Annotated in this window: 40 protein-coding genes; 34 read left to right on the forward strand and 6 right to left on the reverse strand. The window is 54.5% G+C overall.

Annotation, left to right across the window (positions count from 1 at the left end):
- The first annotated feature begins 192 nt into the window (after positions 1-192).
- The 9 genes from RSX24_RS22040 to RSX24_RS22080 all read left to right on the forward strand — a co-directional run bounded on the left by RSX24_RS22040 (position 193) and on the right by RSX24_RS22080 (position 9,985).
- Positions 193-837 (forward strand): SDR family oxidoreductase, encoded by a 645-nt coding sequence (locus tag RSX24_RS22040; RefSeq protein ID WP_343261894.1) that lies wholly within the window; start codon positions 193-195, stop codon positions 835-837.
- Positions 838-887: 50 nt separating this feature from the next.
- Entirely contained in the window at positions 888-1,652 is a 765-nt protein-coding gene (locus RSX24_RS22045) for a response regulator transcription factor (RefSeq protein WP_343261794.1), read from the forward strand.
- Positions 1,649-3,025 carry a sensor histidine kinase gene (locus tag RSX24_RS22050; protein ID WP_236413359.1) on the forward strand — a complete coding sequence of 459 codons (1,377 nt, stop codon included), beginning with the start codon at positions 1,649-1,651 and terminating at the stop codon, positions 3,023-3,025. Before RSX24_RS22045 ends, RSX24_RS22050 begins: the two co-directional genes overlap by 4 nt.
- Positions 3,026-3,079: 54 nt before the next feature.
- Entirely contained in the window at positions 3,080-3,943 is an 864-nt protein-coding gene (locus tag RSX24_RS22055) for a PepSY domain-containing protein (RefSeq protein WP_343261795.1), read from the forward strand.
- Between the two features lie 124 nt (positions 3,944-4,067).
- Positions 4,068-4,679 carry a PepSY domain-containing protein gene (locus RSX24_RS22060; RefSeq protein ID WP_236413357.1) on the forward strand — a complete coding sequence of 204 codons (612 nt, stop codon included), beginning with the start codon at positions 4,068-4,070 and terminating at the stop codon, positions 4,677-4,679.
- Positions 4,680-4,915: 236 nt separating this feature from the next.
- Positions 4,916-5,701, forward strand: coding sequence for an ABC transporter ATP-binding protein (locus RSX24_RS22065; RefSeq protein WP_236413356.1), 786 nt, complete (start codon positions 4,916-4,918; stop codon positions 5,699-5,701).
- Positions 5,702-7,384 carry a hypothetical protein gene (locus RSX24_RS22070; RefSeq protein WP_236413355.1) on the forward strand — a complete coding sequence of 561 codons (1,683 nt, stop codon included), beginning with the start codon at positions 5,702-5,704 and terminating at the stop codon, positions 7,382-7,384. It abuts the gene before it with no gap.
- A 208-nt stretch (positions 7,385-7,592) separates the two neighbouring features.
- Entirely contained in the window at positions 7,593-8,108 is a 516-nt protein-coding gene (locus RSX24_RS22075; RefSeq protein WP_236413354.1) for a DUF2179 domain-containing protein, read from the forward strand.
- A gap of 446 nt (positions 8,109-8,554) precedes the next feature.
- Positions 8,555-9,985, forward strand: a complete 1,431-nt coding sequence (locus RSX24_RS22080; protein ID WP_343261796.1) for a pectate lyase family protein — start codon at positions 8,555-8,557, stop codon at positions 9,983-9,985.
- Between the two features lie 265 nt (positions 9,986-10,250).
- Here the strand turns inward: RSX24_RS22080 and RSX24_RS22085 are convergent, their stop codons facing one another.
- The 3 genes from RSX24_RS22085 to RSX24_RS22095 form a co-directional block, all read right to left on the reverse strand.
- The gene (locus RSX24_RS22085) at positions 10,251-11,279 is read right to left on the reverse strand and encodes a substrate-binding domain-containing protein (RefSeq protein WP_438286870.1); all 1,029 of its coding nucleotides are present in this window, start codon (positions 11,277-11,279) and stop codon (positions 10,251-10,253) included.
- A gap of 187 nt (positions 11,280-11,466) precedes the next feature.
- Complete coding sequence (locus RSX24_RS22090) at positions 11,467-12,651, reverse strand: glycoside hydrolase family 130 protein (protein WP_236413350.1); 1,185 nt, start codon at positions 12,649-12,651, stop codon at positions 11,467-11,469.
- Positions 12,652-12,653: 2 nt separating this feature from the next.
- Positions 12,654-13,835, reverse strand: a complete 1,182-nt coding sequence (locus RSX24_RS22095; protein WP_343261797.1) for an AGE family epimerase/isomerase — start codon at positions 13,833-13,835, stop codon at positions 12,654-12,656.
- Between the two features lie 239 nt (positions 13,836-14,074).
- On the opposite strand from RSX24_RS22095, the gene RSX24_RS22100 reads away from it, so the two are divergent.
- The 6 genes from RSX24_RS22100 to RSX24_RS22125 all read left to right on the forward strand — a co-directional run bounded on the left by RSX24_RS22100 (position 14,075) and on the right by RSX24_RS22125 (position 19,439).
- Positions 14,075-15,385: an ABC transporter substrate-binding protein gene (locus RSX24_RS22100; protein ID WP_236413348.1), complete on the forward strand. Its 1,311-nt coding sequence runs from the start codon at positions 14,075-14,077 to the stop codon at positions 15,383-15,385.
- 41 nt (positions 15,386-15,426) lie between these two features.
- Positions 15,427-15,600, forward strand: coding sequence for a hypothetical protein (locus RSX24_RS22105; RefSeq protein ID WP_236413347.1), 174 nt, complete (start codon positions 15,427-15,429; stop codon positions 15,598-15,600).
- Positions 15,597-16,484, forward strand: a complete 888-nt coding sequence (locus RSX24_RS22110) for a carbohydrate ABC transporter permease (protein WP_339275177.1) — start codon at positions 15,597-15,599, stop codon at positions 16,482-16,484. Before RSX24_RS22105 ends, RSX24_RS22110 begins: the two co-directional genes overlap by 4 nt.
- Positions 16,485-16,486: 2 nt before the next feature.
- The gene (locus tag RSX24_RS22115) at positions 16,487-17,320 is read left to right on the forward strand and encodes a carbohydrate ABC transporter permease (RefSeq protein WP_339275176.1); all 834 of its coding nucleotides are present in this window, start codon (positions 16,487-16,489) and stop codon (positions 17,318-17,320) included.
- Between the two features lie 41 nt (positions 17,321-17,361).
- Entirely contained in the window at positions 17,362-18,399 is a 1,038-nt protein-coding gene (locus tag RSX24_RS22120) for a glycoside hydrolase family 130 protein (RefSeq protein WP_343261798.1), read from the forward strand.
- 80 nt (positions 18,400-18,479) lie between these two features.
- Entirely contained in the window at positions 18,480-19,439 is a 960-nt protein-coding gene (locus RSX24_RS22125) for an acetylxylan esterase (protein ID WP_343261895.1), read from the forward strand.
- A gap of 118 nt (positions 19,440-19,557) precedes the next feature.
- On the opposite strand, the gene RSX24_RS22130 is transcribed toward RSX24_RS22125, so the two are convergent.
- Complete coding sequence (locus tag RSX24_RS22130) at positions 19,558-20,136, reverse strand: NAD(P)H-dependent oxidoreductase (protein WP_343261799.1); 579 nt, start codon at positions 20,134-20,136, stop codon at positions 19,558-19,560.
- A 91-nt stretch (positions 20,137-20,227) separates the two neighbouring features.
- Positions 20,228-20,821, reverse strand: coding sequence for a TetR/AcrR family transcriptional regulator (locus tag RSX24_RS22135; RefSeq protein WP_343261800.1), 594 nt, complete (start codon positions 20,819-20,821; stop codon positions 20,228-20,230).
- 138 nt (positions 20,822-20,959) lie between these two features.
- On the opposite strand from RSX24_RS22135, the gene RSX24_RS22140 reads away from it, so the two are divergent.
- The 19 genes from RSX24_RS22140 to RSX24_RS22230 all read left to right on the forward strand — a co-directional run bounded on the left by RSX24_RS22140 (position 20,960) and on the right by RSX24_RS22230 (position 39,949).
- Positions 20,960-21,973, forward strand: coding sequence for a phosphotransferase family protein (locus RSX24_RS22140; RefSeq protein WP_343261801.1), 1,014 nt, complete (start codon positions 20,960-20,962; stop codon positions 21,971-21,973).
- 17 nt (positions 21,974-21,990) lie between these two features.
- The gene (locus RSX24_RS22145) at positions 21,991-22,989 is read left to right on the forward strand and encodes a glycosyltransferase (protein WP_343261802.1); all 999 of its coding nucleotides are present in this window, start codon (positions 21,991-21,993) and stop codon (positions 22,987-22,989) included.
- A 57-nt stretch (positions 22,990-23,046) separates the two neighbouring features.
- Positions 23,047-23,334 (forward strand): hypothetical protein, encoded by a 288-nt coding sequence (locus RSX24_RS22150; RefSeq protein ID WP_236413333.1) that lies wholly within the window; start codon positions 23,047-23,049, stop codon positions 23,332-23,334.
- A 72-nt stretch (positions 23,335-23,406) separates the two neighbouring features.
- Complete coding sequence (locus RSX24_RS22155; RefSeq protein ID WP_236413332.1) at positions 23,407-23,568, forward strand: hypothetical protein; 162 nt, start codon at positions 23,407-23,409, stop codon at positions 23,566-23,568.
- 102 nt (positions 23,569-23,670) lie between these two features.
- Positions 23,671-25,632, forward strand: coding sequence for an ABC-F family ATP-binding cassette domain-containing protein (locus RSX24_RS22160; protein WP_343261803.1), 1,962 nt, complete (start codon positions 23,671-23,673; stop codon positions 25,630-25,632).
- A gap of 354 nt (positions 25,633-25,986) precedes the next feature.
- The gene (locus RSX24_RS22165) at positions 25,987-26,421 is read left to right on the forward strand and encodes a hypothetical protein (RefSeq protein ID WP_236413330.1); all 435 of its coding nucleotides are present in this window, start codon (positions 25,987-25,989) and stop codon (positions 26,419-26,421) included.
- The gene (locus tag RSX24_RS22170; RefSeq protein ID WP_236413329.1) at positions 26,421-26,708 is read left to right on the forward strand and encodes a hypothetical protein; all 288 of its coding nucleotides are present in this window, start codon (positions 26,421-26,423) and stop codon (positions 26,706-26,708) included. The genes RSX24_RS22165 and RSX24_RS22170 overlap by 1 nt, the downstream gene beginning before the upstream one ends.
- Positions 26,709-26,713: 5 nt before the next feature.
- The gene (locus RSX24_RS22175) at positions 26,714-28,096 is read left to right on the forward strand and encodes a glutathionylspermidine synthase family protein (protein ID WP_343261804.1); all 1,383 of its coding nucleotides are present in this window, start codon (positions 26,714-26,716) and stop codon (positions 28,094-28,096) included.
- Between the two features lie 30 nt (positions 28,097-28,126).
- Positions 28,127-28,531: a DUF350 domain-containing protein gene (locus RSX24_RS22180; protein ID WP_236413327.1), complete on the forward strand. Its 405-nt coding sequence runs from the start codon at positions 28,127-28,129 to the stop codon at positions 28,529-28,531.
- 49 nt (positions 28,532-28,580) lie between these two features.
- Complete coding sequence (locus tag RSX24_RS22185) at positions 28,581-29,528, forward strand: nucleoside hydrolase (RefSeq protein ID WP_236413326.1); 948 nt, start codon at positions 28,581-28,583, stop codon at positions 29,526-29,528.
- Between the two features lie 187 nt (positions 29,529-29,715).
- On the forward strand, positions 29,716-30,198 hold the full coding sequence (lspA, locus tag RSX24_RS22190; protein ID WP_236413324.1) for a signal peptidase II: 483 nt from the start codon (positions 29,716-29,718) through the stop codon (positions 30,196-30,198).
- 341 nt (positions 30,199-30,539) lie between these two features.
- Complete coding sequence (locus RSX24_RS22195) at positions 30,540-31,781, forward strand: ABC transporter substrate-binding protein (RefSeq protein WP_343261805.1); 1,242 nt, start codon at positions 30,540-30,542, stop codon at positions 31,779-31,781.
- A gap of 31 nt (positions 31,782-31,812) precedes the next feature.
- Entirely contained in the window at positions 31,813-32,679 is an 867-nt protein-coding gene (locus tag RSX24_RS22200; RefSeq protein WP_236413319.1) for a carbohydrate ABC transporter permease, read from the forward strand.
- On the forward strand, positions 32,679-33,506 hold the full coding sequence (locus tag RSX24_RS22205) for a carbohydrate ABC transporter permease (RefSeq protein WP_343261806.1): 828 nt from the start codon (positions 32,679-32,681) through the stop codon (positions 33,504-33,506). The genes RSX24_RS22200 and RSX24_RS22205 overlap by 1 nt, the downstream gene beginning before the upstream one ends.
- A 246-nt stretch (positions 33,507-33,752) precedes the next feature.
- Positions 33,753-35,159: an MATE family efflux transporter gene (locus RSX24_RS22210; protein ID WP_236413315.1), complete on the forward strand. Its 1,407-nt coding sequence runs from the start codon at positions 33,753-33,755 to the stop codon at positions 35,157-35,159.
- A 197-nt stretch (positions 35,160-35,356) separates the two neighbouring features.
- A complete protein-coding gene (locus RSX24_RS22215; RefSeq protein ID WP_339278499.1) occupies positions 35,357-36,235 on the forward strand; it encodes a helix-turn-helix transcriptional regulator in 879 nt (292 codons plus the stop codon).
- 338 nt (positions 36,236-36,573) lie between these two features.
- A complete protein-coding gene (locus RSX24_RS22220; protein ID WP_236413314.1) occupies positions 36,574-37,287 on the forward strand; it encodes a response regulator transcription factor in 714 nt (237 codons plus the stop codon).
- Positions 37,284-38,789, forward strand: a complete 1,506-nt coding sequence (locus RSX24_RS22225) for a sensor histidine kinase (protein WP_343261807.1) — start codon at positions 37,284-37,286, stop codon at positions 38,787-38,789. Before RSX24_RS22220 ends, RSX24_RS22225 begins: the two co-directional genes overlap by 4 nt.
- A gap of 59 nt (positions 38,790-38,848) precedes the next feature.
- Positions 38,849-39,949, forward strand: a complete 1,101-nt coding sequence (locus RSX24_RS22230; RefSeq protein WP_236413312.1) for an LpqB family beta-propeller domain-containing protein — start codon at positions 38,849-38,851, stop codon at positions 39,947-39,949.
- 88 nt (positions 39,950-40,037) lie between these two features.
- Here the strand turns inward: RSX24_RS22230 and RSX24_RS22235 are convergent.
- Positions 40,038-41,274 (reverse strand): S-layer homology domain-containing protein (locus RSX24_RS22235; RefSeq protein WP_343261808.1); only part of this gene is annotated, 1,237 nt, incomplete at its 5' end.

Below are 41,274 nucleotides of genomic sequence, written 5' to 3' on the forward strand. Positions count from 1 at the left end.
CGTCTTTAGGCGCAGTTTGGCAACAAGGGGTTATACCCCAAGAGCAAACCACCCGTTGGACGGGTGGTCCTGATTTTATTATTTCGTCGTTGGTTCAAGTAGAAAGTGGGCGCTGTTCAGCGGTTATAAAAGCCACGGTTGGTTATGGTATATTAAGGCGTATATCGCCATAACCGGAAGGAGCGTATTATGATGAACATATTGGTTATCGGAGCAAACGGACAGATCGGAAAACTGCTGGTAGAACTGCTGGCCAAAGAAGCAGCACACCGGGTTACCGCCATGGTTCGAAAAGCTGAACAAGCGGAATCGTTGAAACAGCTTGGCGCCCATGTCGTCATTGGCGATTTGGAGGGGAGCGTGGAAGAGCTTGCTGAAGCGATGAAGGATCACGATGCAGTCGTATTTACGGCAGGTTCTGGCGGTTCCACGGGAGCGGACAAAACGCTGCTGATCGACCTGGACGGAGCGGTGAAAACAATGGAAGCGGCGAAAGAACGCGGAATCAAACGATATATTATGGTCAGCGCATTTGGCGCGGATCAGCGGGAAAAATGGTCCCAGGCCATCAAGCCCTATTATGTGGCAAAGCACTATGCGGATCGGGCGTTGTTGGACAGTGAACTAAACTACACGATCATTCGCCCGGGCGGATTAAAGAATGAGCCGGGCACCGGCAAAGTGGCCGTTGGCACGGACTTGAAGCCGGGAAGCATCCCGCGCGAGGATGTTGCCCGCGTTATCGCGGCATCTTTGCAGGAAGAGAAGACGTATCGCAAGGCATTCGATCTTGTGGCCGGAAACGATGCCATTGAGGATGCATTGGGCAAGCTGTAGCACGCATATCGGATATGGGAGCTGGAAAGTGGATTAAGGGGGAAAGCTGCATGGATGAAGCCGTGCTGGTCATTGAAGACGAGCCGAAAATTGCGCGCCTGCTGGAAATTGAGCTGCAATATGAGGGATACCGCGTAGGAAAGGCTGGCAGCGGAACGGAAGGGTTGGAGAAATATGCAGGCGGTCAGTGGGATTTGATTCTGCTGGACATTATGCTGCCTGGTTTGAGCGGCATCGAGGTTTTGCGGCGCATCCGGGCAAAGGATGCATCGATTCCAATCTTGCTGCTGACCGCCAAGGATTCGGTGGAAGACAAGGTTTCGGGCCTTGACCTGGGGGCCAACGATTATATTACGAAGCCGTTCCGCATTGAGGAATTGCTTGCGAGAGTACGTGCAGCATTGAGGTTAAGCGCCGCGGCGGCATCGGCGGCGGTTTCTTCGATGGGCGGACCAAATGAGGCTGGAAACGGCGGTCAGGTGTCAGATGCCGGAATGGCGGAGCCGGAGAGCGGATGGTTATCTGCGGCAGACCTGAAGCTGAACGAAGGAACCCGTGAAGTGCTGCGTAACGGCAAGCCGATCGAATTGACGCCGCGGGAGTTCGACCTGCTCGTATATTTGCTGCGCAACCAGCGCCAGGTGCTGACGCGCGACCAGATCGTACAGTCCGTTTGGGGGTTTGACTATTACGGCGATACCAACGTGGTGGACGTCTATATCCGCTATGTGCGCAAAAAGGTGGATAACGGCTTCGCGCAGCCTTTGATCCATACCGTGCGTGGCGTGGGTTACGTGCTCAAGGAAACGATATGAGCCTGCGCAGCAAAATATACGGGTACTCTTCCGTCCTGTTCGCCGTGCTGCTAATCGCCGCGAATTTGTCGATCTATTATGTGTTTGAATGGATGTCCATGGATAATGAAATCAAACGAATCGAGGCCGAGGCCGAATCGATTGTGTCCGGGGTTCGCCAGTCGGCGGATGCGATTCCGCCGGACGATCTGCTTCGGGCTTATGCGCCGCTGAACGGCATGCTGCGAATCGTGAACGAGGACGGCACCAGTTCTCCACCGGTTACGACGTTTAACGAGGAGGAGCTGAGCAAGCAGCCCTACAAATACGAAAGCGCCAAAAAATCCGAATATATCCGTGTCGACCAGACCGGTTACGTGTGGGTGTCCGTGCCCTTGATTTGGCCGGACGGCAAAGTGGTCAACGTGCAGGTTACCGAGAGCATTGCGGATACGGAGAGTCGCCTTGCAGTGCTGCGCACGGTACTGATCGTCGTCACGGTTGTGGCGTTGATCCCGGCCATCGCAGCCAGCCGGATTCTGGCCAACCGAATGACCCGGCCGATTCAACAGATGACGAACACCATGAGCGACATTCAGTCGAGCGGCCAGTTTAAACGCCTGGTGCTGGGCGCGGGTTCAAAGGATGAACTGAACACGATGGGCCAGACGTTCAACCGGATGATGGATTTGCTGGAATCGAACTTTGAACGGCAGGAACGGTTCGTTTCCGATGCATCGCATGAGTTGAAGACCCCGCTTACCATTATCGAAAGCTACGCCAGCCTGCTGCAGCGGAGAGGCAAAGAGCAGCCGGAGGTGTTCGAGGAAGCGGTAGATGCGATCCTGTCGGAAGCGGTCCGCATGCGGGAAATGACCGAACAACTGCTGCAGCTGGCCAAGCAGCCCGAACAGTGGAATGTGCGGCTGGACAAGGTGAATGTTTCCCGACTGGTGCAGGAATCGGCCATGGCTTTTCGGGAGGCATACCATCGTAAAGTGACATGCGAAGCTCCAGACAACGTCTGGGCAGTTACGGATGAAAGCAAGCTGAAACAGCTTTTGTTCATCCTGTTGGATAATGCCCGCAAATATAGCGAGGATGACATTGCTGTCCGGCTCGAAGCAAGCAAAAGGGATTGCGTGATCCGAATCGTGGACCGGGGGATCGGCATCCGCGAAGAAGAATTGGACAAGGTATTTGACCGCTTCTATCGCGTCGAACAGTCCAGAACCCGCAGCGAAGGCATTAGCGGATCAGGGCTGGGCCTTTCGCTGGCGAAAGATATCGCCGAGGCGGTAGGTGCACGAATCGAGCTTGCAAGCCGTGTCGGCCGAGGCACTGAGGCGTCCATCGTTTTGCCGGCTGCAGCTCGGGAGGTCCCGTTCTCATGAATTTCTCATTCTTCCCTTTTATAATACCCATAGAGCACGGAAGGAGGACATGGAATGGAGGACGGGCATAACGGCTATAACAGCCACAACAGCCATAACGATCATAATAGCCATAACGGTTATCTATCACCCCGGATGAAGAAGCAAGATCAGATCCCGCAGGTTGGCGGACGTAAGGGCACTGTCGGGCTGCGTGCTCTAGGCTGGATCGTGGGGAGCCTCGTTGTGGCGGCAGTTGTTGTATGGACGGCTGTGTGGTGGCGACCTTGGGAATCCGGACGGGCAACGTTGACCGCCGAGGCAGCTGCGCAATCGGTACTGAAGCAGTACCCCGGGGAAATCGTCAGCTCCACGCTGAAAGACCGTACCTATATGATACAGCTTCGCTCCGAAACGGGACTGTATGACATTCAGCTGGATGCGGTAACGGGAACCGTGCAAGCCATCAAACGATTGGAAGCCGGCGAGCGATCGGAGGAGAAACCTCTGTTAAGCCGGGAGCAGGTCAAAACGGAGCTATCGAATCAGACCGTGGGACAATTGGAATCGCTGGAACTGATCGAGAAGGATGGCAGCCCCGTATACACGGCCGTGGTCCAAGCGGCAGACAACAGTCGTGCGGAATTGACGATCGACCCTTATGAAGGGAAGGTGCTGTCCTCGAAAAAACTGCAGCCGTCCGATCGGAAGTCGGATGGGGAGAGTGCGGCTCACATTTTGACCGAAAAGGAAGCCGAACGCAAAGCTTTGGCAAGGGTGCCTGGGGAGGTCGATGACATCGAACTGCGCAGCACCGACGACGGCATTGCTTATTACTTGGTAGACATCGATCTGGAAGACGGCCGTGAAGCTACGGTGCAGGTCAACGCCATCTCCGGCGACATCCGCTCGGTTACGTGGGATAAGGAAGACGATTGAGCGGGGCGCGAACCGGTTTGTCGTTTTCTCATCAAATTCTAATCTTGTTCTCCATGCTCTCTCATCCTTAAGGGTTAAGCTGTATTTGTAGACGAGATCAGAACATGACATGAGGAGATGATGGATGATGATGAACAAACGTAAACTTTGGATTGGCACGATATCGGCGGCAGTATTGTTGAGCGGAACGGCCGTAGCGGCGGCAAGCAGCGGCATCGGTGGACAATCCGCGCAGCAGGCGTCGAAGCCGACTTCGCAAGTGACGACTCAAACGGGCACGGAAACGCTGTTGACGGCAGCGCAGGCCAAAGCAGCAGCCTTGAAGGCGGTTGAAGGGAAAGTGGACGATGTGGACTTGGAGCGCAGAAACGGCCAAACGTTCTATGAGGTCGAAATCGACCGGAAAGGCAACGATGCGGTTGTGCGTTTGGATGCATACACCGGGAAAATTGTTGCCGTGCTTAATGACGACGATGACGACAATGACGACGATTACACAACAGGCACGGTTGCTGCGGGTTCCAAAGAAGTAAAGCTGACGGCAGCCCAAGCATCGAGCATCGCGTTGAAACAAGTGGGCGGCGGCAAAGTGACCAAAGTGGAGCTGGACCATGACGACGGCCGCTATGTGTACGAAGTCGAGCTGAGAACGGATCAGGGCGAGGCAGACGTCGATGTCGACGCCGACACGGGCAAAGTGTTGAAGTTCGATCAGGACTTTGATGATGAGGATTAAATCCAACGATATAATTTTATCTATAAAAAGGCATTGCTGTGCCTGAACAGAGGAGGCGCTTCCGGGGAAGCGTCTTTTTGCTGTTCTACCGGCGCTGCAAAGCATGGATGGGGCACATTGTCGATCGTAGAAACTGCGGAGGAAAACGAATTGCGAACAATGTATCATTTTTTGAACACTTAAATGTGGTAAAATAGTGGGATTGCAGATAACAAATGGAAGGGAAGGAATACCGAATGAATAAACAACAAGTGCTTTCCATGGAAGGATTGCGCATGAGATATGGCGGGCGTTACGTGTTGAATGGCATTGATCTTGAGGTAAATCGGGGAGAAATGATCGGGTATATCGGTCCCAACGGCGCGGGAAAAAGCACCACCGTCAAAATCATGCTTGGTTTGGTTCAGGGGTTTTCGGGCAAGGTCCGCATCTTTGGCCAAGATATAGAGGATGGCAGCGTGGAATACAAACGCAGAATCGGTTACGTGCCGGAAGTGGCCGATCTGTATGAGCAATTGACACCAGCGGAATATTTGACGTTTACCGGCGAGCTGTACGGCATTCCGTACGAGGAGGCCGACTATAAGGCGAAGCGGCTGATGGACTGTTTTGGACTGGAGAAATCCTATCATTCGCGCATCTCATCCTTCTCCAAAGGCATGCGGCAAAAGGTGCTGTTAATCTCGGCGCTGCTGCATGATCCGGATCTGCTGTTTCTGGATGAACCGCTCAGCGGGCTGGATGCCAACAGCGTCATGGTATTCAAGGAGATTATGGCTCAGCTCTCGGCCAAGGGTACGACGATCTTCTACTCCTCGCACATTATGGATGTGGTAGAGAAGATCAGCAGCCGTATCGTGCTCATTCAGGAAGGCCGCGTCATGGCGGACGGCACGTTCAGAGAGCTGCAGCAGCAGTCCAAGGAGGGCAGTCTGGAGGAAGTATTCAACCAGCTGACGGGTTTCAATGAACATAAGACGATTGCGGAGCGTTTCGTGTCCATTGTACAGGAGGTGGGCTGAATGGTGGAGAGACCGGACTTTCGCTCGCTGCAGATCTTGGACCGATTTCGCGGCCTGGTCGAACGCACGGGAGCCGATTACGACATGCTGCGTCTGATTTTGCAGGTGAAGTTCCAGATGGATGGACGCAGGGTGCCGACCATTTTGTCGGGGTCCAGGGCAGCCAAGGAAAACAAGGACGGCAATATGTACATTCGTTCCCTGTGGTTCTATGCGTTGATGGGCATCATTATGGTGCCTTTCATGATCTGGGATATGGGCCCCTACATCCTGTCCATGAGCATCGTGACGGCGATGCTGATGTTCATCATCATGACGTCGATGGTTTCCGATTTTTCCGCGGTGCTGCTGGATATCCGGGATCGCAACATCATTTTGACCAAACCGGTAAACGCCCGAACCGTGGGCTTGGCAAGAGCCATCCATGCAGGCGTGTATTTGCTGCTGCTGACCGGTTCCTTGACGGCCGCTCCGCTCGTTGCTGCGTTTGTCAAACATGGCATCATCTTTTTTGTCATCTTTCTGGTTGAGCTCATTCTGATGGTATCGCTTGTGCTCGTAAGCACATCCCTGGTCTATTTGTTCATGATGCGATTCCTGGACGGGGAAAGGCTCAGGGACATGATTAACACGGTTCAAATCGCATTGTCCATCAGCATCGCGGTAGGATATCAGCTCGTCATTCGCTCGTTCTCCATCATCGACACAGACATGGTGTATACCCCAGACTGGTGGCAGATGTTTCTCCCTCCGGTGTGGTATGCGTCTGCGTTTGAATGGTTGTTAGGCGGTGGCGGGAATGCTTGGATTTACGTCTTCACCGCGCTGGGCGTTCTTGTCCCGATGATCGGCATGTTTGCATACGTGAAGCTTATGCCGTCCTTTGAGCTTTATCTGGAGAAAATGGCCCATTCCGGGCAAACGTCGAAGCGCAAGCGTGGCCGTTGGGATCGGCGCATCGCGCAATTGTTGTGCCGCTCTAGGGAAGAACAGGCTTGCTTCCGCTTGTCAGCGAACATGATGCGGAACGAACGGGAATTCAAGCTCAAAGTATATCCTTCCATCGGCTTATCCTTTGTGCTGCCTTACGTGTTCTGGCTCACCTATTTGCAGTCGGAGTCGTGGGGCGAGCTAAGGCAAAGTTCGATGTTCTATACGATGTATATCATGTTGTTTCTAATTATGTCCGTCGTGCTCATGCTCAAATTTTCGGGGAACTACAAGGCATTCTGGAGCTTCCGTGCCGCCCCGCTGGCGCATGACGGGGTATTGTACAGCGCGGCGCTGAAGGCGTTCGCCACTAACATGTTCCTGCCCATGTATCTGCTTAACGCCGTCGTGTTCGGCTGGACGTTCGGGTGGAGAATCGTCCCTGATCTCATAGTCATCCTGCTCACCGCGTTGGCGCTGATTCCGCCGTCCGGCAAGCTGCTGCTGAAGCAGCCTCCATTCTCCCAGTCCTTCAGCATGGCGCAGCAAAGTGATGGATGGATCATTCTCGCGTATTTGCCTGTCATTGGCCTGCTGTGGGGACTGCACGCATGGGTGCGTACTTTGCCTGCAGGCATTTGGATCTATCTCGCCATATTGCTTGTAGCCAATGTTGTGCTGTGGACGGTGCTTTATCGGCCAAGCTCCGGGATGGCTTCCGGACGGCAGCTTGAACCTCCCTCCTGGCGCTGAACGTCTATAATCCGCCGCGCGCATCGCGGCACTTTCATGCCTTCCGGGCAGATTTCGTCCATCCCGTTTAAAATTCGTGCTTTACGTCCAATGATGAAGATAAGGTGCGTCGAACGAAGATGCAGGCGAGAGAACGAATCGGAGTTGGAGCGAGGTTGTATTTTCTCGCATGCTGCCCGCCAGGTTCGGAAAAGAGAGGGATGTGCGATTGTTTAAAATATTGTTGTTCATTTTCGCGATACAGATCGTGTACGTGTCGGCATATACGCTGCGGATGATCCTGACGCTGAAAGGTCAAAAGTACATCGCAGCTCTGATCAGCATGGGCGAAATCGTCATTTACGTGTTGGGGCTCAATCTCGTGCTCAGTTATTTGAAGCAGCCTGCGGCGTTGATCGTCTATGCGGTGGGGTATGGACTTGGCGTGCTCTTGGGGGCATGGATCGAGGAGAAGATTGCATTAGGCTACGTCACGGTGAAGGTGATCTGCAACCAGATGGACGGAAGCCTGGCGAATGCGTTAAGAGATAAGGGATACGGAGTAACCTCATGGGTTGGCAGCGGCAGGGACGGGGACCGGCTGGTGATGGAGATTTTGGCTAAACGCAAAAACCAGAAGCTGCTCTACCAGACCATTTTGGCACTCGATCCGAAGGCGTTTGTCATCACGGTGGAACCGAAACAGTTCCATGGCGGATTCTGGACGCGTTCCATTAAGCGGTAAAGCTCAACAATCAACGAACCACGAATCCGAGGTGTCTTATTTGGCGGAAATCTGACGATTCCAGGGGGAGATGCGAAGCGTACTCGCGCTATGTTCATAAGAATGGCGCATGTATGCTTTGCTTCGCCCTCATTCGCGTGACTAAGCGCGTGAATTCTGGAAAGGTTGGAATTGGAAGATGGCGGTTGAATGAGGTGGAAATTAGGATGGAGGTTTACCTTGTTGATGCTGAAGGCATTTCAGACTGGATCAAGGCAGGGTTAAACATGAAGGATGGGAGGTTGCTTTAGGTGGATCACAGCCGCTTTTCCGCCTCAAAAACATGAATGTGATCCAGGGATTATTGTCGTAACCGGTTTCCCGAATTACATTGGGAGCATGTCCGTGCGGTCCGGAAAGGGCTGGCGAACGAACACATTCCATTATGAATCGGGAGGCATCGTTCTATGAGAAACAAGATTCGTACGTTGTGCAGCGGGGCCCTGGCGCTTGCATTGGGTTTCACGCTTCTGGGTGCAGGCGGGTCGGATGTGAAGGCGGCGGGAAACGCCGACTATAATCTGACGGGCTTCTCCCAAGGCAATGCAGGCGGAGGCATCGTGAGCGAATCGGATACCGCCAAATACCGGAAGGTGTATACGGCGACCGATCTGCAGGCAGCGCTCAAGAAAGGGTCTGGCGTCAAGGTGGTCGAGATCATGAACGATCTCCATCTGGGTTGGAACGAAATTCCGAGCGCAGCGCAGACATCCCCGTTTGCCAAACATAACGATGCGCTGACCCATCCCGTGTTGAAGCAGACCGGCGTCAGCAAGGTGACGATCGACGGCTTTAACGGTCTGACTATTTTTTCGGCCAACGGGTCCAAGATCAAACATGCAGCATTCTCGATCAAACGCAGCTCCAATGTGGTCATTCGCAATCTGGAATTCGATGAATTATGGGAGTGGGACGAGTCGACCAAGGGCGATTACGACAAAAACGACTGGGATTACATTACGCTGGAAGAAAGCAGCGGCGTCTGGATCGATCACTGTACATTCAACAAAGCGTATGACGGTCTCGTGGATTCCAAAAAAGGAACGAGCGGCGTGACCATTTCCTGGTCTCTGTTCAAAGGCGACGACGGCAGCTCGAATAGCTGGGTTACGCAGCAGATCAACGAGCTCGAGGCAAACAAATCCGCCTACCCGATGTACAACTATCTTCGCAGCAGTGCCGTGGGCCTGAGCAAAGCGGACATTATCGCCGTCGCTTCCTCGCAGAAAAAAGGGCATCTTGTGGGTTCGACCAGCCTTGAGGCGGCCAACGCAAATCTGTCCATGACGCTGCACCATAACCTGTACAAAGACATCCAGGACCGCATGCCGCGCCTGCGCGGCGGCAATGTGCACGCGTACAACATCATTATGGATGCAAGCGGAGCGCGTGCGGCCAAGGGCAAAATTACGTCAGCTATGGCCTCGGCCATTTCGTCCAAAGGGTATAAGTTCGACGTCACCAGCAATGGAGCGATTTCGACGGAAAGCGGTGCCGTGCTGGTGGAAAAATCAGTCATCAAGGACGTGGTATACCCGGTCCGCAACAATCAGACCGATCCGTCCGATGCAGCGTATACGGGCAAAATTCGGGTTGCCGACACGATCTATTCGCTGGACGGAAGTTCGTTCCGGGGCGACAGCGATGCCACGGGCAGCCCGCTTGGCCCTGTCCCCGCAGCTATTAAGGCGTTTTCGTGGAACGGCTTCTCGTCTCTGCCTTACAGCTATTCGGTGGACGATCCATCCACGCTGAACGCGCGGCTTTCCGGTTCGAACGGAGCCGGTGCCGGCAAGCTTTCGTGGTCTAAGGAGAATTGGTTGAAGGTCGCCTACTAAACGGCAAAAGAGCCTGGCGAGAACGGTTTGCCAGACATGGCTGAGAAACGGTGAAGTTGAACGGCACTTTGCTTTGCCAAGTCAACGCCAAACACCCCGGGAACGTTCGCGTTCGCGGGGTGTTTGTATTCGGTTGAACCGACGTGCAAGGCTGTGCCTGCGCTCAAACCCATTCGGGGCTTGAACGATCGAGCAAACTGCGTAGGCTGACGCTTTGGGCAGCCGCGATTGAGGCATCCCGAGGAACGGGTGGGCGGTACAGTTCTTATAGCGGATGCTCCGCATTAGCGGGCGGCGTGCTGACGGAATCGCGGTAGATAATGTTCCCCTTGACCTGCACGCGTCCGAAGCTGCGGTTAGGCTGCTCGATTTTTTTCAAAATGGATTGTACGGCGGTTCGCGCCATATGTTCGACATCCACTTCCACTGTGGTGAGCTTTGGATCGGACAGCATAGCGTAAATGTCGTTATCGAAGCCGACCACGGAACATTGATCCGGTACCCGAACCCCCATGGAGGTCAGCTTCTGCACCAGCAGGTGCGCTACCTGATCGCAGTTGCAGACAAAAGCGGTAGGCAATTCCTCGGGTAGTTCGATCTCGACAAAGGTTCCCCTTTCGTCCCGATCGTTGAGCACCAGTTCCTGGTTTAGCGGAAGCCGGTGCTCCAGCAAGGATTTGTAATAGCCGAGGAAGCGGTCCTGAATGCTGCTGGTCGAATACAGATTGCCGACATAGGCGATTTGGCGATGGCCCTGCTGAACGAGGTAGTTGGTCAGCTCGTATGCGGCATAGAAATTGTCCGTGACCACCGAGTCGATATCCGCATGTTCGTCGTAAAAATCCAAAAATATTTTCGGCGCTTCCATCGACTGCACCAGCTCGATGTATTCCTTGCTGATCTGACCCAGCACGATGAACCCATCGACCTTGCTCTCGCTGTACAGCCGCGGCAGCGTCAATGCTTTTTCGTCGTGTTCGTTCAAAATATGGAGGATGCCGTAGTAGCCCTGATCCTCCAGATGCTTCGTAATCCGTTGGAAGACACGAACATAGAACGATTGGTCGGGCCCGGTGAAGCGCTCGGGAATAATGACGCCAATGTTGTGTGTCAGGCCTTCCTTCATCGACCTTGCGGCAGCGTTGAAGCGGTAGCCCATTTCCACGGCCAGCGCCTTGATCTTCTCCTTCAACTCGTCGCTGACGCCTTCCTTATCGTTAAGTGCTTTCGAGACGGTCACACTGCTGACCCCGAGCCTGTCGGCGATATCCCGCATGGTGATGTTGTTCTTCAGCTTTGGTCGCCCCCTTCAAGCCGGTATAGGTCCAGTGTGCAGTCCTCCAATTACCGGTTTTCTTCATTTCGTTATGCATAGTAACAATCCATATCAGTATACATCGTTACTCGCGCGGAATAAAGAAATTCGAGGGTAAAGAAGGCCGTTCCTGGCCAGCGGAAGGATCGGTCTCTTCGGATGCGCTTCAGGTTGTTTGGAGCTGCAGCAGTTTTTCGTTCTGCGCGATAAGCTCGCCGCGCTGAATGGCGCAATCCAGGGAGCGATATGGATCGGCTGGCGTATTGAAGGTGTAATCGACCAGCTTATCCAACGTCGTCGTGGCCACATGGCAGCGGGTATCGCTGGATGCGTAATAAATGAATACCTCGTCCTTCTCGTTGACTACGGCGCCGTTGCAGAAGATGACGTTGGATACGTCGCCTACGCGCTCATCGTCATAAGGTGCGATGAAATGCCCGCCGGGTTTGGCGATCACTCGCGCCGGGTCCTCCAGGGCCGTCGCGAACGTGTACAGCACGTAACGCAGGCCTGCGGCCGTATTGCGCACCCCGTGAGCGATATGGATCCAACCGCGGTCGGTTTTGAGCGGAGCGGGCCCTTGACCGTTTTTCACCTCATAAACCGTGTGGTAGCGGCGTTCGTCCATGACGCGTTCTTCGTCGATCTTCGGATTAAGGATGTCATCGCACAATCCGAATGCGATACCGCCGCCGGTGCCTGTAGAGATGAATCCGTCCTGCGGTCGGGTATAGAACGCGTATTTGCCGTCCACGAATTCCGGGTGCAGCACCACGTTGCGCTGCTGCGGCGATTTCGTTTGAATGTTCGGCAGGCGCTCCCATGTGGCGAGATCCCGCGTCCGTACAAGCCCTGCCTGGGCTACGGCGCTGGACGTGTCCGATGCGGGCACGTCAGGGTCCTTGCGCTCCGAACAGTAAATGCCGTAGATCCAGCCGTCTTCATGCTTGACGAGCCGCATGTCGTACTGATTGGTTTCGTCCGCATCAATGTCGTTCCAGACCAGCGGGGCTCCCGTGAAACGGAATCCGTCGATGCCGTTATCGCTCTCGGCAAGCGCAAAGATGGATTTCCGGTCCAATCCTTCGGTTCGTACCACCAAGATATATTTTCCCTCGTGATAGATCGCGCCCGGATTCAAAGTGGCATTGATGCCGAGCCGTTCCATGAAATGCGGATTGGTCTGCTCATTCAGATCGAATCTCCAGTGCAGCGGTACGTGATGGCGCGTAACGACAGGATAGCGGTATCGATCGTATATGCCGTTGTAGAAAGAATCGCATTTCTCATTCGGACGGTTCAGCAGCAGTTCTTGTTGTTCGAGCATGTCATAATATTTCGGGTGTATCATCGTTATCCCATCCTCTCGATTAGTTCGATGCAAAATCGGCTGTTATGGTAAGGGCATTTCCATGGCCCGGCCATTTCGTGAAGGCTTGGCGTGCCGTCCGCGGCGACCGACCAGAACCATTCCCCGCCCGGACGCGAATCGACGATATGCTCCTTCGTGTATTTCCACAATCCGCTTACCTTCTCCAGAAACGAAGTATCCCCAGTGCGCTGATATGCATTGTAGAAACCGACCATCGCTTCGGCCTGAACCCACCAGATTCTCGTGTCGTCCACGCGGCCGTCTTCCCGCTCGTTGGCGAGCGAACCGTCCGGCTGGATCGCTTCGGCGGCAATGTTGTAGGCAATATCCTTCACCATCGAAGAATATTGGGGATGCTGATCCAGTCCAAGCACACGAAGGGTATCGTCGATCAGCCAGCTCGCCTCGATGTCATGTCCGTAGGATTGCAGGTCAATGATGGAATTCCACTGTTTATCAAAAAACACCCCCAGAAATGCGGTGTCCGGGTTGTACACATGTTCATGCAAAATGGCGAGCAAACGCTCCAGTGCAGCCTTCACCCTGGCATCCGGCCAGATGCGGTACAGGGTGGTGTACGCCTCCAGCACATGTATGTGCGTGTTCATCGTATAGTCCGCGATGACCCCGTTTTCGCTTAACATTTCATTGGGCTGTTCGTTCCAGTGACGGTCGAACTGCTCCTTGTAGGCAGGCAGCTCCTTGTTCAGGCCTTTGTCCTCGATCAGGTCGAACAGGGCCCGAGCCAACCCCAGCGCCGAGGTGTCTGCTGTCGCTCGGTAATACTCGCTGAGCGAGTAAACCCCGAATGCTTGCGCATATACATGTTTGCTGGTGTCGAGGGCTTTTCCGTCGGCCTCTACCATCCAGTACAGCCCGCCGTGCTCGGCATCGAGCAGATGATTGACGAGAAATCGGTAGGCGTGCTCCGCATGCTCGCGCCATTTCGCTTCACCCGTCACGCGATATGCGGCCGCAAAGGACCATAGCTGGCGCGCGGTTGCAATCCCGCCTTTGGGGGCATCCTGATTCACGCGCAGGCCGTTGTCGACCCAGCCGTAGTATCCGCCGTGCTTGTCATCCTTAAGGGCGGACCAGAAAGGCAAAATTTTCTCTTCCCAGTGCGCTTTGATTTCGTGTTTGAGTGGTGCTGCCTCGATCATGAATGAGCGCTCCTTCAGATTTGGTATGAACGTATTTTAATTAAAACATAAAATAAAGTAATCGGTAACCTTAGTTTATTATATTATGGGGGAGAAGGTTGGATGTCAATGAGCCGTTATGCATTCCATCGAAAAGAAGCAATGTTTCTCTGTATTGACACGTAAGCGTTACCAATATAGAATTCATTTTGTAACCTAAACGATAACTTAATTTATAACTCGAAAGGGGTCGAAGCTTCATGAAGAAACCAAAAGGTTGGATGCTGCTGCTCACCATGCTGCTCATTACTTCATTGCTTGCAGCATGTTCGTCGGGAGGCGGGACTTCGGCAGGCGAAGAAATCAGCACGGACCCGGCCGACATCAAAGGCGAAATTACGGTATTGACGCAGCGGACGGATATCGTGGACACCGTATTCAAGGAGTACGCCGCAGAATTCAACAAGGAGTATCCGGATGTAAAGGTCAACTTTCAGGCATTGGCCGATTATGAGGGTCAGGTGAAGATTCGCATGAGCACGAAGGATTACGGTGATGTGCTCATGATTCCGACCAGTGTGCCGATTGCGGATATTCCTGATTTCTTCGAGCCGCTTGGCACGTACGACGAGCTGAAGGACAAATACACCGCCATCGAAGAACGCATGGTGGACGGCAAGGTGTACGGCATTCCGACGGTGATTACGTTCTCCGGCATCATTTATAACAAACAGGTCTTCAAGGATGCGGGCATTGCCGAATTGCCGAAGACGCCGGAGCAATTTCAGGCCGCTCTGCAAGTCATCAAAAACAACACCGATGCGATCCCGCTCTATACGAACTATGCATCAGGCTGGGCATTGACCCAATGGGAATCGGATTTGCCTACCGTGGCCGGCAGCATCGATTACGTGAATGTAGAACAGCCGAACACCGATGATAACTTCGTGCCAGGTCAGCCGCATTACGAGCTGTACAAGGTGCTGTATGATGCCGCCAAGAACGGTCTGATCGAGAAAGATCCGACAACAACCGATTGGGAGAGCTCCAAGGCGGATCTGGCGAATGGGAAAATCGCGACGATGGCGCTTGGCTCTTGGGCCATCACGCAGATTCAGGATCTTACCGACAAACCGGACGACATCGGATTTCTGCCGTTCCCGACCAATGCAAGCGAGGTCATCGTGCCGCTCTCCGCGGACTACAACATCGGCATGAACGTGAACAGCGAGAACAAACCGGCCGCCAAGGCATGGATCGACTGGTTCCTGGCCAAATCCAATTATGCCGTCGAGCAGGGCGGCGGCATGAGCGCCGACAAGAGCGCGGAACTGCCTCCGATCCTGAAGCAATACAGCGACGTGAAATTTTCGACGTTGACGCCGGCGAAGGAAGGGCAGGAAGGATTGATCGACAAAATCGACAACGAAGGCGAAATCGGCCTTTGGCAGCCGGACTTCAAGAAACGCATCATCGAAGCCGCCATCGGCAATCGCAGCGAAACCTATGACGACATCATGAAAGACCTGAACGACAAGTGGGTCAAAGCGCGTGCCGAAGTCGCAAAGTAAATCATCCGTCGGCGTTGCGATCCGGTGAGAGAGAAAAGGAGTTGTCTGGGAAACGGGGCCTGCCGGGTTCCGTTTGCCGGGTAGCGTACACCCGGATCGCAAGCCGTTTCAGTCTGGATCAGGAGTCGTGCGGCGGGCGGCATGTTCCCGAACGCCGTTCAATCGACGTTTTTGCAAATAGCGGAGATATCCGCTGGGAGGTGTGGAGAGCATGAAATACTTGAAGGTTTCCGATTGGGGCTATTCGGCTCAACGCAAACTGATTATTATCCTTTTTTCCATCGTGCCGTTGGCACTTTTGTTTACCTTCGCCTACTTGCCCGTGTTCAACATGTTCAAGTACAGCTTCACCGATTGGAACGGATACAGCAAGCGCATGGACTATGTCGGCTTCGAAAATTACGCACGCATCTTCAGTGATCCGGAGTATTTCAAAGTATTCATCGTCAGTGCCTATTATTTCGTGGCTACGTTTGTGCAGATGGGGCTGGCTCTATATTTTGCCACCATTCTGAGCTTCAATTTGCGAGGCAAAAATTTGTTCAAGGGCGTGCTCTTTTTCCCGTACCTGCTGAACGGGGTGGCGATCGGATTCATCTTCCTGTTTTTCTTCAAGCCGGACGGCACGCTGGATACATTGCTGAACGCACTTGGCCTCGGTCAATATACGCAGCTGTGGCTCGGAAATCCGAACATCATCAACGTTTCGCTGGCGAGTGCGTCGGTGTGGAGATATATGGGCTTCAACTTCATTATTTTCCTTGGAGCGATCTCCTCCATTCAAAAAGATGTGTACGAAGCGGCTGATATTGACGGAGCCAATCGCTGGCAGCAGTTCCGGCATATCATCCTGCCGAGCATCGTCAAGATTTTGCAGCTTAATCTGATTTTGGCCATCAGCGGCGCCATTAGCGCGTTCGATATTCCATATATCATGACCGACGGCTCCAACGGAAGCATGACGTTTGTGATCCAGACGGTACATTTGGCCTTCAAATACGGCAAGCTGGGGCTGGCTTCGGCTATGGCGGTCGTGCTGCTGCTGATCGTCATCGTAGTAACGATGATCCAGCGCATCGCCATTAAAGGGGAGGACTGAACATGCAACAAGCCAAATATACGCTCGCGGGCATTTTCAAGTATGCCTCGCTCATCATCGCCGCATTGGTCGCTTTGATCCCGATTGTGGTCGTGCTGTTCGCTTCCTTCAAAACCAACGGAGAATACGCAACGAGCAGCCCGCTGGCCCCGCCGGAGAACTGGCTTAACTTCGCCAATTACACGAAGGCGTTCGTGGACGGCAACATGCTTACAGGTTTCAAAAACACGCTGATCATTCTGGTCATCTCCATCATTGGAGCAACGCTCACCGGTTCCATGATCGCCTACATTCTGGACCGTTTTAACTTTCGGGGCAAAAAGGTGATGCTGACCGCCTTTCTGCTGGCGACGCTCATTCCGAGCGTAACGACGCAAGTCGCCACCTTCCAGATTATCAATGCGCTGGAGCTGTTCAATACGCGCTGGGCGGCCATCGTCATGTATCTGGGCACCGACATTATTGCCGTATATATTTTCCTGCAATTTCTGGGTTCGATCTCCACGGCGCTGGACGAGTCGGCCATGCTGGACGGGGCGTCCTACTTCACCATTTACTGGAGAATCATTTTGCCGCTGCTCAAGCCGGCCATCGTGACCGTCATTATCGTCAAAGGGGTCAACATCTATAACGATTTCTACACGCCGTTCCTGTACATGCCCAAAACCGATTTGCAGGTCATCTCGACCGCTCTCTTCAAGTTCAAGGGCCCTTTCGGCTCCCAATGGGAGGTCATCAGCGCAGGCATCATGATCGCTATCATTCCTACCGTGATTATTTTCCTGCTGCTGCAGAAATACATCTATAACGGCTTCACGCAAGGTTCGGTCAAATAGTCGGATCGATAAATCATTTCACATGAAGGGAGATCAATACGATGACTGTCATCGAAAAGAAAGAAGTTCGCATCGTCGGCGAGGCCTTGTCCAACATGCCGTGGGAGGATAAACCGGAGGGCTTCGAGGGTCCGGTGTGGCGTCATTCCGCCAACCCGGTTATTCCGCGCAATCCGGCCAAGGGAGTAGCCCGCGTCTTCAACAGCGCGGTGGTGCCATACGAGGGCAAATTCATCGGCGTGTTCCGCGCCGAAACGATCAACGGCCGTCCGCACCTGCATCTGGGAAGAAGCGAAGACGGGTTGAGCTGGACGATCGAGGAGGAACGGATCGCCTTCGTGGACGAAAAAGGCGAGCCCTTCATGCCAAACTATGCGTACGACCCGCGGCTGGTGAAGGTTGAGGACGCCTACTACATCATTTGGTGCACCGACTTTTATGGCGCTGCTCTCGGACTGGCCCGGACGGACGATTTCAAGACGTTTGTGCGGCTCGAAAATCCGATGCTGCCGTTCAATCGCAACGGCGTGCTGTTCCCGCGCAAAATCAACGATAACTATGTCATGCTGTCCAGGCCCAGCGATAGCGGGCACACGCCGTTTGGTGACATTTTCCTCAGTGAAAGTCCGGATTTGGTGTATTGGGGCAAACATCGCCATGTGATGAGCAAGGGGGGCCAAGGCTGGTGGCAATCGGTCAAAATCGGGGGCGGTCCTGCTCCGATCGAAACGTCGGAGGGCTGGCTGATGTTCTACCACGGCGTTACCGGCACATGCAACGGCTTCGTGTACAGCATGGGTGCCGTCCTCCTGGATCTGGATGAGCCGTCGAAGGTGAAGTACCGTTCCGCCAACTTTGTGCTGACCCCGGAGCAATGGTATGAGGAGCAGGGTTTTGTGGACAATGTGGTATTCCCGTGCGCCACGCTGCATGATGCGGAGTCCGGCAGGATCGCGATCTATTATGGCGCTGCAGATACGTATGTCGGCGTTGCGTATACAACGGTCGGCGAGATCGTGAACTACGTGATCGAAACCAACGAAGTGATTCCCGGGGATACAGAGGAAGGACGCCTGTAATTTCCCGAACGGATGCGGGGGAGAGATTCTTGCTCCCGTCCAGACGGGCAGGGATGATTGACCATGAAGGGGTGAGCAGCATGGGCGATATGCCTTTGGAACAACTAAAAGCCTACAGCGGAAGCAGTCCGAAGCCGGACGATTTCGAAGTATATTGGGAACGGGCGCTTGCGGAGCTGGAGCGCCAGCCGCTGGACTATGAACTGGTGCCGGCATCATTCCAATCGCCGGTGGCCGAATGTTTCCACCTCTACTTTACGGGGGTGGGAGGTGCAAGGGTACATGCCAAGCTGGCACGTCCGATCCGATCGTCCGCTGACCAAGGGCAAGCGATGGCCATGTTTCACGGATACTCGTGCGACAGCGGCGACTGGTTCGACAAGGTCGCGTATGCGGCCCACGGCATGACGGTGCTGGCGCTGGATTGCCGGGGGCAGGGCGGCCTGTCGGAGGATAACCAGCCCGTGAAGGGGACGACCATTCGCGGGCAGATTATTCGGGGCCTGGACGATCCGGACCCGGATAAGCTGTACTACCGCCAGGTTTTCCTCGATACCGTACAGACGGTGCGCATTCTGATGGCGATGCCTGGCGTGGATGAAGGCCGCGTGGGCGTATACGGATGCTCGCAGGGAGGCGCGCTGGCCGCGGCCTGTGCCGCACTGGAACCGCGCGTGAAGCTGGCGGTGTCCGTCTATCCCTTTCTCTCCGACTACAAGCGCGCCTGGGAGCTGGGGGCATCCACATCAGCCTATGAGGAGCTCGTCTACTATTTCCGCTGGTTCGACCCGAACCATCTGCGGGAGGGAGAGGTGTTTCGCAGGCTGGGGTACATCGACATATCCAATCTGGCCGACCGTATTCGCGCAAAGGTGCTGTTCGTCACGGGGCTGGCCGATCCGGTCTGTCCGCCATCCACCCAGTTTGCGGCATACAACCGCATAGCCGCGGAGAAGGAGCTGCTGGTGTATCCCGAATACGGGCACGAATACTTGCCTGGACTATCCGACCGGACGCTAAAAGCTTTCCTTCAGTTATAGAAGATAACGCATGCCAAACTAAAATGAGAAATGCGGCCTTTGTGGGGCCGCATTTTTTGCGTGGGGCGAATGCCGTCCGTCTGGATGAAAATAAAACACGGCGGCGGAGCCGGAGAGGCTACCTCACCCGCTGCCCGAGCCGTTCTATTTTCCCGGCCCAAGAATGCCGGCGTTCCGCCGAGAGCTTGCCCACTTGGCCCACCGCGGTGATGCCGATCGGTTTGATGCCGCAGAAGCGGAGAATGGAGTTTTTCATCATGTTGTGGCCCGGCTGGCCTTGGATGAACTTGAAGTACCAGTGCGGTCCGTCCATCGTTGTAATCAGGCGGGCCGTGCGGCCTTTAAGCAGCTGTTCGGGCAAGGGGCTCCCCTTTTTATATTTGAAGCCGAATCCCGGCTGCAATATCCGGTCCAGAAACCCTTTCAGCAGCGCGGGTGGACCTCCCCACCAGATCGGATAGACAAACACGATGTGTTCTGCCCACTTGATGAGCTCCTGCGCTTCCAGGAGATCGGGTTCAAGCGGCATTTTGTCACGGTAACCTCCCGAAAGGTTGGGGTCAAACCGCATTTCGTTGAGATGAATGACGCGCACGTCGGCCCCGGCTGCCAAGGCGCCTTTGCGATAGGCTTCCGCCAGCGTGCCGTTAAAACTGTTCGTGACCGGGTTGGACTCGATGATCAATACGTTTTTCATGGGCAAACACTTCCCGTTCCATTATTTTAGTTAATGTTTACTAACCTTATAGGCATAAGAAAAGGCCATGAATGACCTGTTCCTTTGGTTATCATCCGAAATTCGGTTGGGCCGTCAGCATGGCTCCCAATCGCTGCGCCGCTTCAGCTGCGTATGGGGCAAGCTGCTGGGGCAGCTCGCCTTGCATGCTGGCCGTAGCCATGCTGGTTACGGCACCGATCAAGAGCACGGCGGTGAACCTTGCATTCTGCTCCGGCAACTCGCCGGTCTGCATGCCTGCTTCGATCAAATCGGCGAGCGCGTCGAGCGGCTGGCGGTAATCGTCGCTGCTGCCCATGTCGGCAAAGATTTCGTGGTTCTGGGATATCAGCAGCAACCCGTAAGGGTCTTCATCGTGAAGCCGCAGCACGTCGGTGATGAGTTGGGTGAAACGCATCATAACCGGCCCTTCCTGCCGGACATATCCGTCAATCAAGGCGGTATATTCAGCGCAATATTGGGTGAACGCTTCGAGCGCGACGGCATCCTTGTTTTTGAAATGTTTATAGATCGCCGCGTCGGTCACCCCGGCAGCGTCTCCGATCTCTTTGACGGAAATGCCGTCAACGCCTTTGGTCGCAAAGAGCCGCATGGCCGCTCTCAGAATATCTTTCTTTTTGCTGTCAGCATGAGGTTTGTTTGTCATGGTTGTATAGTAAGTGATCGCTAACCAAAATGCAAGGGTTAAGATGGTTGGCTTATTCTTGCAGACAGGTAGGCGCTCAAAGTATGATGATTACAACTATGGCAGGACAGATCGGAATATGAACGGAAGGTGTGTCGGATGAACGAACATTTGCGAGTGAAGCAATGGGTTACAACCGAAGGGGAGCTGGACGAGCGGCGTGTCAAGGGCCGGGAAACGCTGTACCAGGGATGGAACGGACGATGCGTCGAACGGTTCATCGGTGCGGATGGATGCAGTTATATTTTCAAACCGTTGACCCATCCTGACCAATATGGGAAAGAGCAGTGGGTGGCCGAGCATGTGCTGCCCGCGTTGCCGCCGATCTACCCGCGCTTGATCGCGGCATCTTCGCCCGGTACCGCACCTGAACGAAGCTGGATCGTCTATGAAGACTTGGGCAGGCTGGTGCATGACTCCAGCGAGGAGACAATGATTGCGGCTGCGGCGCAGATAGCCCGATGGCATTCGCTGCCTGCAGCGCAGTGGGCCGGGCTTCCGCGCCATGGACATAAGCCTCCAATGGATCGCATGCTGGACGAGTTGTTGGAGCAAGGGCAAACGGTTAACGAGATGCTGGCGAATCTGGGTATTCACCTGACTGTGGATCAATGGAAACGCATCCCGGTCTGGATTCGTTTGTCATCGGCAGCATTATCGCCCGTCCTTTGCCATGGAGACCTTCATCCAGGCAACATTGCCGCTTCAGAGGGGCGGACCGTCATCATCGACTGGGAGCATGCCCATTTGAACAACCCGTTATGGGACGTCTACCATCTGATCGACTTGTCGCATCCGCTTTTTCCGCGCAGGGTGTCGCCCGAACTGCGGGAGCGTGTGCTGGAAGCGTATCTGGATGGACGTGAGCGGCATGGCGAGCGGGCAGAGCGGGTGAAGCGGTCTTCTTTCGTACAGTGGTATCATGCGTATGCCTTCGTATTTTCCATTTGGATGTTAAGGCTGATCGAAGGCGATTTGCGGCGGGAGCACTGCGTTTGGCCGGAGAACCAGCTGCGGAATCAATGGCGGGAGACGGCGGCAGCGTTGAACCAATGTGCGGCAGCGTTATTTGGCCAAACTACGGGCCCGCATGAACGTCCGGAACGCGAATAGAATGAGGGGGATGAGGTATGCATAAAGTAGGACTGATCATGCGTAAAATCCAATTCGCGGAGGCACAGGGCCCGCGCGTGTTTGCAGAGCGGCTGAAACAGATCGGACAGGAGCTGGGCGTGGAGATCGTCTTCATTTCGCCGGAGCGGCATGTGAGCGGATACGACTGGCTTCCGGGCTATGAGCATGAGAAGGGCGACTTGGTGAACTATGACGTCGTGCTCGACCAAATTTACAGTCAACATATCGAGCATGTCATTTATACCGTGTCCGGTTTTACCTTCCTGAACATGTTTTTGCCCAAAAGCGTGCTGTTCCCGCACAGCTTCCCCGACCCGGCGCTGACCGGATACGAAATGATGAAACCATTTTACACGATGGTGGACAAGGCGATTGTGCAGACCGATTTTCTAAAAAGAGAGCTGGATCGCCAGTTCGGCGTACATGACGTCAACGTCATTCCGATCGGCTTCGACGAAGAGCTTGCACGCCGGCATTACGACCCGGATCAGGTCGTCCATAACCGGGTGCTCTGGATCGGCCGCGACGAGGCCAACCGGCGTCCCGACCTCGTATTGGACTATGCCCGGCAGAACCCGGACAAGGACGTATACATGGTATTCGGCGGCCGCCGTTATGAGGAGAGCATGAAAAAGTATGACATTCCGCTCAACGTGAAGCTGAAGTTTGCGTTGACGCAGGCCGAGGTGTTCAGCTTGATGAACACGGCCAAGGTATATTGGAGCTGCTCGACCTTCGATACGTTCGCGATGCCGCTGACCGAAGCGATGGCCATGGGCAAGCTGGTTGTGAAACCGGAGCACGCCTGCTACGGCCACATTCGCGGCCCGCATGCCTTTGCAGGCAACGAAGCCAATTGGTTCGAGCTGGTCAATATGGCGGCAGCCTCGCCGCGTAAGGTATCGGAGGATAACCGGGAGTATGCGTTCGGCGCGTTCTCGCGCACGATCATGAAAGAGGGGTATCAGGCGTTTTTCTCGCAATGGCTGAACTAGCCAAGCGGGCCCCGCGGTACCGGTTTAAGGCAGGATCGCGAACAAGGAGGAGTACGTATGGGAGTGCTGATCTTATGGACGCTGCTGATGGTCGCGGTGCAACTGCTGATCGGATGGAGCATCTATCGTTTACAGGGTCGGAAGCTGACGTGGGTTCAGTTTGTTTTGCCCGGATTCGTGATCGTGGGCGGGGGTACCATCATTCTGATCAGTGCGCGCATCGGCGGCTGGAGCGGGCTTGGATACGGTTTGATGGGCATGTCCATTCTGGCTTCGGGACTGCTTTCCTTCGTGTCCGTGGTGATTGCGCTGGTTGTAACGCATCGGCGCAGAACAGGTCGCTGAAAAAATCGGGCTTGCAGTTCGCCATGATGCTATGATATATTGGCAATAATTATGACAAGGAGGTGAAGACAGGTGAATCACGAGATGGTCAACAACCGTATTAGCCAGCTGCCGATCGCTATGGCTGGCATTGTTCATACTTTTCCGTACAACGGGAGAAGTCTGTCCATTTTTGAATATACGGAAGTTAACCATAGCGAGAAGATGCCTGCCTTGACCTCATTCGGACGATAAGCGATAATTTGCGCTTGAATTCTGAAGGGCCGCGGAGCTAACCTCCTGCGGCTCTTTTTGTGTTGCGGTCGGGCTCTTCCATACCATAGGAGGAACCTAACAATGATGATGATTAGCGCGCAACAATTGACCCAATATTACGGAGCACATCTGGTGCTGGACGGCATTACGTTTGAAATTATGGAAGGAGACAAGGTTGCCCTGATCGGCCGCAACGGCAGCGGCAAGACGACCTTGATGCGGCTGCTTGCCCGGCTGGCACAGCCCGATGAGGGACAACTGACCATAAAAAGGGATACGAAGATCGGCTACGTGGCCCAAATCCCTGAGGGACTGGACGATTACACGGTGCTCGATGTGCTGAGCCTCGGATTCCGCGAGCTGACGGACTGCCGTGCCCGCATGAAGGAACTGGAGCAGCAAATGTCCGACCCCGATTGCGCGGGGGATGCCGACCAGCTGGAGAAGCTGTTGAAACGGTACGCCTCGCTGCAGGAGCAGTTCGAGCGGCAAGGCGGATACGAGATGGATGCGCGAATCGACCAGGTTGCAGACGGGCTGGACATTGCGAAGGAGCATTACGGCTGGACATTCGGCGACTTGTCCGGCGGGGAGCAGACCCGGGTCGTGCTGGCTTCCCAGCTGATCGTCAGGCCGGACCTGCTGCTGCTGGATGAGCCGACCAACCATCTGGATCTGGAGCGGGTCGAGTGGCTTGAGGAATTCCTCAAGGAGTACGACGGAACCATCGTTCTGATCTCCCATGACCGTTATTTCCTCGACCGGGTGGTGACGCGCACCATTGAGTTGGAAGACGGGGAAGCGCATGCGTCGGCAGGCGGTTATACGGATTACATGCAGGACAAGGAGCGTCGATTGCTGCAGCAGTTCGAGGAATTCAAGGAACAGCAGAAGGTGATCAAAAAGATGAAGGAGACGATCCGCCAGCTCGAAGAATGGGGCCGGATCGGCGGCAATGAGAAATTTTTCCGCCGCGCGGCTTCCATGCGCAAAGCGCTGGAGCGGATGGAGAAGGTGAAACGTCCCGTGCTGGAGCGCCGCAACGCCGACTTCGACATGCGCACGGAAGATCGGACAGGGCGGCGGGTAGCCGTGCTGGATGACGTGCAGAAATGTTATGGCAGCCGCACCATCTTGAACGGCGTGTCCGGATTGCTTGAATACGGCGACAAAATCGCCTTAATCGGCCGCAACGGTTCCGGCAAAACGACGCTGTTCAAGCTGCTGCTCGGCGAGGAGCAGCCTAGTGCCGGCAAGCTGGAGTGGGGGGCGCGGGTGGACGTCGGATACCTGGCCCAGCAGGAAGAGCCGGCCGATCCGAAGCTCACCGTGCTGGAGCATTTCCGGTTGGAGGCAGGCGTCGAGGAAGGGGAGGCAAGAGGCATTCTGGCGCGATACCTGTTCTACGGAGCGGATGTCTTCCGTTCGGTAGGGCAGCTCTCCGGCGGCGAATGGACGCGGCTGCGGCTCGCTCTGCTTGTGCAGCGGAAGCCGAACGTGCTGCTGCTGGACGAACCGACCAACCATCTGGACATCGCGTCCCGGGAAGCGTTGGAAGATTCGCTCGCCGATTACGATGGGACCGTGCTGGCGATCTCGCATGACCGTTATTTCGTCAATCGTCTGGCATCGCGCGTATGGGAGCTGGAGAACGGGCGGATGACGGCCTACCTCGGCGACTTTGAAGCTTACCGCACGAAAAAGGCGGAGCAGCTGCACCGCCGGGCAGAAGCGGAGCATTCAGCCAAAGACGCTGCTGAGCGACCGGGAAAAACCGCCCGTAATGCGGAGCGGACCGCTGTCTCTCCCTCTGCATCCCGCTTGGATGCCGGTTCTGGCGCAGCTTCATCGCGCAGCGGAAAGCCCGAAATGACGGCCGAGCAGCTGGAACGGCAGATCGCCGCGCTGGAGGCGGAGATGCAGGAATTCGACCGGCAGATGGAATCCCTTGCGGATACCGAGGAGCTCGCCCGACTTTGGAGCGAGCGGGAGCGCTGTTCCTCCGAGCACAATGAGCTGCTGGCGCGTTGGGCCGAGTTGTAGACAGGTCCAATGCTGCCATCGGCAGCGAAATGACTGGAAAGCGATGGCGTCGCCATCGCTTTTTGTATGCAGTGGACGGATTCTAATGTACAGGACATTCCGAGCGATAATATAATCAAAAAATTTCGCTAAATGATATTGTGATTTCTTTAAACAGGCTTGGATCGGCATTTTCCTTGTCTATCGCAAGGGTGGGATTTTTTGAGTTCCATGGAGAAGTGTGTAACTTTTTTCTTGCTCATGCGTTAAATACGTTTGTAATTATTTTGAAACGGCTCCATCAGGGCTTACAGAAGGGAAGGACTCATTATTTATTACGCATTGACTTATCGGAACTGGTCGGATGAGAAGCGGATGGAAACGGGCGTATTGGAACAGTTGTCGCTATCCCGCGACGAGCTGTTCGTGCACAAGCTGGTCGACGCTACGCTGATGAAGAACAGGCTGTGGGCGCATCTCTCCAATGAATGCGAGGATGGTCGGGAGCATGCCGTCTACGTCGCGGATTACGAGAGCCAGAAACCTGCGGAGTATGGTGCGGCGATTGCGGACGCTGCCCTTGCCATGTGCAGGGTGTCCTCCACGTACGGTGCGGAATACATGCGCTGGGACGGAAGGGCTTTTCAGGAGTTCGATCCCGGTACCAACGTGTCGTACACGATGGAACTGGCGGAAGCGCTGCTGGACCATTACTTGGTTCGCCAAGGCGTTACCTATGAGATCGTGTATTCGGTATTGGATACGGATCGCAGGAAAGTCGTTATTTTCGTAAAGGAGGTTGATCTGTAATGGCAGACGAAGGTCGAAGCGATGCACCCAAAGCCGGATCGCGCGCGAAGCTGATCGCCTTCTCGCTGATGCTGGCCGTCCCGGCCGCATTGTCCGGCTGCAGCAGCGACGACGAATGCGATCCCGAATATGACACGGGTTGCGAATACGACTCCAGCAGCGGGCATTATTATTATGGAGGATCTTCCTCCAGCACCAGCAAATCGAGCGGCTACAGCAAATCCAGCTCAAGCTCCAAGTCCAAATCGAGCGGCTTCGGCAGCTTCTTTGGCGGTTCGGGGGGATAAGCGGCATGAGGCAGATTCATGAGCTGCCCTTCAGCCATGAGGAGGTATTTGCAGGCGAAGCGGGGCGCCACATTCCGTACCATCGCATGTACGGCAAGCAATATTGCGTGCCTGCGCTGACGGTGTACAACGAAGACGAGCTGCGGGAGCTGCGCGTTGCTGCCGAGGCTGTACAAGGCATTTACGGCAAAGTGCTGCGCTTCATCCAGCGCTACATGCCGGACGGCTTTCTGGTGCAGCAGTTGGGTATCCATCCCGGACTTGTGCCGGCCGCCCGCATGGAGATGGTGCTTGGGGGAATTACCCGTCAGGACTGGATCATCGGCGAGGCTGGCTTCAAATGCATCGAAAACAATACGGATACGCCTACCGGCATTCCGGAAGCCGCCGTGCTTGAGGGCATTCTGGTCGGCATGGCGGACGGCAGCGCCGCTCTGGCCTCGCCTTCCGCAGATATGGACGAATGCATCCGCCTTTGCTTCCGCAGCTGGCTGGAGGAGTACGCGCGACGCGGGCTAACGGGAACGGTAACGTTTACGTCGTTCGGCGACCACCTGGAGGATCGCACCAACACGCAATATCTGATGGACAGGTGCCGGGAGGCCGGGTACGACGTGCATTACGCGCCGCTGGAAGAGCTGGAGATCGTTCCTGGCGAGGCGCTCTATCATCAGGGCCGCCGGATCGACCTGTTGTACCGGCTTTATCCGCTGGAATATCTGATCGATGATCGCGACGAAGAAACGGGTGTGGACATCGGCGCAGCTTTGCTGGAGCTGGTGCAGGAGGGCCGCCTCGGCCTGATGAACCCTGCCCAGCATGTGCTGATGCAGAGCAAGGGATTCATGGCGGCGATCTGGTCGCTCTACGAACGCAATGAGCAGACGCCGGAGTATTGCGGCTTCAGGCTGTTCGACGATGCGGAGCTGGCCGTGATCTCAAAATACCTGCTGCCGACGTATTTCGAATCCGGGCCTTTTGAGCTGCAATCGATCCCGTACGTGGCCAAAAGTTATTGGGGCCGCGAGGGGCGGGGCACCTCGTTGATCGGAGAGGAGCCTGCATCGGGAAGTGCCAATCACGGAACAGAACACATCCCTTTCTTGCAGGAACGTCAGCAGGAGTGCATTGCAAGCAAAGGGGATGCCGCGGATGAAGACGATGCGGAAATCGCGGCGTATTATGATAACCAGCCCAAGATCTATCAGCAATTAGCCCCGATGGAACGGGCGCAAATGGCGACCGAAGACGGGCGGTACAGCGGTTATCTGCTGACAGGCGTATTTGTGATCGGCGGACGGTTTGCCGGCGTGCTGCCGCGGATCGGCGAGAAGGTGACCGGGGATATGGCCTATTATTGCGCCGCTTCGGTAAGCTTGGTGAAATGAACGGATGAATGATGAGGAGGATGAACGGCAATGGAAAATTTGGGAGTGAACCTGCTGAACGTGGCGATAGGCATCGGCATTTTGCTGGTGGTGCTGGTGTGCGGGTATTTTGCGTTCAGCAGACTGACCCGTTATAACGACAGCGAGGAGATCGCTAAAGGCAATGAGGCGGCGGGAATGTACATGGGAAGCAAGCTGCTCGGGCTGTGCATTATCGTGGGCATGGTGTCCTTCTCCACGCATTCCTGGCTGGATATGTTGATCTGGTCGGTATTGGGAATTATTATTCTGTGCTTGGTTTATATTATATTCGATTTCCTGACTCCGAAAATGCGCGTATGCGACGAAATTGCCAAGGGCAATATGGCCGTGGCTCAGCTGCTGCGTTCGATCATCATCGGCGTTTCCATCGTCATTGGCACTTTTTTGATGTAAAATGAACCAGAAAAGGTATGGTTGAACATCAAGGAAAGGAAGATTCAGCATGAGAAAAGTCATCATTGATACGGATACGGCAGGAGACGACACGATTGCGATCCTGACGGCATTGCATCATTTTCAGGTGGAGGGCATTACGATTACCGGCGGCAACGTGCAGTTCGACCAGGAAGTCGAAAATGCGCTTTACACCGTGCAGGTTGCAGGAAAAGGGGGCAAAGTTCCGGTCTACAAAGGCCATGAACGGCCGATGCTGGCATACGGCAAAGCCCAACATCGCACGGTAGAGGACGTCCATGGGGACGACGGCATGGGCGGCGCTCATTTCCCGAAAGCGGTGCAGCGTCCCGAGACCGGCCATGCGGTCGATTTCATCATCGAGAAGGTGCACGCGAACCCGGGCGAAATTTCGCTGCTGGCCATTGCGCCGCTGACGAACATCGCGATGGCGATCCAGAAGGACCCGACCATCGTACCGGAGATCGCCCACCTGTACATCATGGGCGGCACGAACAATGCGCTCGGCAACATTACGCCGGCGGCGGAATACAACTTCTACGTGGATCCCGAAGCGGCCAAAATCGTGCTGCATTCCGGCATTCCCATGACGATGGTCGGCTGGGAAATGTGCACCGAATATTCCGTCATGGATGACGATGATCATGCCGAAATCGCGGCGCTGGATACGGCAGGCAGCCAATTTTTCACGGCCATCAACAAGGTGGTCATGCAATTCAACAAGGCGGTACATAAGCTGAATGGAACGACGCATCCCGATACGCTGCTCATGGCTGTCGCTGCCGACGAATCGGTGATGACGAAGTCCGGCAAGTACTACGTCGACGTGGAAGCGGCAGGCGAGTTGACGCGCGGATACAGCGTCGTGGACATCAACGGGCGTTTCGGCAAAGAGCCGAACGTGCGCGTCTGCGAGGCGATCGATCGGCCCAAATTCAAGTCCATGCTGCTGGACGTGCTTTCCGCAATAAAATAACAAAAGCAGAAGAACCTATCCAATGCTGCGGCATTCGGGTAGGTTTTCCTTTTTTGAGGGAGAATCCGTTTGGTTTCAGGCTTGGTGCTGTGGTACAGTAGAGGCACACGTACGGCTGTTAACGATACATTGAGACGGTTGGATATATGGCTGAGTATAGCGATAGTATGGCAGGAGGAACATGACGATGCTTTTTTATTTTATAACGCTGCTGGTCACTCTGGTGGATCAGGGCACCAAATTGGCGGTTCGGATGTACATGGAGGTTGGCGAGAACATGCGGCTGGGGAACTCTGGCATGCAGCTGCACCATTACGAGAATAGCGGCATGGCAGGCAGCATGTTTCAGGGGAATGCCAGATTGTTCGGCATCATTGCCATTCTGTTCGTGGCAGGTGTGCTGTATTACCGGAAAAAGGGGGAAATTCGCGGCCTGCTGATGAATGCGGGGGCCGGGTTCATGGTTGGCGGCGCGCTGGGCAATGCCATCGACCGCTTCGTATATGGGAAGGTGACGGACTTTCTCGTCTTTCCTTCCGGACGCGGCATTCTCAATCTGGCGGACGTTGCGATCAACGTTGGCGTGGTGCTGCTGGTGTTGGGCATGCTCGTTCGCGCTTTCCGCAATTACCGCGAGAAGCGTTTGCGCAACTCGCTGCCGAAATTTTAATGGATCAAAACGCTGCGAGGGGCTGCTCCCGCAGCGTGTGAGGTTTGCTTTTGCATAGAAGCTGTTCAAACAAATACCGTGTTTCGTGGATGAGGGATTAAACCTCCTTTCACGGGACGCGGTTTTTTGTTATGCGTGAAAGGTCGCCCTCGTAAGGCATAATACGCTGCCGAATCATGGACAGGGCTCCATGCCATTTGGTTCAAACGGATCGAAACCGTTTTAGATAAAAAGTAAAGGACCACCATGCTTGGAGTGCCTGCTTGGATTAAGGGTATGGTTATTTCACGAACGGAGTGGGTATATCTGTACATATATCAACAAGGCGAGGGAGGTACAACATGAGAAAGACGCTAACCAAATCGCTTGGAATCATGCTGCTATGCGGCGTCTTGGCTGCGTTATTGTCTGCCTGCACATCAAGCGGGGAGTCCGCCGGCGGCAAGGTGCAGCTTGAGTTTTTCCAGAACAAACCGGAAGCGAAGGGCACCTTTGACGAATTGATCAATGCGTTTAACGAGGCGCATCCCGATATTCAGGTTACCCAGATCAATCCGCCGGATGCAGAAACGGTGCTGAAGACGCGGGTCGTCAAAAACGACGTGCCCGACATTATGGCGATGGGTGCGACGGACACGTACTCGATTTTGGCCCAAAGCGGCATATTCGCCGACCTGACGAACAGCCCGCTGCTGGAAACGATCGATCCGAATTACATACAAATGCTTAAGGACGTCACGGGTATGGACAAGGTGACAGGCATCCCTTACGCAACCAACGCCAACGGCATCATGTACAACAAGACACTCTTCAAAGAAACGGGATTGGACGTTCCCAAAACGTGGGACGAGCTGATCGCGACCGCGCAAAAGATCAAGGATGCGGGAAAGATCCCGTTTTACTTTACGTATAAAGACGACTGGCAAACGAACCTGCCGTTCAACGCCCTGGCGCCGAACCTGGTGGGCATCGATTTTTTCCTGGAACGCCGGGAGAACAAGGTGACCTTTAAGGAAAAGTACCAGGAGGTGGCCGAGAAGCAGCTGAGGCTGATGAATTACGGCCATGGCGACAACTTCGGCAAGGGGTATTCCGACGGAAACAGGGCATTCGCGAACGGCGAGGCTTATATGTACATCCAGGGAACCTGGGCGATTTCCGAGATCCGCAAAGCCAATCCCAACGTCGACATCGGTTTCTTCCCCTTCCCGACGGGCAATGATCCGAGCCAAATCAAGCTGGTGAACGGCATCGATTCCCTGTTCACGATTTCGGCGGATACGCCGCACAAGGAGCAGGCCGAGCAATTTATTGCTTTTCTGCTGAAACCGGAAAACATCGGCAAATACATTGACGAGCAAACGCTCTTCTCCGCCGTAAAGGGCGTCAAGCAGGACGATCCGGCCGTGCAGGAGCTCATGCCATACATCGAGCAGGGCAGGGTCATCGATTTTGCGGACCACTACATTCCGGCTGCGGTGCAGCTGAATTCCATCGTGCAGTCCTTTTTGCAGAACCAAGACATCGACCGATATCTCGACACACTCGACAAAGAATGGGACAAGGTGGCGAACCGGCGTTAAGCCGGGATACGCTGCGTAAGGAGGATGGAGTATGAACAGACGTATCGCACCCTTTTACTGGATGACGGTCCCGGCGGTGGTATTGTTTTTTGTGTTCATGACGCTGCCGGCCCTCCAGGGGATCTATTATTCCTTCACGAACTATAACGGATTCGGCAAAAGCTACGATTTCGTCGGATTCAAAAATTATTTCTATCTTTTCCAGGACGACAATGTGGGCCATGCATACTGGTTCACGTTTAAGTTCGCGATCGTGGTCACGATCCTGACGAACGTCCTCAGCCTGCTGATTGCCCTCGGCCTGAATGCAAAGATCAAGTTCCGCAACTTTTTCCGGGGCATCTACTTTCTGCCGAACATTCTGAGCGTGCTGATCGTAGGTTACATATTCAATTACCTGTTTTCGAACGTGTTCCCGATCTGGGGCCAGAACCTGGGCATCAACGCATTATCGACGAATATTCTGGGCAGCGAAAGCATGGCTTGGATCGGGATCGTCATCGTGGCGGTATGGCAATCGGTCGCGCTCAACACGATTCTGTATTTAGCCGGACTGCAGACGATCCCGAGTACGCTATATGAGGCGTCCAACCTTGACGGTGCCGGGAAATGGCGCGAATTCTGGAGCATCACCTTCCCGCTGATTGCCCCGTTCTTCACGATCAATATGGTGCTGGCGATGAAAAACTCGCTCATGGTGTTCGACCAGATCGTCGCGCTCACGAACGGCGGACCAGGCCGGGCGACGCAGTCGATCTCGCACCTGATCTATACGGGAGGATTCGAAGGCGGCGAATACGCATATCAGTCAGCGAACTCGGTCATTTATTTCATCGTCATTGCGGTGATCTCGATTCTGCAAATCCGGTTCCTGCAAAGAAGGGAGATGGATCTGTGATGAGAACCCGCAATCGCACCAACTGGCCGGTCATGCTGATCGTGGCTGTCTGCACGCTGTTTATTCTCTTTCCGCTCTATATGACGGTGACCATTGCGCTCAAAAATCCGGAGCAAATGGCCCAATCGGTCTTCGCGTTTCCGACGGAGCTGCACTGGGAGAACTTCGCCAGCGCCATCGACATGACGAACTTCTTCCAAGCGTTCCGCAACAGTGCCCTGGTGACGGCATCCACCGTCATTCTCACGCTGCTTACGAACTCGATGGTGGCTTACGCCATCGCGCGGAACATGGAGAAACGAAAATTTTTCAAAGGGCTGTATTACTACTTCGTCAGCGCGATGTTCATTCCGTTTCCGATCATCATGCTGCCGATCGTCAAACTGACGTCCTCGCTGGATATGACAAACCTGGTGGGCCTGACCTTCCTGCACACGGTTTATGGACTGGCATTCAACGTGTTCGTATATGTCGGTTACATTAAGTCCATTCCGGTGGCTTTGGAGGAAGCGGCATTCGTGGACGGTGCGACCACCTGGGGCACGTTCTGGCGGATCATCTTTCCGCTCATGGCGCCGATCAGCGCAACGGTGGGCATTCTGACCTGCCTGTCGACGTACAACGACTTCCTGCTGCCGCTGATCATTATCAGCGATCCCAAGCAATATACGCTGCCGCTCGTGCAATACGTGTTCCAAGGACAGTTCAACACCGACTTTAACCTGGCGTTTGCGTCATACCTGCTGGCGCTGCTGCCGATGATCATCATCTATCTGTTCGCGCAGAAATGGATCATTACCGGGGTTACGCAAGGGTCTGTAAAATAAATAGCGTCGTGGAGATGGAACCCGACGCTTTCAAAGCAAGCCTGGATGAGATGTGTCCAGGCTTTTTCTGCGCTTTTTCAAACATTTTCAATATTATTGAAATAAAAATATTTATTTTCGTAAAAGCGGATGCTTTTTCAGAAAGGTTGTGCTAATATACCCCTTGTTTGTATAAGTATCTTTAACTGTTGCAGCGTCGTCATTAGTGAAAGACCAACATTTCAACGGAATTAAAGAGGTGACATCATGAGTGCAGCCGTTACGGAGACCGGGACACCGCAGCAAGGCAAATCAATGAATCTGTTTGCGTTGACCTGGCCGATTTTTTTGGAAGTATTTTTGTTTATGCTGATGGGCACGGTCGATACGCTAATGATCAGTTCAGTGTCGGACAATGCGGTGTCGGGGATCGGGGCGTCCAACCAGATTATCTCGATCGCCATCCTGATTCTCGAAGTGATCGGTAACGGAGCAGCGATTGTTGTTGCCCAATATATCGGTTCGAAGAAATTTCTTGAAGCGTCCAAAATTACGGGCATGGCGATTACGCTTAACCTTCTGATCGGTTTAGTGCTGAGCGGAGCGTTCCTGCTGTTTGGCGGACTGCTGCTCGAAAAGATGAACGTGCAGGGCGAGGTGCTTGTGTACGCCAAGTCGTACATGCACATCGTCGGGGGAGCTATTTTCCTGCAGGCATTGATCAACTCGCTTGCCGCTATCATTCGTACGTACGGGTTTACGAAAGAAACGATGTACGTATCCGTTCTGATGAACGTAATGCACGTCATTCTGAACTACATCCTGATCTTCGGCCATTTCGGCGCTCCGGCGCTGGGCGTAGAGGGCGCGGCCATCTCGACGGTCATCAGCCGTTTTACGTGCCTGCTCCTGTTCTTCTGGCTGCTGTACCGGGTTACCGAAGTACGGGTTGAATTCAAGTTCTACCTGCAATTCACGAAAAACTATGTGGCGAAAATTTTGAAAATCGGCATTCCTTCTGCCGTAGAGCAGATCATGTACCATTCTTGCCAGCTCGTTTTCCTGTTTTACGCCACGTTTCTGGGTGCGGAAGCGCTGGCTTCCCGACAATATGCGTCGAACATTTCATCGTACATTTACCTGTTCAGCATGGCGATTGGCATGGGTACGGCGATCATGGTCGGCCGGTTCGTCGGGGCAAAGGATCATGAGAGTGCCTACCAACGCGTTTGGAAAAGCGTAAAATGGGCAATGATCGCCACTATCGCGGTCGACTTGGTGGTCATCACCTTCCGTGTGCCGCTCGTGGGCATATTCACGGACAATCCGGAGGTCATCCGCATTGCGGCGCAGGTGATCCTGCTGAGCATTGTGCTGGAAACCGGGCGCACGACCAATATCGTCATCATCAACTCGCTGCGGGCTGCCGGGGATGCAAAGTTTCCGGTGTACATCGGTCTGGTCTCCATGGTGTGCCTGAGCTTGCCGCTCGGTTACCTGCTCGTATTCCAGCTTAACATGGGCCTTGCGGGGATCTGGCTGGCGATTGCCGCAGACGAGTGGACGCGAGCCTTCATCATGTTTTTCCGCTGGAAAAGCCGCAAATGGGAGAAGCATGGACTTGTGGACCATGACGAGGATGAAAATGTTCCGCAGACCGTTCCTGCCGTTTAGGACAGCGGACGCTGCGATAGTTAGCGATCAACCATCACCGATCAAGGGAATAACGTTCCTTTGGTCGGTTTTTTGTTGAGGGTGGAACCCTGTTCCTTGTTTCATTTTCCGCAAAAATGATCAAAACGTGAAACGTGCCTTCCCGTATAGTAAGGATATGGAAGGGGGCTGTTACAAGCTTGAGCCGTTATAGCACCATGATCGGACAAAGTCTGTATTTGATCGAAACCCGGCTGCATGAGCCGCTCGGGCTTGAGGAGATTGCCGCTGAAGCGGGGCTGTCGCCGTACCATTATCATCGTGTATTCCGGAAGGAAGTAGGCATGACGGTAACGGATTACATTCGCCACCGCCGAATGAGCCAGGCGTCCACGCTGCTGAGAAGTACCGACATGGGCATTCTGGACATATCGTTCGAGTGCGGATTCGAGAGTCAGGAAGCGTTCACCCGTGCGTTCAAAAAGATATACGGCATGCCGCCAGGGCGATTTCGCAAGCTGTTTGATCTGAAATTGTTCAAATTCAGAACCAGAGGAGGAGAAATAAGCATGAACCAATCAACGAAGGTAAAAGGCTGGATACTGACAGGCAGCAATCCGCAAAATTACGAGATGGGCATCGATCCGACCGTAGTCCACCAGGGAACATCGTCGGGATATTTAAAAGCGGTGACACCGATGGGAGATGGTGAATTTGCCACGATGATGCAGCAGTTCAAGGCGGACAAGTACATCGGCAAGCGGATGAAGCTGACGGGCTTCGTGAGGACCGAGAAGGTAGAGGGATTTGCGAGCCTGTGGATGCGCGTGGACAATCATGCGCAGGATGTGCTGCAGTTCGATAACATGCATGATCGTGCGATTCTCGGCACGCAGCCATGGAACCAGTACAGCATCGTGCTGGACGTGCCAGAAGGCAGCGCCGTCATATCGTTTGGCGTGATTCTGAGCGGCCCGGGCAAGGTATGGGTGGACAGCTTCCGCTTCGAGGAGGTCGATCCGAGCACACCGCTTACACACATGAGCATGGAGTACGAGATGCTGGATGAACCGACGAATTTGTCTTTTGAGGAATAGGGATAGAATTCGTACGTGTATGCAATACATGCGGGCAGCTGGATAACGAGGGTCATGAAGTCCTTTACGTCGAACGCAGCGCGGCATCGGTTTATCTGCTTATTCAGAGTCTTTCCGAGTATCGGAGAGGCTCTTTTTTCCATGCCAATGATTAGAAATGGGAGGATCAACGTAAATTACAAGCAGGTCCTTACTGCCCGCGGCGTCGACCATTGTCCCGCAAAATGGAAAATCCCTTTTCGGGGAGGAACGACCGGTATTGTTGGCGAATCCGCAGCTCCTTGTTAACATAGATGCAGAAAGCGTTTGATGACATCGCAGCAAAGGATGATATGGATATGAACAAAAGAGTGCTTGTGGTCGATGATGAATCCAGCATCGTCAGTGCCATTTCTTATGCGCTGCGGCGCGAAGGGTATGAGGTGGAAACGGCAAATGACGGGGAAGAGGCGCTCCTTAAAGTCGCTTCATTCCACCCGCGGGTCATGATTCTGGACGTGATGATGCCCAAACTGGACGGGTATGGCGTATGCCGCAGGCTGGAGGATCGGGAGGATATCGGCATCATCCTGCTTACTGTCAAAAACGACATCGTCGACAAGATCGTCGGTCTGGAGATGGGCGCCGACGATTATATGACCAAGCCGTTCGAAATTCGGGAATTGCTTGCCCGCGTGAAGGCGTTGATGCGTCGTGTGGAGAAGAGTGCCGCTCCTGCTCCGGCAGAGGATGCAAAACAGGTTCTTATTAACGGCAACCTGCGCATTCACGTGGCGCATCGCACCGTGACGCTGGGTGGGGAACGGGTAGAGCTCACGCCGAAGGAATTCGATCTGCTCGCCATCCTGATGTCCCATCCGGAACGTGTTTATACGCGGGACGACCTGCTTGACCAGGTGTGGGGAATGGAGTACGCGGGCGGAACCCGGACGGTGGACATCCATATCCAGCGGCTGCGCAAAAAGATCGGCGATACGGATCAACGCAAGCTGCAAACCGTCTACGGCATCGGATACAAGGCGTCCGCACCGGAAGCGGGCGGAGCATCATGAGAGCCGGCATCAAGCTGAAGTTTAGCGGTTTTCTGGCCGTGCTTCTGATCTTGACGGTAGTTGTGCTGAGTTATCTGGTGCTGCGCGGCATCGAGCGTAATCAGCAGGCCCAGATCGAGGGCATTTTGTCGCAGCAGACGCGTTTGGTCAATTTGAACGTAAGGCAATCTTATTATACGGAAGCGGTCCGGATGGAGCCGTCGGCTTTTCTGCAGCAGAGCGGCCGCAGGCTCGCCCAGGAGCTGGCCAATTCAACCGGGCTGCCCATTACCCTATATGACCTGAATGCGCGGCAAGTCGGTTCATCCATCATGGCCGGGGATCGCGCAGATGCCGGGGAACTGTTGAGCTATGCTTTGAACAATAAAATCGCTTATCACGAGCAGGGAGATACGATGCTGTACGTAGCGCCGCTCGACGGCCCGGAAGGCCAGATGGGCGCCGTGCAGATCCAGTATTCCGTCGCAAGCTACCATGAGTTCTACGCCCGAATCCGGCAGTTGTTCATATGGGCAGGAATCGTGGTTGTGGCGCTCAGCTTCGGCTTGGGTTACTTGTTCTACAACCGGTTCGCCGTAGCGATCACAAGGCTGAAGTCGTCAGCCGATTCCATTCGGGAAGGGAACTATATCTCCGCATCGCCGGTGAATCGCAAGGACGAATTGGGGGATCTGGGCCAGGGGATCTATTACATGAGCACGTCCATCCAGCAAAATATCGCGGCCATGGACGAAGAACAACGCAAGCTCAAGCTGGCCATCGAGAAGCTGCAGGCGCTGGAACAGCAGCAGAAGCAGTATATCGGCAACATCAGCCATGAGTTCAAGACGCCGCTAACCTCCATTAAGGCGTATGTCGAGCTGTTGGATATGTACAAGGACGATCCCCAACTGTTGGACGACGCAACGAACAACATCGGCAAAGAAACCGAGCGGTTGTACGAAATGGTGGAAAAGGTGCTGCACCTGTCCGCGCTCGAAAAATACGATTTCGAGAACCAGGCAGAAGATGTGGAAATTCGTGCACTGCTTGAAGATGCCTGCGGCCGGATGCGCGGCAAGGCGGAGAAGTTCGTCTTGCGCATGGAGCTGGACGTACAGCCTGCAACGATCCGCAGCGATCGGGAGAGCCTGATGCACATTTTCATCAATCTGCTGGACAATGCGATCAAATATAACGAGCCCGGCGGGGTAATCCGGATCGACGGCGGGCCGCGAATCAAGGAACGTGAGGCGGTCATTCGCATTTTCAACTCGGGAGCCCCCATTCCGAAGGAGGCGCGCGAGAAAATTTTCGAGCCGTTTTATACGGTCAACAAAGACAGGGCAAGGCAATCCGGGGGCACAGGGCTCGGGCTATCCCTCGTCAAACAGTTTGTCGAGAAGCAGGGCGGTGCGATCCGGCTGTTGCCGAATGGCGACCAGAACGAGGAAGGGACGACCTTTGAATTGGTTTTTCCGTTGGCGGACGCAAGTTTACAAGTTGGAAACAACTCGGATTAACTTTCGAAGTATCGGAAAGGTATGCTTGGTCCTAGAAAAGCAAATCAGGGGGGGACATCATGGATTGGAAGAAGGCGGCCTTGGGCACGCTTGGGGCGATGGCGCTGTTGTCGGCAACGGCATGCGGGGCGGGAACGTCGGGCGGCAGCACGAATGTTGGCTCGGGAACGGACATTACGGTTAAAGACAATACGAATACATCGGTATATCAGAGCTTCAAACTGGAGAAGATCGACAAGCTGCAAAATATGCGCGGGGTGGCGTGGCTGAACAATGAACTGATTTTGACGGATAAAGAGAACAAATCCTTAAAACCGGTCAACGTCGAAGGCCAGCAGCGTTATCCGCACAATCTGTACATGTACGATTTGGCGAAGGCCAGCGATACGCCGGTGAAAGAAAGCGAAGTGAGCTTGGGCGCACCGCTGGTGTCGCCGGACAGTCAGCATGTATTCTACCGCGAGCCTCAGGAGGCGACAGGCAAAGGGTTCATTTTGAACCTGCACAGCGGAGAGACGGTGCCAACAGGGGATGATGAAGGTTTTGTAGGCGAAGGAGCGTGGCTGGACAACGATCACGTCGTATTTCCGAACATGCAGGGCCAGCTGATTTCGGCGAGCGTGAACGGGGATACCAAAGTGCTGGTGGAGACGGGAAGCTTCAATACACGCAGCATTGCGGCTTCGGGCAGCCTCGTGTATTACATTACGGGTGAGGATGGCCAGTTGAATTCGGTGGATACGGCGACGGGTGAAGTGAAGCAGCTGCTGAAAAGCGTGGAATGGGTAATCCCGTCCACGGATGGCTCAAGGCTCGCCATCGTGAAAAAAACCGCCGACACGAAACGGGCGCTGGTGCTTACTGACCTGGAAGGCAATGAGAAGGCTACGCTTGCGCGCGGTACCCAAATTTTCGGCACAAGCTGGTCCGGCGATGATTCGAAGATCGCCTATACGATCAATTCGGACAACGACAACGAGAAAGGACTGTTCGTGTCCAACACGGAATCCGGAGAGCAATTCCAGATTTCCGCCGACATGGACAACGTCTCCGATCCGCTGAGCTGGAGTCCGGAGGGCAATCGGATTCTGCTGTCTCAGTCCGTGCTCGAAAATGATTCGTACCGTTTCGTCACCTCGATCATTACGATTTCGGAGTGATTGGGCGGCCCATGCAGAAGAGCCTTGTGTTTCGATTGGATTGACATCGAAACACGAGGCTCTTTTCCGGTTCTGCGCATCAGCGCGCTTATGGGAGGTTGATCTGCATCAATACGTTCAGCGCTTCTGCCCGAGTGGCGTTTGCCGCTGGGGCAAATTCGTTATTACTTCTGCCTGATAGGAGGCCGTCTCGTTGCATGGAGGCAACGGCCGTCCTTGCCCATGCCGGGATGCTTGCATCGTCCGCGAACGTAGTCGCTGCATTCCCTGACGTTTCGGCGCCCAATACATTGGTCACGATTACGGCCATCTCAGCCCGAGTGATCGGGTCTTGCGGGCGGAACGCGCCGCTTGCGTCGCCTTGGATGTAGCCCAGGCTTCCGGCTTGTGCTACGGCAGATTGCGCCCACGACCCAATCTCCTCGTTATCCGTGAAATGTGCCGTGGCACCATCAGATTGGAGCTGTAGACGGTTCATCAGCATAACGACGAATTCCGCCCGGGTCACGGCCTTTCCGGGTTTGAAGCTGCCATCGCTGTAACCCTTGACGATTCCTTCGCGCACGGCTTGAATGATGATATTTTCTGCCCAATGTCCCTTGATATCCCGGAATGATGCGGGTTCTGGTTGTTCGGGCTGGGCGACGGCAAATACAGCGAATTTGGTGAAATGATCCACATTGACCTGAATGCGCGAGCCCTGAGTGCTTGAAGCTCCCGCAGGCGTCCATATCTTCTGCCGTTCGTCGAAATACATGATTTCTGCCCGTTCATTGCTTGCCAGCAAAGCGGTGTCGAATGCCATGTCCAGGTTTACGGGCACGCTGAAATGATCGGGGAAGTCCTTCAACAGCTCGTACACGGGACTGAGCAAACGTTTCTGATTGGTCAGCAAAGCTTCGGGATCGGCAAGCTTGTTGATGGATATGACCATTGCATGCGGTGAGGCACCTTTGGGAATATTCATCGTTATTGCTGGTCCGAGGCTTATCCGCCCTGGCTGCCCTGCGGCAAGAGTCAGACGTCCATCGGTAGAGACGGCTGCGTCGGAGGGACCTGGGGTGGAAACGGAGCCGGAGCTGCCCGAACTGCTCGAACCGCCAGAACTGTCCGAATTACCCGAACCGCCGGAACTGCCGGAACCGCTGCTGCCTCCGCCTTCTGATCCTCCACCGGACTCCCCGCCAGTATTTTCCGCGGGAATTGCTGCCCATTTGGCGTACAGCGTAAGGTTGTCGGTGATCGGCATGTTGTCGAAATCAAACGCTTGCGTCAGTTCCGAATCGGTAAACCAGCCTTCAAAGGTATATCCGGTGCGTGAAGGC

Source organism: Paenibacillus hubeiensis (assembly GCF_032334105.1).
GTDB classification, from domain to species: domain Bacteria; phylum Bacillota; class Bacilli; order Paenibacillales; family Paenibacillaceae; genus Paenibacillus; species Paenibacillus hubeiensis.

Bases quoted from the DNA above. Each gene is read 5' to 3' on its own strand.
- RSX24_RS22040 (WP_343261894.1), top strand. From the start codon at position 193: ATGAACATATTGGTTATCGGAGCAAACGGACAGATCGGAAAACTGCTG.
- RSX24_RS22045 (WP_343261794.1), top strand. From the start codon at position 888: ATGGATGAAGCCGTGCTGGTCATTGAAGACGAGCCGAAAATTGCGCGC.
- RSX24_RS22050 (WP_236413359.1), top strand. From the start codon at position 1,649: ATGAGCCTGCGCAGCAAAATATACGGGTACTCTTCCGTCCTGTTCGCC.
- RSX24_RS22055 (WP_343261795.1), top strand. From the start codon at position 3,080: ATGGAGGACGGGCATAACGGCTATAACAGCCACAACAGCCATAACGAT.
- RSX24_RS22060 (WP_236413357.1), top strand. From the start codon at position 4,068: ATGATGATGAACAAACGTAAACTTTGGATTGGCACGATATCGGCGGCA.
- RSX24_RS22065 (WP_236413356.1), top strand. From the start codon at position 4,916: ATGAATAAACAACAAGTGCTTTCCATGGAAGGATTGCGCATGAGATAT.
- RSX24_RS22070 (WP_236413355.1), top strand. From the start codon at position 5,702: ATGGTGGAGAGACCGGACTTTCGCTCGCTGCAGATCTTGGACCGATTT.
- RSX24_RS22080 (WP_343261796.1), top strand. From the start codon at position 8,555: ATGAGAAACAAGATTCGTACGTTGTGCAGCGGGGCCCTGGCGCTTGCA.
- RSX24_RS22090 (WP_236413350.1), bottom strand. From the start codon at position 12,651: ATGATACACCCGAAATATTATGACATGCTCGAACAACAAGAACTGCTG.
- RSX24_RS22095 (WP_343261797.1), bottom strand. From the start codon at position 13,835: ATGATCGAGGCAGCACCACTCAAACACGAAATCAAAGCGCACTGGGAA.
- RSX24_RS22100 (WP_236413348.1), top strand. From the start codon at position 14,075: ATGAAGAAACCAAAAGGTTGGATGCTGCTGCTCACCATGCTGCTCATT.
- RSX24_RS22110 (WP_339275177.1), top strand. From the start codon at position 15,597: ATGAAATACTTGAAGGTTTCCGATTGGGGCTATTCGGCTCAACGCAAA.
- RSX24_RS22115 (WP_339275176.1), top strand. From the start codon at position 16,487: ATGCAACAAGCCAAATATACGCTCGCGGGCATTTTCAAGTATGCCTCG.
- RSX24_RS22120 (WP_343261798.1), top strand. From the start codon at position 17,362: ATGACTGTCATCGAAAAGAAAGAAGTTCGCATCGTCGGCGAGGCCTTG.
- RSX24_RS22125 (WP_343261895.1), top strand. From the start codon at position 18,480: ATGGGCGATATGCCTTTGGAACAACTAAAAGCCTACAGCGGAAGCAGT.
- RSX24_RS22130 (WP_343261799.1), bottom strand. From the start codon at position 20,136: ATGAAAAACGTATTGATCATCGAGTCCAACCCGGTCACGAACAGTTTT.
- RSX24_RS22135 (WP_343261800.1), bottom strand. From the start codon at position 20,821: ATGACAAACAAACCTCATGCTGACAGCAAAAAGAAAGATATTCTGAGA.
- RSX24_RS22140 (WP_343261801.1), top strand. From the start codon at position 20,960: ATGAACGAACATTTGCGAGTGAAGCAATGGGTTACAACCGAAGGGGAG.
- RSX24_RS22145 (WP_343261802.1), top strand. From the start codon at position 21,991: ATGCATAAAGTAGGACTGATCATGCGTAAAATCCAATTCGCGGAGGCA.
- RSX24_RS22150 (WP_236413333.1), top strand. From the start codon at position 23,047: ATGGGAGTGCTGATCTTATGGACGCTGCTGATGGTCGCGGTGCAACTG.
- RSX24_RS22160 (WP_343261803.1), top strand. From the start codon at position 23,671: ATGATGATGATTAGCGCGCAACAATTGACCCAATATTACGGAGCACAT.
- RSX24_RS22165 (WP_236413330.1), top strand. From the start codon at position 25,987: ATGGAAACGGGCGTATTGGAACAGTTGTCGCTATCCCGCGACGAGCTG.
- RSX24_RS22170 (WP_236413329.1), top strand. From the start codon at position 26,421: ATGGCAGACGAAGGTCGAAGCGATGCACCCAAAGCCGGATCGCGCGCG.
- RSX24_RS22175 (WP_343261804.1), top strand. From the start codon at position 26,714: ATGAGGCAGATTCATGAGCTGCCCTTCAGCCATGAGGAGGTATTTGCA.
- RSX24_RS22180 (WP_236413327.1), top strand. From the start codon at position 28,127: ATGGAAAATTTGGGAGTGAACCTGCTGAACGTGGCGATAGGCATCGGC.
- RSX24_RS22185 (WP_236413326.1), top strand. From the start codon at position 28,581: ATGAGAAAAGTCATCATTGATACGGATACGGCAGGAGACGACACGATT.
- lspA (WP_236413324.1), top strand. From the start codon at position 29,716: ATGCTTTTTTATTTTATAACGCTGCTGGTCACTCTGGTGGATCAGGGC.
- RSX24_RS22195 (WP_343261805.1), top strand. From the start codon at position 30,540: ATGAGAAAGACGCTAACCAAATCGCTTGGAATCATGCTGCTATGCGGC.
- RSX24_RS22200 (WP_236413319.1), top strand. From the start codon at position 31,813: ATGAACAGACGTATCGCACCCTTTTACTGGATGACGGTCCCGGCGGTG.
- RSX24_RS22205 (WP_343261806.1), top strand. From the start codon at position 32,679: ATGAGAACCCGCAATCGCACCAACTGGCCGGTCATGCTGATCGTGGCT.
- RSX24_RS22210 (WP_236413315.1), top strand. From the start codon at position 33,753: ATGAGTGCAGCCGTTACGGAGACCGGGACACCGCAGCAAGGCAAATCA.
- RSX24_RS22215 (WP_339278499.1), top strand. From the start codon at position 35,357: ATGATCGGACAAAGTCTGTATTTGATCGAAACCCGGCTGCATGAGCCG.
- RSX24_RS22220 (WP_236413314.1), top strand. From the start codon at position 36,574: ATGAACAAAAGAGTGCTTGTGGTCGATGATGAATCCAGCATCGTCAGT.
- RSX24_RS22225 (WP_343261807.1), top strand. From the start codon at position 37,284: ATGAGAGCCGGCATCAAGCTGAAGTTTAGCGGTTTTCTGGCCGTGCTT.
- RSX24_RS22230 (WP_236413312.1), top strand. From the start codon at position 38,849: ATGGATTGGAAGAAGGCGGCCTTGGGCACGCTTGGGGCGATGGCGCTG.